This window comes from Nocardia sp. NPDC050718, assembly GCF_040654235.1.
Classification (GTDB): Bacteria; Actinomycetota; Actinomycetes; order Mycobacteriales; family Mycobacteriaceae; genus Nocardia.
Map to the genome: position 1 here is coordinate 1 of NZ_JBFAHQ010000009.1, position 54345 is coordinate 54345.

Annotated in this window: 59 protein-coding genes, 1 tRNA gene and 2 pseudogenes (1 of these 62 only partly in view); 21 read left to right on the forward strand and 41 right to left on the reverse strand. The window is 70.6% G+C overall.

The window, feature by feature from the left end; all coding sequences use genetic code 11:
- The 4 genes from AB0H54_RS29470 to AB0H54_RS29485 all read right to left on the reverse strand — a co-directional run.
- Positions 1 to 991, reverse strand: a 991-nt coding sequence (locus tag AB0H54_RS29470; protein ID WP_357349744.1) for an FAD-dependent oxidoreductase, incomplete at its 3' end; no start/stop codon positions are given.
- Complete coding sequence (locus AB0H54_RS29475; protein WP_019046747.1) at positions 988 to 1170, reverse strand: rubredoxin; 183 nt, start codon at positions 1168 to 1170, stop codon at positions 988 to 990. The genes AB0H54_RS29475 and AB0H54_RS29470, both read right to left, overlap by 4 nt.
- Positions 1167 to 1343, reverse strand: coding sequence for a rubredoxin (locus AB0H54_RS29480; RefSeq protein ID WP_355284827.1), 177 nt, complete (start codon positions 1341 to 1343; stop codon positions 1167 to 1169). Before AB0H54_RS29480 ends, AB0H54_RS29475 begins: the two co-directional genes overlap by 4 nt.
- On the reverse strand, positions 1343 to 2569 hold the full coding sequence (locus AB0H54_RS29485) for an alkane 1-monooxygenase (protein WP_357349747.1): 1227 nt from the start codon (positions 2567 to 2569) through the stop codon (positions 1343 to 1345). Before AB0H54_RS29485 ends, AB0H54_RS29480 begins: the two co-directional genes overlap by 1 nt.
- Before the next feature lie 142 nt (positions 2570 to 2711).
- Here AB0H54_RS29485 and AB0H54_RS29490 point away from each other — a divergent pair, with 142 nt between their 5' ends.
- Entirely contained in the window at positions 2712 to 3314 is a 603-nt protein-coding gene (locus AB0H54_RS29490; RefSeq protein WP_357349748.1) for a TetR family transcriptional regulator, read from the forward strand.
- 19 nt (positions 3315 to 3333) lie between these two features.
- Here the strand turns inward: AB0H54_RS29490 and AB0H54_RS29495 are convergent, their stop codons facing one another.
- The gene (locus AB0H54_RS29495) at positions 3334 to 3906 is read right to left on the reverse strand and encodes a cutinase family protein (RefSeq protein WP_355284819.1); all 573 of its coding nucleotides are present in this window, start codon (positions 3904 to 3906) and stop codon (positions 3334 to 3336) included.
- 271 nt (positions 3907 to 4177) lie between these two features.
- Positions 4178 to 4393: a hypothetical protein gene (locus AB0H54_RS29500; protein WP_357349750.1), complete on the reverse strand. Its 216-nt coding sequence runs from the start codon at positions 4391 to 4393 to the stop codon at positions 4178 to 4180.
- 95 nt (positions 4394 to 4488) lie between these two features.
- On the opposite strand from AB0H54_RS29500, the gene AB0H54_RS29505 reads away from it, so the two are divergent.
- Positions 4489 to 6174: an FAD-binding dehydrogenase gene (locus AB0H54_RS29505; RefSeq protein WP_357349752.1), complete on the forward strand. Its 1686-nt coding sequence runs from the start codon at positions 4489 to 4491 to the stop codon at positions 6172 to 6174.
- Positions 6175 to 6181: 7 nt separating this feature from the next.
- On the opposite strand, the gene AB0H54_RS29510 is transcribed toward AB0H54_RS29505, so the two are convergent.
- The 12 genes and pseudogenes from AB0H54_RS29510 to AB0H54_RS29565 all read right to left on the reverse strand — a co-directional run bounded on the left by AB0H54_RS29510 (position 6182) and on the right by AB0H54_RS29565 (position 18141).
- A complete protein-coding gene (locus AB0H54_RS29510; protein WP_357349754.1) occupies positions 6182 to 7015 on the reverse strand; it encodes an IclR family transcriptional regulator in 834 nt (277 codons plus the stop codon).
- A 104-nt stretch (positions 7016 to 7119) separates the two neighbouring features.
- Positions 7120 to 7968, reverse strand: coding sequence for an Mrp/NBP35 family ATP-binding protein (locus tag AB0H54_RS29515; protein ID WP_357349756.1), 849 nt, complete (start codon positions 7966 to 7968; stop codon positions 7120 to 7122).
- Positions 7965 to 9320 carry an FAD-dependent oxidoreductase gene (locus tag AB0H54_RS29520; RefSeq protein WP_357349758.1) on the reverse strand — a complete coding sequence of 452 codons (1356 nt, stop codon included), beginning with the start codon at positions 9318 to 9320 and terminating at the stop codon, positions 7965 to 7967. The genes AB0H54_RS29515 and AB0H54_RS29520 overlap by 4 nt, the downstream gene beginning before the upstream one ends.
- Positions 9317 to 9652, reverse strand: a complete 336-nt coding sequence (fdxA, locus tag AB0H54_RS29525) for a ferredoxin (protein WP_355282112.1) — start codon at positions 9650 to 9652, stop codon at positions 9317 to 9319. Before fdxA ends, AB0H54_RS29520 begins: the two co-directional genes overlap by 4 nt.
- Positions 9649 to 10404: an ABC transporter ATP-binding protein gene (locus AB0H54_RS29530; RefSeq protein WP_357349760.1), complete on the reverse strand. Its 756-nt coding sequence runs from the start codon at positions 10402 to 10404 to the stop codon at positions 9649 to 9651. The genes fdxA and AB0H54_RS29530 overlap by 4 nt, the downstream gene beginning before the upstream one ends.
- Positions 10401 to 11264, reverse strand: coding sequence for an ABC transporter permease (locus tag AB0H54_RS29535; protein ID WP_357349762.1), 864 nt, complete (start codon positions 11262 to 11264; stop codon positions 10401 to 10403). Before AB0H54_RS29535 ends, AB0H54_RS29530 begins: the two co-directional genes overlap by 4 nt.
- Before the next feature lie 29 nt (positions 11265 to 11293).
- Positions 11294 to 12715, reverse strand: a complete 1422-nt coding sequence (locus tag AB0H54_RS29540; protein ID WP_357349764.1) for an ABC transporter substrate-binding protein — start codon at positions 12713 to 12715, stop codon at positions 11294 to 11296.
- A gap of 20 nt (positions 12716 to 12735) precedes the next feature.
- Positions 12736 to 12963, reverse strand: coding sequence for a ferredoxin family protein (locus AB0H54_RS29545; protein ID WP_355282102.1), 228 nt, complete (start codon positions 12961 to 12963; stop codon positions 12736 to 12738).
- Positions 12963 to 15628: pseudogene (locus AB0H54_RS29550) on the reverse strand (fumarate reductase/succinate dehydrogenase flavoprotein subunit). The gene AB0H54_RS29545 and the pseudogene AB0H54_RS29550 overlap by 1 nt, the downstream one beginning before the upstream one ends.
- A gap of 5 nt (positions 15629 to 15633) precedes the next feature.
- Positions 15634 to 16449 carry a GntR family transcriptional regulator gene (locus tag AB0H54_RS29555; protein ID WP_357349766.1) on the reverse strand — a complete coding sequence of 272 codons (816 nt, stop codon included), beginning with the start codon at positions 16447 to 16449 and terminating at the stop codon, positions 15634 to 15636.
- 66 nt (positions 16450 to 16515) lie between these two features.
- Complete coding sequence (locus AB0H54_RS29560; RefSeq protein WP_355282098.1) at positions 16516 to 17499, reverse strand: LysR substrate-binding domain-containing protein; 984 nt, start codon at positions 17497 to 17499, stop codon at positions 16516 to 16518.
- Positions 17500 to 17535: 36 nt separating this feature from the next.
- Complete coding sequence (locus AB0H54_RS29565) at positions 17536 to 18141, reverse strand: YdcF family protein (protein ID WP_357349768.1); 606 nt, start codon at positions 18139 to 18141, stop codon at positions 17536 to 17538.
- Between the two features lie 96 nt (positions 18142 to 18237).
- Here AB0H54_RS29565 and AB0H54_RS29570 point away from each other — a divergent pair, with 96 nt between their 5' ends.
- Positions 18238 to 19245, forward strand: a complete 1008-nt coding sequence (locus AB0H54_RS29570) for a putative sulfate exporter family transporter (RefSeq protein ID WP_357349770.1) — start codon at positions 18238 to 18240, stop codon at positions 19243 to 19245.
- A 46-nt stretch (positions 19246 to 19291) separates the two neighbouring features.
- Here AB0H54_RS29570 and AB0H54_RS29575 read toward each other — a convergent pair whose 3' ends face one another.
- Positions 19292 to 21037, reverse strand: a complete 1746-nt coding sequence (locus tag AB0H54_RS29575; protein ID WP_357349772.1) for a 2-isopropylmalate synthase — start codon at positions 21035 to 21037, stop codon at positions 19292 to 19294.
- A 177-nt stretch (positions 21038 to 21214) separates the two neighbouring features.
- Between AB0H54_RS29575 and AB0H54_RS29580 the strand changes: the two genes are divergently transcribed.
- From AB0H54_RS29580 to AB0H54_RS29595, 4 genes are all read left to right on the forward strand, one after another.
- Positions 21215 to 21886 carry an FCD domain-containing protein gene (locus tag AB0H54_RS29580; protein ID WP_357349774.1) on the forward strand — a complete coding sequence of 224 codons (672 nt, stop codon included), beginning with the start codon at positions 21215 to 21217 and terminating at the stop codon, positions 21884 to 21886.
- On the forward strand, positions 21883 to 22668 hold the full coding sequence (locus AB0H54_RS29585; RefSeq protein ID WP_357349776.1) for an ATP-binding cassette domain-containing protein: 786 nt from the start codon (positions 21883 to 21885) through the stop codon (positions 22666 to 22668). Before AB0H54_RS29580 ends, AB0H54_RS29585 begins: the two co-directional genes overlap by 4 nt.
- A gap of 60 nt (positions 22669 to 22728) precedes the next feature.
- Entirely contained in the window at positions 22729 to 22989 is a 261-nt protein-coding gene (locus tag AB0H54_RS29590; protein WP_357349778.1) for a hypothetical protein, read from the forward strand.
- A gap of 128 nt (positions 22990 to 23117) precedes the next feature.
- Positions 23118 to 23603 (forward strand): hypothetical protein, encoded by a 486-nt coding sequence (locus AB0H54_RS29595; RefSeq protein WP_357349780.1) that lies wholly within the window; start codon positions 23118 to 23120, stop codon positions 23601 to 23603.
- 123 nt (positions 23604 to 23726) lie between these two features.
- Here the strand turns inward: AB0H54_RS29595 and AB0H54_RS29600 are convergent.
- A pseudogene (locus AB0H54_RS29600) lies at positions 23727 to 23966 on the reverse strand (transposase); the annotation flags it as partial.
- Between the two features lie 36 nt (positions 23967 to 24002).
- Positions 24003 to 24476: a hypothetical protein gene (locus tag AB0H54_RS29605; protein ID WP_357349781.1), complete on the reverse strand. Its 474-nt coding sequence runs from the start codon at positions 24474 to 24476 to the stop codon at positions 24003 to 24005.
- 111 nt (positions 24477 to 24587) lie between these two features.
- Here AB0H54_RS29605 and AB0H54_RS29610 point away from each other — a divergent pair, with 111 nt between their 5' ends.
- A complete protein-coding gene (locus tag AB0H54_RS29610; RefSeq protein WP_357349783.1) occupies positions 24588 to 25112 on the forward strand; it encodes a DinB family protein in 525 nt (174 codons plus the stop codon).
- A 6-nt stretch (positions 25113 to 25118) separates the two neighbouring features.
- On the opposite strand, the gene AB0H54_RS29615 is transcribed toward AB0H54_RS29610, so the two are convergent.
- On the reverse strand, positions 25119 to 25775 hold the full coding sequence (locus tag AB0H54_RS29615) for an HAD-IA family hydrolase (protein ID WP_357349785.1): 657 nt from the start codon (positions 25773 to 25775) through the stop codon (positions 25119 to 25121).
- A gap of 192 nt (positions 25776 to 25967) precedes the next feature.
- Here AB0H54_RS29615 and AB0H54_RS29620 point away from each other — a divergent pair, with 192 nt between their 5' ends.
- From AB0H54_RS29620 to AB0H54_RS29650, 7 genes are all read left to right on the forward strand, one after another.
- Positions 25968 to 26642 carry a PaaI family thioesterase gene (locus AB0H54_RS29620; protein WP_355282074.1) on the forward strand — a complete coding sequence of 225 codons (675 nt, stop codon included), beginning with the start codon at positions 25968 to 25970 and terminating at the stop codon, positions 26640 to 26642.
- A 198-nt stretch (positions 26643 to 26840) separates the two neighbouring features.
- The gene (locus AB0H54_RS29625) at positions 26841 to 27617 is read left to right on the forward strand and encodes a GntR family transcriptional regulator (protein ID WP_357349787.1); all 777 of its coding nucleotides are present in this window, start codon (positions 26841 to 26843) and stop codon (positions 27615 to 27617) included.
- A complete protein-coding gene (locus tag AB0H54_RS29630) occupies positions 27618 to 27845 on the forward strand; it encodes a ferredoxin family protein (RefSeq protein WP_019046727.1) in 228 nt (75 codons plus the stop codon).
- 17 nt (positions 27846 to 27862) lie between these two features.
- Positions 27863 to 29293: an ABC transporter substrate-binding protein gene (locus tag AB0H54_RS29635; protein ID WP_357349789.1), complete on the forward strand. Its 1431-nt coding sequence runs from the start codon at positions 27863 to 27865 to the stop codon at positions 29291 to 29293.
- Positions 29290 to 30159 (forward strand): ABC transporter permease, encoded by an 870-nt coding sequence (locus tag AB0H54_RS29640; protein ID WP_357349791.1) that lies wholly within the window; start codon positions 29290 to 29292, stop codon positions 30157 to 30159. The genes AB0H54_RS29635 and AB0H54_RS29640 overlap by 4 nt, the downstream gene beginning before the upstream one ends.
- The gene (locus AB0H54_RS29645; protein WP_357349793.1) at positions 30156 to 30899 is read left to right on the forward strand and encodes an ABC transporter ATP-binding protein; all 744 of its coding nucleotides are present in this window, start codon (positions 30156 to 30158) and stop codon (positions 30897 to 30899) included. The genes AB0H54_RS29640 and AB0H54_RS29645 overlap by 4 nt, the downstream gene beginning before the upstream one ends.
- Complete coding sequence (locus AB0H54_RS29650) at positions 30896 to 33628, forward strand: fumarate reductase/succinate dehydrogenase flavoprotein subunit (RefSeq protein WP_357349795.1); 2733 nt, start codon at positions 30896 to 30898, stop codon at positions 33626 to 33628. The genes AB0H54_RS29645 and AB0H54_RS29650 overlap by 4 nt, the downstream gene beginning before the upstream one ends.
- A gap of 1448 nt (positions 33629 to 35076) precedes the next feature.
- Here the strand turns inward: AB0H54_RS29650 and AB0H54_RS29655 are convergent.
- A tRNA-Glu gene (locus AB0H54_RS29655) sits at positions 35077 to 35164 on the reverse strand.
- A gap of 166 nt (positions 35165 to 35330) precedes the next feature.
- Positions 35331 to 35966: a helix-turn-helix domain-containing protein gene (locus AB0H54_RS29660; RefSeq protein WP_357349797.1), complete on the reverse strand. Its 636-nt coding sequence runs from the start codon at positions 35964 to 35966 to the stop codon at positions 35331 to 35333.
- Positions 35967 to 36037: 71 nt separating this feature from the next.
- Between AB0H54_RS29660 and AB0H54_RS29665 the strand changes: the two genes are divergently transcribed.
- Positions 36038 to 36583: an ester cyclase gene (locus tag AB0H54_RS29665; RefSeq protein WP_357349799.1), complete on the forward strand. Its 546-nt coding sequence runs from the start codon at positions 36038 to 36040 to the stop codon at positions 36581 to 36583.
- Here the strand turns inward: AB0H54_RS29665 and AB0H54_RS29670 are convergent, their stop codons facing one another.
- The 6 genes from AB0H54_RS29670 to AB0H54_RS29695 form a co-directional block, all read right to left on the reverse strand.
- Positions 36584 to 37084: a nucleoside deaminase gene (locus AB0H54_RS29670; protein ID WP_357349801.1), complete on the reverse strand. Its 501-nt coding sequence runs from the start codon at positions 37082 to 37084 to the stop codon at positions 36584 to 36586.
- A gap of 7 nt (positions 37085 to 37091) precedes the next feature.
- Complete coding sequence (gene cynS, locus AB0H54_RS29675) at positions 37092 to 37562, reverse strand: cyanase (protein WP_357349803.1); 471 nt, start codon at positions 37560 to 37562, stop codon at positions 37092 to 37094.
- 26 nt (positions 37563 to 37588) lie between these two features.
- Positions 37589 to 38188: a carbonic anhydrase gene (locus tag AB0H54_RS29680; RefSeq protein WP_357349805.1), complete on the reverse strand. Its 600-nt coding sequence runs from the start codon at positions 38186 to 38188 to the stop codon at positions 37589 to 37591.
- A gap of 111 nt (positions 38189 to 38299) precedes the next feature.
- Positions 38300 to 39184, reverse strand: coding sequence for a transcriptional regulator CynR (gene cynR, locus AB0H54_RS29685; RefSeq protein ID WP_357349806.1), 885 nt, complete (start codon positions 39182 to 39184; stop codon positions 38300 to 38302).
- Positions 39185 to 39237: 53 nt separating this feature from the next.
- The gene (locus tag AB0H54_RS29690; protein ID WP_357349808.1) at positions 39238 to 39834 is read right to left on the reverse strand and encodes an NAD-dependent epimerase/dehydratase family protein; all 597 of its coding nucleotides are present in this window, start codon (positions 39832 to 39834) and stop codon (positions 39238 to 39240) included.
- A gap of 41 nt (positions 39835 to 39875) precedes the next feature.
- Positions 39876 to 40157: a hypothetical protein gene (locus AB0H54_RS29695; protein WP_218717450.1), complete on the reverse strand. Its 282-nt coding sequence runs from the start codon at positions 40155 to 40157 to the stop codon at positions 39876 to 39878.
- 278 nt (positions 40158 to 40435) lie between these two features.
- Between AB0H54_RS29695 and AB0H54_RS29700 the strand changes: the two genes are divergently transcribed.
- The gene (locus tag AB0H54_RS29700; RefSeq protein ID WP_357349810.1) at positions 40436 to 40582 is read left to right on the forward strand and encodes a hypothetical protein; all 147 of its coding nucleotides are present in this window, start codon (positions 40436 to 40438) and stop codon (positions 40580 to 40582) included.
- A 65-nt stretch (positions 40583 to 40647) separates the two neighbouring features.
- Here AB0H54_RS29700 and AB0H54_RS29705 read toward each other — a convergent pair whose 3' ends face one another.
- Positions 40648 to 41292: a response regulator transcription factor gene (locus AB0H54_RS29705; protein WP_357349812.1), complete on the reverse strand. Its 645-nt coding sequence runs from the start codon at positions 41290 to 41292 to the stop codon at positions 40648 to 40650.
- Positions 41289 to 42437 carry a histidine kinase gene (locus AB0H54_RS29710; RefSeq protein WP_357349814.1) on the reverse strand — a complete coding sequence of 383 codons (1149 nt, stop codon included), beginning with the start codon at positions 42435 to 42437 and terminating at the stop codon, positions 41289 to 41291. The genes AB0H54_RS29705 and AB0H54_RS29710 overlap by 4 nt, the downstream gene beginning before the upstream one ends.
- A gap of 108 nt (positions 42438 to 42545) precedes the next feature.
- Between AB0H54_RS29710 and AB0H54_RS29715 the strand changes: the two genes are divergently transcribed.
- Positions 42546 to 43094, forward strand: a complete 549-nt coding sequence (locus tag AB0H54_RS29715; RefSeq protein WP_355282036.1) for a hypothetical protein — start codon at positions 42546 to 42548, stop codon at positions 43092 to 43094.
- A 56-nt stretch (positions 43095 to 43150) separates the two neighbouring features.
- On the opposite strand, the gene AB0H54_RS29720 is transcribed toward AB0H54_RS29715, so the two are convergent.
- The 8 genes from AB0H54_RS29720 to AB0H54_RS29755 are packed head-to-tail and all read right to left on the reverse strand — an operon-like array spanning position 43151 to position 50727.
- On the reverse strand, positions 43151 to 44095 hold the full coding sequence (locus AB0H54_RS29720; RefSeq protein ID WP_357349816.1) for an ABC transporter substrate-binding protein: 945 nt from the start codon (positions 44093 to 44095) through the stop codon (positions 43151 to 43153).
- Positions 44092 to 44811, reverse strand: coding sequence for a class II aldolase/adducin family protein (locus AB0H54_RS29725; protein ID WP_357349818.1), 720 nt, complete (start codon positions 44809 to 44811; stop codon positions 44092 to 44094). Before AB0H54_RS29725 ends, AB0H54_RS29720 begins: the two co-directional genes overlap by 4 nt.
- A gap of 15 nt (positions 44812 to 44826) precedes the next feature.
- Positions 44827 to 45996 carry an LLM class flavin-dependent oxidoreductase gene (locus AB0H54_RS29730; protein WP_357349820.1) on the reverse strand — a complete coding sequence of 390 codons (1170 nt, stop codon included), beginning with the start codon at positions 45994 to 45996 and terminating at the stop codon, positions 44827 to 44829.
- The gene (locus tag AB0H54_RS29735) at positions 45993 to 47093 is read right to left on the reverse strand and encodes an LLM class flavin-dependent oxidoreductase (RefSeq protein WP_357349822.1); all 1101 of its coding nucleotides are present in this window, start codon (positions 47091 to 47093) and stop codon (positions 45993 to 45995) included. Before AB0H54_RS29735 ends, AB0H54_RS29730 begins: the two co-directional genes overlap by 4 nt.
- On the reverse strand, positions 47090 to 48115 hold the full coding sequence (locus AB0H54_RS29740) for an ABC transporter substrate-binding protein (protein ID WP_357349823.1): 1026 nt from the start codon (positions 48113 to 48115) through the stop codon (positions 47090 to 47092). The genes AB0H54_RS29735 and AB0H54_RS29740 overlap by 4 nt, the downstream gene beginning before the upstream one ends.
- Positions 48112 to 48876 carry an ATP-binding cassette domain-containing protein gene (locus AB0H54_RS29745; RefSeq protein ID WP_357349825.1) on the reverse strand — a complete coding sequence of 255 codons (765 nt, stop codon included), beginning with the start codon at positions 48874 to 48876 and terminating at the stop codon, positions 48112 to 48114. The genes AB0H54_RS29740 and AB0H54_RS29745 overlap by 4 nt, the downstream gene beginning before the upstream one ends.
- Positions 48873 to 49688 (reverse strand): ABC transporter permease, encoded by an 816-nt coding sequence (locus AB0H54_RS29750; protein ID WP_355282015.1) that lies wholly within the window; start codon positions 49686 to 49688, stop codon positions 48873 to 48875. The genes AB0H54_RS29745 and AB0H54_RS29750 overlap by 4 nt, the downstream gene beginning before the upstream one ends.
- A gap of 1 nt (position 49689) precedes the next feature.
- Positions 49690 to 50727, reverse strand: a complete 1038-nt coding sequence (locus tag AB0H54_RS29755; RefSeq protein ID WP_357349827.1) for an NrtA/SsuA/CpmA family ABC transporter substrate-binding protein — start codon at positions 50725 to 50727, stop codon at positions 49690 to 49692.
- A 215-nt stretch (positions 50728 to 50942) separates the two neighbouring features.
- On the opposite strand from AB0H54_RS29755, the gene AB0H54_RS29760 reads away from it, so the two are divergent.
- The 3 genes from AB0H54_RS29760 (at position 50943) to AB0H54_RS29770 (ending at position 54063) form a co-directional block, all read left to right on the forward strand.
- Positions 50943 to 51692, forward strand: a complete 750-nt coding sequence (locus AB0H54_RS29760; RefSeq protein WP_355282009.1) for an IclR family transcriptional regulator — start codon at positions 50943 to 50945, stop codon at positions 51690 to 51692.
- Between the two features lie 88 nt (positions 51693 to 51780).
- A complete protein-coding gene (locus tag AB0H54_RS29765; RefSeq protein ID WP_357350039.1) occupies positions 51781 to 53214 on the forward strand; it encodes an MFS transporter in 1434 nt (477 codons plus the stop codon).
- 57 nt (positions 53215 to 53271) lie between these two features.
- On the forward strand, positions 53272 to 54063 hold the full coding sequence (locus AB0H54_RS29770; protein ID WP_357349829.1) for a class I SAM-dependent methyltransferase: 792 nt from the start codon (positions 53272 to 53274) through the stop codon (positions 54061 to 54063).
- A gap of 4 nt (positions 54064 to 54067) precedes the next feature.
- Here the strand turns inward: AB0H54_RS29770 and AB0H54_RS29775 are convergent, their stop codons facing one another.
- Positions 54068 to 54345, reverse strand: partial view of a hypothetical protein gene (locus tag AB0H54_RS29775; protein ID WP_357349831.1) — the 3' portion only. It continues 730 nt past the right edge of the window; 278 of the gene's 1008 nt are visible here — the last part of the coding sequence; its start codon lies off the right edge, out of view; its stop codon occupies positions 54068 to 54070.

The window sequence follows — 54345 nt, forward strand, 5'->3', positions numbered from 1 at the left end:
CGGCGAACTGCATCGAGACACCGTGCTGATCGGTCCAGCCCCACGGGACCTCCGCGGGCGTGGCCGGATGGCCGAGGATCGACAGCGCGGCGGCCGCACCGGCGGTCATCGCGGAGTTCCAGTGCTGGCCGCGTTCGAATTCGCCACGCAGCGGATGGAATCCGGTGGTGGCGTCGCCCGCGGCGAACACCCCCGCCGCCGAGGTGCGGTAGTGCTGGTCGATGACGATGCCGTCGTTGACGGCGATCCCGGCGGCCTCGGCCAGTGCCGTCTCCGGGACCGAGCCGACGGCGACGAGCGCGGCGGCGGCCGACCAGGTGCGCCCGTCGGCGGCGGTGGCGGTGACGCCGTCACCGGCGTCGACCAGCTGGGTGGTCAGCACGTCGTTCGCCACCACGACACCGTGTTCCTCGTGGATCCGCCGCATCAGGTCCGACACCACCGCCGGGACCACCCGATCCATCAGCGCGGGACCGGCATTGAGCAGGGTCACCCGGGCGCCCAGGCCCCGGACGGTGGCGGCGACCTCGCAGCCGATCAGCCCACCGCCGATGATCAGGAGCGAGCCGCCCGCGGTGATCGCCGCCTGGAGCGCGGCGATGTCGGCGCGGGTGCGCAGCGTGTGCACCCGGGTCGACGCGGTGTCGATCGCCCGCGCGCGGGCGCCGGTGGCCAGCAGCAGGCTGTCGTAGCCGAGCACCTCGCCGGTGCCCAATCGCACGGTCGCACGGTCGGTGTCGACGGACTCGACGCCGAACGCGGGACGCAGATCGATCCGGTTGTCGACCCAGAACTTCACCGGCTTGAGCACCGTGCGATCGAACGAACCGGTGCCCGCCAGCAGTTCCTTCGATACCGCGGGCCTGCGATAGGGCAGGTCGGGCTCGTCGCCGACCAGGACGATCTCTCCCGCGTAGCCCTCGCGGCGCAACGTCTGGGCCGCGGTGGCACCGGCGACGCCGGTGCCGACGATGACGATCCGGCCGCTCATCCGCGACTCACCTCGAGCATCTCGAAGTCGGCCTTGGCGGCGCCGCAGTCCGGGCACGACCAGTCGTCGGGGATGTCGTCCCAGCGGGTGCCCGGCTCGATGCCGTCCTCGGGCCAGCCCAGCGCCTCGTCGTATTCGAAACCGCATTGCACGCAACGGAACAGCTTGTAGTCGCTCATCGCGACACCTCCTCGCTCGGGGCGAAGTCGAGCTTCTCGCGGACCCCGCAGTCCGGGCAGCACCAGTCGTCGGGGATGGCCGACCAGGCGGTGCCCGCCGGGAAACCCTCGCGGGGCGCGCCGGCGCTCTCGTCGTAGCGGTAGTCGCAGACCGGACAGGTGTAGGCGGCCATCAGCGCGCTCCGTACTTCGCCAGGACCTTGTCCCGCTTGGCGGGCTGGATGTTCACCCGGGTGATGTCACCGTCGTAGTGCGCGAGCACGCGCGGGTCCATCACCTTGCGCCACAGCGGCGTCAGGTAGGCCAGGCCGATCAGGCTGGCGTAACCGCTGGGCAGTTCGGGCGCGCCATCCATGTGCCGCAGCGTCTGGTAGCGCCGGGTCGGGTTGGCGTGGTGATCGCTGTGCCGCTGCAGGTGGTACAGGAAGATGTTGGTGACGATGTGGTCGGAGTTCCAGCTGTGCTCGGGGGTGCAGCGCTCGTAGCGGCCCGAGGCGGTCTTCTGCCGGAGCAGGCCGTAGTGCTCGAGGTAGTTCACCGTCTCCAGCAGCGAGAAGCCGTACACGGCCTGGATCAGCAGGAACGGCAGGATCACCGGGCCGAACACCGCGACCAGCGCCACCCACAGCACTACCGTCATCAGCCAGGCGTTGAGCACGTCGTTGTGAATCGTGAACGGCCCCTTGCCGAGTCGCTCGAGGCGGGTGCGCTCGAGCTCCCAGGCCGAGACCAGGCTGCCCCACACGCTGCGCGGCAGGAAGGTCCAGAACGACTCGCCGAAGCGGGCGCTGGCCGGGTCCTCCGGGGTGGACACCCGTACGTGGTGACCGCGATTGTGCTCGATGTAGAAGTGGCCGTACCCGGTCTGCGCGAGGGTGATCTTCGACAGCCAGCGCTCCAGCTCGTCCTTCTTGTGCCCGAGCTCGTGGGCGGTGTTGATGCCGATGCCACCCATCGCGCCGATGGTGAAGGCGAGGCCGATCTTGGACACCAGGCCCAGACCACCCTCGATGCCGAGCCAGGACAGGTTCTGCGCCGACCACAGGTAGCAGGCGAACACCAGGCTGACCAGCTGCAGCGGGATGTAGGCGTAGGTGCAGTACCGGTAGTACTTGTCGTTCTCCAGCCGCTCCATCATCTCCTCCGGCGGGTTCTTCCCGTCGGGGCCGAAGAAGCGATCCAGGATCGGCAGCAGCACGTAGACCAGCAGCGGCCCGAGCCACCACCAGACCGGCGCGACCGCGGTCCAGCCCAGCTGGTTGAACGTCCACACGAAGGCGACGGCCAGCAGTGTCGCGCTGGGCGCGATCAGGCCGAACAGCCAGAGGTAACGCTTGGGGTCACGCCAGTGCAGGACCGCCGTCGACCCTTCGTGGTCGTCGATACGAGATGTCGTCATTGTCATTCTCCTGATCGCCGAGACACAGGCTCGGTTGTTGCCGTCTTCGTTTACAACATAGCGCAATGTGTTCTCAGTGAATACACTGTTGGAGTATTTGTCAATGAACGAGCAGATTCGATAGCACATGTACGATGATCGAGTGGCCGAATCGCCGAACTTCCACGCCGAGATGCGTCTGCTGTTGCGTGACCGCATGCTCGATGCCGCCCGCACCATGGTCGTCACCGAAGGGTGGGGCGCGGTCAACATGTCGCGCGTGGCCAAGGAGGTCGGCATCAGCAGGCCGGTCCTGTACAAGGAGATCGGCACCAAGCAGGCGCTCGCCGACGCCCTGATCGAGCGCGAACTGGGCGTCTACCTGGCCGGCATCGCCGAGACACTGGCCGACCATCCGACCGACCCCATCGCGGGCATGACCGCCGCCGCGGAGTACGCGCTGCGCAACGCCGGGGACAACACCCTGATCAAGGCCGTGCTCGCGGCGCGGACCGACGGTGACACCGCCCTGCTGCCCGCGCTGATGAGCGACCCGGAGCCGGTCCTCGGCCGCGCGGTCGCCACGCTCACCGGGACCGTGCGCCAGCACTACCGGCTCGACGAACTGTCCGACGACGAGCTGACCTCGTTCGTCGAGATCATGGTCCGGCTGACGCTGAGTCATCTGTTCCAGCCGACCGGCAGCGTCGACCGCGCGGTGGCGCAGATCGGCGCTGTCCTGGCCGGGGTACTGCCCGTCGCCTGACGACGACGGGCAGCGGGCCTCACAGCCGCGCGTTCACCTGACCGGTGGCGTTCGCGAAGGCCCAGCTGTAGGCGCCGTGCGCCGTGGGGAACACCCCGCCCGCGCACACGGGATCGCCCGCGGTGCAGTAGTTCGCGGTGCGATCGGCGTACAACGGCGCGACCGTGCCGCCGACGAGCCGCAGCGGGTCACCGAACAGCAGCACCGCCACCACGCGTGAGGACACCTCCGGGGGCAGCACCCACATCCCGGGCAGGATCATCATCGCCGGCGAACCGAGCACACCGTGCGCGACCGCCGCGCCCTGCGAGTAACCGACGAGCACGAACCGCTGATCGGGGCAGGCCGCGGCCTGGGCGAGCACATGCGTCGTCATCGCCCGGGTGCCGTCGCTGACCGAGGAGGGCACCAGCAGATCCGCGGGGTATTCGACCCGGTGGGCGGTGGTGTCGACCGGTAGCTGCGCACTCAGCACCGCGTAGAGCGGATCGCCGACCACGGCGCCGAGATAGCCGGGTTCCTGTGTGCCACGGGCGACTACGACGTCGAGCGTGGCGCAACTCTGCGCGAACGCCGTCAGTCCCGGTGACATCGCTGTCCCGATCCCCGCGGCCAGTAGCAACACCGACAGCACTCGGGCTGTCCGTCGTGCGACGTTACGAATTACCTTCCGATTGGTCATGGCACCCACCCACTCACGCCGTTGTGAGAAATAGAGATGAGCGATCACCGTCCACCACAACGGTATTCGGTGCGCTCAGGGATGGGATACCCGCTGACCTGCATCGACTCGATCCGAAGTCGGCATCTCTTGCGCCACGGTCGGGTCTCGGATCATCCTGCGGCACAAGGCCGCAGGCTAATCAGTGCTTCTTCGGCTTTTTCTTCTTCTTGGGCTTGTCGTGGTCGGGCTCCCATTCGTAGCCGGGGACGCCGCGCTCGCAGTAGGAGTTCTCGACGAGGACATCGCCCTGGTCACGCTCGCACCACCGCTCCGACCGCGAGCAGGAGGTGACGCCGAGACCGGCGAGCACCGTGAACACCAGCAGCGCGGCACCGGTACGGGTTCGGACTTTCATGGATTCCCAGACCTCTCTCGAACGAAACGCCGCTGGTCAGGGCATTTTCCAAGACTTACCCCCGGCCACCGACGCACCAATGCTACGTTCCGTGGATGTCGAGCACAGTGTCAGAGCCCACCGACGACTTCACCCCCGACGCGATCGTCGTCGGCGCAGGCCTCGCCGGCCTGGTCGCCACGCACGAGCTGGTCCTGGCCGGCCGCAAGGTCCTGGTCGTCGAGCAGGAGAACCGCGCCAACCTCGGTGGCCAGGCCTTCTGGTCGCTGGGCGGGTTGTTCTTCGTCGACAGCCCCGAGCAGCGCAGGCTCGGTATCAAGGATTCCTATGAACTGGCGCTGCAGGATTGGCTCGGCTCGGCCGGTTTCGACCGCGAAGACGAGGACCGGATGGCGCGGCAGTGGGCGCAGGCCTACGTCCGGTTCGCCACCGACGAGAAGCGGGATTACCTGCACGCCTTGGGTCTTCGGGTCACCCCGCTGGTCGGCTGGGCCGAGCGGGGCGGCGGGCTGGCCGACGGGCACGGCAACTCCGTCCCCCGGTTCCATCTCACCTGGGGCACCGGCCCCGAGGTGCTGCGGGTCTTCCTCGAGCCCGTGCTCGCCGGCGAGGCCCGCGGCCTGGTGCGCTTCGCGTTCCGGCACCGGGTCGACGAGCTGATCGTCGCCGACGGCGCCGTCACCGGGATCACGGGCAGCGTGCTGGCCCCCAGCGACACCGAGCGCGGCGTGGCCTCGAACCGGGACACGGTGGGCGAGTTCACCTTCCACGCGCCTGCGGTGCTGGTGAGTTCGGGCGGCATCGGGCACGCGCACGAGCTGATCCGCCGCAACTGGCCCACCGACCGGCTCGGCCCGTGCCCGGAGACGCTGATCTCCGGTGTGCCCGCCTATGTCGACGGCCGGATGCTCGGCATCTCGGAGCAGGCGGGCGCCGCGCTGGTGAACCGGGACCGGATGTGGCACTACACCGAGGGCATCAACAACTGGGATCCGGTCTGGCCCGATCACGCGATCCGGATCATTCCCGGCCCGTCGTCGATGTGGTTCGACGCCGACGGAATCCGCATGCCCGCACCGTGTTTCCCCGGTTTCGACACCAACGAGACCATGCGCCGGATCCTGGCGACCGGCCACGACTACTCCTGGTTCGTGCTCGACCAGACGATCATCGAGAAGGAGTTCGCGCTCTCGGGCTCGGAGCAGAATCCCGACATCACCGGCAAGGACCTCAAGCTCACCCTGCGCAGCCGGGTCGCCAAGGGCGCGCCGGGACCGGTGGAGGCGTTCAAGCAGCACGGCGTGGACTTCGTGGTCGCGAACTCGCTGACCGAGCTCGTCGACGGGATGAACGCGATCGCCCGCGGACCGAAGCTGGACGCCGCCGTGCTGGAACGCCAGATCGTCGCCAGGGACCGCGAGGTCACCAATCCGTACACCAAGGACGCGCAGGTGTCCGCGATCAACAACGCGCGCAAGTACTTCGGCGACAAGGCGGGGCGCGTGGTCAAGCCGCACCGGATTCTCGATCCGGCGCACGGCCCGCTCATCGCGGTGCGGCTGAACATCCTGACCCGCAAGACGCTGGGCGGCTTGCAGACCGATCTGGACTCCCGGGTGCTGCGTCCGGACGGCGAGGTGTTCCCCGGGCTGTTCGCCGCCGGTGAGGTCGCCGGTTTCGGCGGTGGCGGCGTGCACGGCTACAACGCGCTCGAGGGCACATTCCTCGGCGGGTGCATCTTCTCCGGCCGCGCGGCGGGCCGCGCGATGGCGCGGGGCTGAGATCCGGTCAGAGGGGGCGGCCGTGCCGGGGACCCAGGGCACGCGCCGCTTCCTTGGCCACCTCGGCCAGCGCGCGGGCGAGCCGCGCGGTGTCGAGGGCGCTGCGGTCGCCCTGCACCGTGCCCGACAACGAGATCGCGGCCAGCGCGACACCGCGGCCGCGGATCGGCACCGCTACGCAGCCGACGCCGGGCAGCGATTCCTCGGAATCCACGGCCACGCCCTGCCGATTGCGGATCCGGGCCAGTTCCCGGTGCAGTTCGGCGCGATCGATGATGGTCCTGGCGGTGCGCGGCGTGGTGACCCCGCGCAGCGAGGCCTCCGCGATACCCGGTTCGAGCGTGGCCAGCAGCGCCTTGCCGACCGCCGTACAGTGCGCGGGCAACCGCCCGCCGACGCGGGTGGGGATGGCGACCTGGCTGCGGCCGCCTGCCCGGTCCAGGAACAGCACCTCACGCCCGTCGAGCACGGCGAGATGCCCGATCAGGCCGGTGCGCTGGCTCAGGTCGTAGAGCAGCGGGCCGACGACCTCGCGCAGCTCGTTGTGCTCGGCGGCCAGCCCGCCCAGTTCCAGCACCCGCAGCCCGAGCCGGTAGCCGCCGGGGGTGTGCGCGAGCCAGCGCAGCCGGATCATCTGGTCGAGGATGCGGTGCACCGTGGAGCGCGGTAGTCCGGTGCGCTCGGCCAGGCCGAGCAGCGTGAGCGTGGGGGTGGTCGCGTCGAACGCGTCGAGGATCAGCGTCATCCGCTCGATCATCGACGTCGGCGGCGCACCGGCGGCCCGGCCCGCTCCGGTCCACAGGTCCTCCGGCGCCGGCTCGGTCACGATCTCGACCGTCATTGATCCAACCTCCACAGTGTGTAGCGGATACAGACTAGAGCCGTCCGTGTCGCTTACGCACCATTTCGCTGTACCGAGCGGTTCATCGGGGCCTCGGCCCGCGGTCAGCCCGAGTGGAGCGAGCGGGTGGCGGCCAGGGTCGCGGCGATCTCGGCGACCGCGCGGGCGGCCGCGGACTCCGGGGCCGTGTGGGTGAACGGGGCGCCGTCGTCACCCGCCGCGCACACGCCGGGGTCGAACGGGATCCGGCCGAGCACGGGACAGTAGGTGTCGAGGAGTCCGCTCAGCGCCCGGCTGACGGCGGTGGCACCGCCCACGCCGAACAGGGTGTGCCTGGTGCCGTCGGGGGTGTCGTACCAGGACATGTTCTCGATGATGCCCGCGACCCGCTGCCCGGTCTTGGCGGCGACGGCCCCCGCCCGCTCGGCGATCCGGGCCGCGGTGCGCTGGGGGGTGGTGACGACCAGGAGTTGCGCGGCGGGCAGCAGCTGGGCGAGGGAGATCGCGATGTCACCGGTGCCGGGCGGCATATCGATCAGCAGGACGTCGAGCTCACCCCAGTCGACGTCGTGCACCAACTGCCGCAGCGCGTGATGCAGCATCGGGCCCCGCCACACGATCGGCGCGTTGTCCTCGGCGAACATCCCGACCGAGAGCACCCGGATACCGAAGACGGTGGGTGGCACCATCCTTCGCTCCACCAGCGTCGGTCCGGTGGTGATGCCGAGCATGGCGGGGATGGAGTGCCCGTGCACATCGGCGTCCATGAGGCCGACGCGCAGGCCACGCGCGGCGAGGGCGACCGCCAGATTCACGGTGACACTGGACTTTCCGACGCCGCCTTTCCCGGAGACGACGCAGTACACCGTCGTCGGGGAGTCCGGGGCGGTGAGGGCGGTGCCGCCCGGTCCCGCGGTCGGAGAATTGAGCAAGCGCATGGGTGTGCCCTTCATCGGCCGAGACTGGCGCGCAGCATCTCCGCGCGTTCGACGACTTTGACCCGCTCCCGGCCTTCGGGCACGCCCAGCGCGCGTTCGTGCGCGTCGAGGCGGTACCAGCCGGTCCAGGTGGTGAACGGAATGCCCGCGCCGGTGAGGAATTCGAGGACGGCGCCGGGATCGGGACGAGCCGGGCGAGCCAGTGCGGGCCGGTCGTCGAGCAGGCAGGCGACGGTCTCGTTGGCATCGCCCTTGGTGTGGCCGATGAGGCCGACCGGGCCGCGCTTGATCCAGCCGGTCACGTATACGCCGGGCAGCGGCCCGTCGTCGGCGAGTACCCGGCCCGCCGCGTTGGGGACGGTGCCGGTGTCCTCGTCGAACGGGATGTCGGCCACTGCGCCGGAGCGGTAGCCGACGGCGCGGTAGATGGCCTGCACGTCCCACTGCTTGAACTCGCTGGTGCCCTTGACATTGCCGGTGCCGTCGAGCTGGGTGCGCTCGGTCTTCAGACCGACGACCTTGCCGTCCTCGCCGATGACCTCGGCCGGGGACTCGAAGAAGTGCAGGAACAGCTTGTGCGGGCGGTTGCCCTGATCGCGGATCGCCCACTGCTCGAGGGTGTTGGCGACCATGTCGACCTGCTTGGAGTTGCGGCGCGCGGCCTCGGAGCCCTCGTCGTAGTCGATGTCCTCGGGATCGACGATGACCTCGATCGTCGGCGAGTGGTCGAGCTCGCGCAGCTCGAGCGGGGTGAACTTGGCTTGGGCGGGACCACGACGGCCGAAGACGTGGACCTCGACGGCCTTGTTGGCCTTCAAACCCTTGTAGACGTTCGGCGGGATCTCCGTGGGCAGCAGTTCGTCACCGGTCTTGGCCAGTACACGGGCCACGTCGAGGGCGACGTTGCCGACACCGAGGACGGCGACCTTCTCCGCCTCCAGCGGCCACGAACGCGGCACGTCGGGGTGCCCGTCGTACCAGGACACGAAGTCGGCGGCACCGTAGGAGCCGTCGAGGTCGATGCCCGGGATGGGCAGGGCGCGGTCGGCGTTGGCGCCGGTGGAGAAGATGACCGCGTCGTAGAACTGACGCAGGTCGTCGAGGGTGATGTCGGTGCCGTAGTCGATGTTGCCGAGCAGGCGCACCTGGTCCTTGTCGAGGACCTTGTGCAGGGCGGTGATGATGCCCTTGATGCGCGGGTGGTCGGGCGCGACGCCGTAGCGGATCAGGCCGAAGGGCGCGGGCATGCGCTCGTAGAGGTCGATGCTGACATCGGCATCGGACTTCATCAATGCGTCGGCGGCGTAGATACCGGCCGGTCCCGCCCCGATGATCGCCACGCGCAGTGGATGACGCGCGGCCGTCATTTCCGGTACTCCGCGACGAAGGGCGTGTCCACGCCGAGATCACCCACCGCGGCGGCGCTGCCCGGTGATCCGAGCGCGGCGTCGCGACCGGGCAGCGGCAGGTCGAAGAAGGCGGCATTCGCCGCGACGAAGCCCTCCTGGCCCGCCGGGACGTCCTCGGCGAGCGAGATCGCCTCGACCGGGCAGACCGGTTCGCACGCACCGCAGTCCACGCACTCGGTGGGATGGATGTAGGCCATCCGGTCACCGGTGTAGATGCAGTCGACCGGGCATTCCTCCACGCAGGCGCGGTCGAGCACGTCCACGCAGGCGGCTCCGACGACGAAGCTCATGGCTGTAGTTCCTTCTCGTTCGGCTCGCCGAGCGCGGCGAGGATTTCGTAACGCAGACGGGCGAATTCGGGCTCGAATCGGGCGCCCGGCGCGCGGGGCGCGTCGATCTCGATCACCCGCTGGATACGGGCCGGGCGCGGGGTGAGCAGCACGATGCGGTCGGCCAGCAGCAGTGCCTCGTCGACGTCGTGGGTGACGAACAGAACCGTGGTCCGCCGCTGCTGCCACACCGAGATGAGCAGGCGCTGCATGTCGGCGCGGGTCTGCGCGTCCAGCGCGCCGAACGGTTCGTCCATCAGCAGCACCCGCGGTCGCGCCGCCAGCGTCCGCGCCAATTGCACCCGCTGGCGCATGCCGCCCGACAGCGCGCCGGGCAGATGATCGCCGAAGTCGTTGAGCCCCACCAGGTTCAGCAGTTCCTGCGCCTCGCCGCGGCGGTCCCGGCGGGCGACGCCGCGCAGCTTCAGCGCGAACTCGACATTGCGCCGCGCGGTGCGCCACGGCAGCAGCGCGTCCTCCTGGAACACCATCGAGCAGTGCTGTGCCGCGGGCCCGCCGTCGACCGAGACCGTGCCGCCGACCGGTGGCAGCAGACCGGCCATCGCGCGCAGCACCGTGGATTTGCCACAGCCCGAGGGACCGAGCAGAACGACGATCTGTCCGGCCTCGATGTCGAGATCCACTTCGGCCGCGAGGCTCGCACCGTAGGCGATGCGCAGACCGGCCAGCCGCACCGCGGCGCCGGCGCTCATCGCTGGGCCCTCGGCAGCCACCGGTTCACCCGGCGCCCCGCCAGTTCCACCAGCCAGGCGGTGAACCAGCCGAGCAGCCCGATGGTGAGCATGCCGACGATCACGCCGGGATAGTCCAGCAGGCCGTAGGACTGCCAGGTGAAATAGCCGATCCCGAACTGCCCCGAGATCATCTCGGCGCTGATCACGCAGATCCAGGCCACGCCCATCGCGACGGACAGGCCGGAGAAGATGCCGGGCAGCGCGCCGGGCAGCGCGATCTGGAAGAGGATGTCGCGCCGGCGCGCGCCGAGGGTGTGCGCCGCCTCCTCCCACACCCGGGGCAGCGCGTGCATGGCGTGGATGGTGCTCACCGCCACCGGGAAGAAGGCGGCGAAGAAGGTGATGAACACGATGCCCTGCTCGCCGGTCGGGAACAGCAGGATCGCCAGCGGTACCAGCGCGATCGCGGGGATCGGGCGGAAGACCTCGAGCACCGGTCGGATCAGGGCGCTGACGACGGCCGACCGGCCGACCGCCATCCCGATCAGGACACCGGACACCGTCGCCAGGCCGAAGCCGACCAGGATGCGCCGGGTGCTGGAGACGATGTCGCGGTAGTAGCTCGCCGCGCCCAGCTGGGTGCGGAACGACTCGAAGACCGCGGCGGGCGTGGGGATCTTGTCGAAGCGCAGCCACAGCACCACCTGATAGGTGGTGAGCAGATGCCACGCGAGCAGCAGCGCCAGCAACGGGACGGCGGTCAGGACGGTCCTGCGCGCCCGACGCGGAAGCGTGAAGCGAGTGGGTGACTCCGCGCGGGGCGCGGCCGGATCGGGTGCCGCGACCGGAGCGGCGAGGGGTTCTGCGGAAACGGTCATGGTGAGCCTCCTGGTCTCACGTGACGGAACTAGCGGGACTTCAGTGCTGCCTGGTAATCGATGACCGTGGCACCCGGATGCGCGGCGGCGTACTGCTGGGCGTCGGCGCGAATCGCGAACGGCAGCAATCGATCGTCGGGTCCGGCGCCGGGATCGCTGACCCAGGTCGCGGTCGCGGCGAACAGCCTGGTCCCGGTGCCGTGGTCGGGAACATAGGCGGCGCGTACGGTGCCGCCCGTGGTCCCGATCTGCCGCAGCAGGCAGGTCGGGGTCCGGGCGACCGACGTCGTCGCCGGATCGGCGAACCAGGCTTCCGAGGCAGTCGCGAGTCCGTCGACCACTCCCCCGCACACGCTGTCGGTGCCGGTCAGTGGCGACGGCGCGATCACCGAGTCCCGTGCGGTCTCGTAACCGGCGCCGTAGACCGCCCGCACGTACCGGTCGTCGACGAACTCGCCGAGGTTCAGGTCGGACAGCGCGCCCAGGCTCTTCAGGAACGGCAGCAGGGTCCCGAGCGCGTCGACCTGCCGTGGCTTGATCGTCGGATCGAAACTCACCAGGCCGTTCGGGCCGTTGTAGAGGTAGACGACTTCGGCGGGCAGACCGGTGATCTCGGCGACCCGCTGCGCGGCCTCGAGCGGCTGCTGGTTGAGGTAGTCGGTGGTCTTGCGCTGGGCGGTGAGGAACGCGGTGACGACGTCGGGGTGCTGGGTCCCGAACCGCTCGTTGGCCACGACCGCGTGGAAGGTCGGGATGCCCGCGCTGCCGCCGTCGTAGAGCAGCCGGGCCTTGCCGTCGTGCACGAGTTTCTGTGGCCACGGCACGAATTGGGCCAGCGCGGCGACCTGATCGCCCTGTAGCGCCGAGGCGCCGACGGCGGGGTCCTGGCCGAGCAGTTTCACGTCGTCGAGGGTCATCCCCGCCGCCGACAGCCCGGTCGCCAGCATGCCGTGCGCGGCCGAACCGACACTGGTCGAGACGATCTGCCCGCGCAGATCGGCCAGGGTGGCCGCGGGCGAATCGAGCGGGACGACGATCTGGTTGAGCGAACCGCGCAGGTTGTAGCCGGTGACCGCGATCAGCTCCGATTTCACATCCGCGTGATCACGGGTCTTGGAGCCGTTCACCAGGATCGGCGCGTCGCCCATCGAGCCGATGTCGACCTGTCCGGCCAGCATCTGCGCGGTCAGCGGCGGACCCGCGGCGAAGTCCTTCCACTCCACCCGGTAGGTCAGGCCGGTGGTCTTGCCCAGTGCCGCGAGTTCGGCCTCGAAGGTGCCGCGGTCGCGGAGCAGGGTGCCCGCGGTGACGGTGTTGATGGTCTTGGACTGATAGCCGATGTTCACGGTGACGGTCTTGCCGTCGTCACCGGCGCCGCAGCCGGTGGCCAGGGTGGCGACCGCGGCGGCGCCGAGCAGCAGCGCGGTCAGGCGTAAGCAGGCAGAGCTCATGGGGTCGATCCGTTCTTCTTCTAGCGCAACAGGAACGGGATGTTGACGGTGACGGCGCCGACCGGGCAGCGCGCGGCGCACGGCCCGCAGTACCAGCACTCGTCGACGTGCATGTAGGCCTTGCCCGATTCCGGGTGGATGGCGAGGGAATCGAGCGGGCACATGTCGACGCACAGCGTGCAGCCGTCGATACAGGTGGCCTCGTCGACCGAGACGGGGACATCGAGACGGGCATTGACCAGGGCCATCAGAGTTCCTTTCCAGAGTTGGCGATACCGATGCGGGCGAAGGCGCGGACGTCGGCGTCCGGGTCGTCGAGTGCCCGCTGCAACGCCGTGGTGATGTCACGGCGTTCGGCGATCCGTTCGGCCAGTGCGCGCACCGCCGCCTTACGGACGTCGAGGTTGGGGTCGGAGACGGCCGCCAACAGCGGCGCCGCCGCGAGCTCGGGATCGGCCGCGGCCAGCGCGACCGCCGCGCCCTGCCGGACCTGCCAGGCCGGATCCGTCATCGCCGCGATGGCGACGGCGGCGGCCTGGTCGTCGCACCCGGTGCCGGCCAGGCTCGCCAGCGCGGCGGCCCGGACCAGCGGTTCCGGGTCGCCGGCCAGGGTCAGCAGGGTGACGGCGCCGCGCGGATCACCGACGGCGGCAAGCCCTTTCGCGACACCGATCCGGACGTTCTGCTCCTCGTCGGCCGCCGCGGTGGCCAGTTCGTCGATGGCGTCGACCGAGGTGAGTCCGCCGACGACGGTGCGCCGCACGGTCGCGTTGGGGTCGGCCAGCCACCCGAGCAGGTCCCTGGCGCTCACCCTGCGGTGCCGCCACAGCGCCTCGATCGCGGCCGAGCGCACCGCCGGTTCCGGCGCGGTGACGCAGTCGCGCAGGGCCGCATCGAATTCCGGTCCGGGGACCAGCACCTCGAGCAGTTCGGTGAGCAGCCCGATCGCGGTGTGCCGGACATCGACGTCGGCATCGGCGAGGGCGCCGGCGATGATCGGCGCCGCCGCGGCCCAGTCCTCGGTGGTCTCGCTGAGCACCGACAGGGCCGTGCGCCGGACCTCGGGATCGGGGTCGGCGAGGTACGGGGTGAGGTCGTCGAGTTCCGGGCACTCGTCGGCCAGGTCGAGCAGGGTCAGCAGGCGCGCGCTCATCGGGCACCCCACGCGCCGACGAGGTCGGGCGCGGCGACATCGGCGACGCCGTCGGGCCGGACGAAACCGGGGACCGGCACGATGTACGGGGCGACCGGGCGGGTGCGGAACTCCATCGACCCGCTCGCGCCGCGATAGAGATTGAGGTGGCAGAACCATTCCGCGTCGTCGCGGGCGGGCCAGTCGGCGCGCTGATGGTAGAGCCCCCACCGGCTTTCGGTCCGGCGCAGGGAGGCGCGGGCCGCCATCTCGGCGCAGTCGCGGATGAAGCTCACCTCGGCACAGCGCATCAGTTCGTGCGGCGTCTGCCCGCCCATGGCGGCGATCTCGGCGTGCATCCGCTCGAAGGCGGCGACACCGAGCGCTAGGTAGGACTGCGCCTTCGGCGGTTGCAGGTAGTCGTTGACGAAGCGGCGCAGCTTGTATTCCACCTGCGGCTGCGGCGGGCCGTCGGGATTGCCCAGCGGGCGGTAGATGAGGTCGTGGGCGGCCTCGATCTGGTCGGCGGGCAGTTCCGGATGCGTCGCGCCGCGGGCGAAAGCGCTCGCGTGCTCGCCTGCGATGTCGCCGTAGACGAAGGCGCCGATCATGTAGTTGTGCGGCACCAGCGCCATGTCACCGGCGGCGTACAGGCCGGGGACGGTCGTCGCCGCGTGCTCGTCGACCCAGACTCCCGACGCCGAATGCCCACTGCACAAACCGATCTCGGAGATGTGCATCTCGATGTCGCCCGTGCGGTAGTCGGTGCCGCGTCCCTCGTGGAAAGTGCCGCGGGTGGGCCGCTCGGTGGTGTGCAGGATGCCTTCGATCTCGCGGATCGTGGCGTCGGGCAGGTGGCTCAGCTTCAGGTAGATGGGCCCGCGCGCGCTGTCGAGTTCGCGTTTGACCTCGGCCATCATCTGCCCGGACCAGTAGTCGCAGTCGACGAACCGATTGCCTTCGGAGTTGACCTGGTAGCCGCCGAACGGGTTCGCGACGTAGGCGCACGCCGGACCGTTGTAGTCCTTGATCAGCGGATTGATCTGGAAGCACTCGATCCCCGAGAGCTCCGCGCCGGCGTGGTAGGCCATCGCGTAGCCGTCCCCGGCGTTGGTGGGGTTCTCGTAGGTGCCGTACAGGTAGCCCGATGCGGGCAGCCCGAGACGGCCGCACGCGCCCGCGGCGAGGATCACCGCGCCCGCCGAGATGGTGACGAATTCCCCGGTGCGCGTGTCGAATCCGACCGCGCCGACCGCGCGCCCGTCGACGGTGAGCACCCGTACCGGCATCACCCGGTTGGAGATCGTCACCTTGGCGCGCACATCGCGGGCCCGCAGGGTGCGGTAGAGCACCTTCTTCACGTCCCGGCCCTCGGGCATCGGCAGCACGTACGAGCCGGATCGGTGCACCTTGCGCACCGCGTATTCGCCGTGTTCGTCCTTCTCGAACTTGACGCCGTACCCCTCGAGGCGCTGCACCATCTCGAAGCCGCGCGTGGCCGTCTCGTAGACGGTGCGCTGGTTGACGATGCCGTCGTTGGCGACGGTGATGTCGGCGACGTAGTCCTCCGGGCTGGCCTTGCCGGGCACCACGGCGTTGTTCACGCCGTCCATGCCCATGGCGAGCGCGCCGGAGTGCCGCACGTGCGCCTTCTCCAGCAGCAGCACGTTCGCGCCGTGCCGGGCCGCGGTGAGCGCGGCCATCGTTCCCGCGGTGCCGCCGCCGACGATCAGAACGTCGCAGACGAGCTCGCGCCGGTCGGTGAGCGATGGGATCTGCATGAGGATCAACCCCTTTCGTGGGAATCGCGGGTGACGGTGCGTCGCGGGGTCACCGGGACGCGGTCCAGCCGCCCGGACAGGGAGAACCGGTCACCGCGATAGCGGATGTATTCGAGATCGACGGGCCTGCCGGAATCGGTGGAGGTGAGCCGCTCCAGGAACAGCAGCGGGGAGCCCGCCCGGACTTCCAGCAGCCCGGCGACCGTCGGATCGGCGGCGACCGCCTCGATCGCGACCGCGGCCGAGCCCAGCGGGAGCCCGAGTTCGGCTTCGAGCAGGCCGAACACGTCACAGCCGGTGAGGTCCTTGTCGAGCAGCGGGATGCCGACATCGGCTGTCAGATAGCTGGCGTCCAGCGACAGCGGGGCGCCGTCGAGGTAGCGCACCCGTTCCAGCGCGACGACCGGGTCGCCCGCCTCCAGTTCGAGCCGCTCGGCGACCAGCGGCGTGGCGGGCACGACCTCGGCGAGCAGGACCCGGTTCACCACCCGGTCGCTGCGGGTCTCGAAGGTCTCGGCCAGGCCGCGCAGGCGGTCCAGGCCCTGCACCGCCTTCTCGGCGACGACGAACGTGCCGGCGCCCGGCACCCGGTCGATCAGGCCTTCGTCGCGGAGCAGGGTGAGCGCGTCGCGGACGATATTGCGGCTGGTGGCGAAGTCGACGGCGAGCTGGGCCTCGGCGGGCAGCGGCCGGGTGCCGTAGACGCCGCTGCGGATACGGGCGCGCAGGACGTCACGGATGCGACGGGCCGGTGCGCTGCGGCGGCCCGCGCCCGGATCGGGGGGCCGGGGCCGGGCCGAGGAAAAGGGAGTGGCTGTCATGCGGCACATGCTCCGAACGCCGCGTTACGGCGGACGTTTCGGGCAATTACCGGATCGTTACGCCAGTTAGCGCTGCGGCTCCACGCCCTCTACCTGCGGCGATGCACCCTCGTTCGGGAGTCCCACCACCGGCGAGCGGGCGATCTCGAGTTGCGCGGCCCGGTCGACGAGCAGTTCGCCGGGCCCCGAGGGCGGGGTGGTGCGGCGCCAGATGGCCCGGAATTTGCGGGTCAGCCGAGCGGCGTCGGCACACGGCACCGCCACCAGCGCGCCGGTCGCCAGATCGGGCGCGGCGATCAGGCGGCTCAGGACGGCGGGGGCCATGCCGGTGCGGGCCGCCGCCACGATGGCCGCGGCCGAGCCGAGTTCGGCGGCCGGTCCCGCGGGCGTCGCGGCGGTGCTGAGCAGGTCCCAGACGGTGTCGCGGGTGCCCGAGCCGGGTTCGCGCCACAGCAGGGCGGTGCCGGCGAGTTCGGCGAGCGCGACCGGGGTGGTCCGGCGCGCCCAGGGGTGGTCGGGCGCGACCACGACGACCAGGTCGTCGGTGCCGAGCACGCGGCTGCCGAGCCCGGCGGGCGGATGCGGGCCCTCGACGAAGCCCAGATCGGCGACGCCGTCGCGCACGAGCGCCGCGACCTGGGTCGAGTTCTCCACCTCCAGCGAGATCAGCACCTCGGGATGGTCGGTGCGCAGCGCGGCCAGCCAGTGCGGAATACGGTGGTCGGCAATCGTTTTCGAGGCCGCGATGCGCAACCGCGGCGCGGCGGCGGCGCGCAGCCGATCGACGTCGTCGACGAGATCGCGCACCGCGGCGAGCACGATCCGCGCGTGCTCGACCACGGCGTGGCCCGCGTCGGTCAGCGCGGAGCCGGTGGGCCCGCGGTCGAGCAGCTTGACCCGCATCCGCCGTTCCAGGGCGCGGATCCGCATACTGGCGGCGGGCTGGCTGATGCCGTGGCGGCGGGCGGCCGCGCCCAGACTGCCCAGCTCGGCCACCGACACGAGGAGGTCGAGGACCTCCAGGTCGGGGGTTCCGGGTGGCAGGGTCATGCGCCGATTATGGGCGACGCGCGCGGGCGCGCCGCATCAGGCACTCTCGTCGTCGTGTTCGGCCCGGTATCGGCCGCGCAGATTCCGGATCACCCCGTAGAGCGCGACCACCGGTTTCAGCGGCATCCATTCACCGAAGCGGTACTCCCCGCTCCGCACCAGCCGCACGGCCAGTTCCGGGCTCTGCTCCCAGAGATAGTCGCGCCCGGTCGCGGCGTGCGTGGGCAGGGAGACGATCTTGATCCGGTCGGCGTCCTTCAGGAACGGAATCGCGAAAGCGATGTTCTCCCAGGTGGATCGGCTCGACTCCTCGAGCACGAGGTCGCCGCGGTAGCCCCGCTCCCCCGTGGCGTAGTCGGCCATCAGCGCCGCCTCGGAGACCGGTCCCGCGCACGCGCCGCCGCACAGGACCAGCCGGGATTCGGTGGCCGCCGGGTCGATCGAGCGCAGGCCCGCGCGCACCCGCCACCGGTTCATCGCGTTGGCCCGCGGACCCGCGTCCCGATAGCCGAGCACCACGACCGCCTCTGCCCCGGGGCCCGCCGAGCCGACGCACCGACGGGAGGCGCGCCAGTTCGCCCACTCGCCCCACAGCATCACTGCGATTGCGGCGGTCAGCGCGAGCCGGGTTGGTGTCCGCACTCTTCCAGGAAACCACACCTGCCCATAAGTCAGCCTTATGGGCACCCAGGAAACCGGCCTCTACCTGGAAGTCTGCGGCGCGGCGAAGGTGAAGGGGTGAACCGAGTACGCACCTTCGCTCCCGGCCTGGCCCTCGCCGCGCTCCTGGCCACCGTGGCCATGCCGTTCGGCAAGGCCCTGCCGATGATCGGCGCGCCCGTGCTGGCGCTGGCCGGGGGCGCCGTCGCCGGGATGGTGCTGCGTCGCCGGGACGCGACGGGTGCGACGTTCGGCCCCGGCCTCGACGTCGCCCGGCAGCGGCTACTCGGCGCGGCGATCGTGCTGCTCGGGCTCGGCCTGCCGCTCGGCTCGGTGATGAGCGTGGGCAAGGAGACCGCCGTCGTGCTGCTCGGCACGCTGCTCGTCGGCGCGGTGGCGGCGTTCTTCGTCGGCCGGATGCTGGCGGTCGACCGGGAGTCGGCGACGCTGGTGGCGGTGGGCACCACGATCTGCGGCGCGTCCGCGATCGCCGCCGCCACCGCGGTCCTGCGGCCGGACAAGCAGCGCGTCGCCTACGCGCTCGGCACCATCTTCGTCTTCAATGTCGCCGCGGTCCTGGTGTATCCGCCGCTCGGCCGGGCGCTCGGGCTCTCGCAGGAGGCGTTCGGGCTGTGGGTGGGCACCGCGATCAACGACACCTCCTCGGTGCTGGCCGCGGGTGTCATCTTCGGCGCCGGTGCCGCGCATTTCGCGGTGATCGTGAAGCTGGTGCGCAGCTTGGCGATCGTCCCGCTGTGTATCGGCCTGCATGTCGGCCGCCGTCGTCTCGCCGCGGAGACCGGTGCCCCCGCGGGCTCGCTGCGTCAGGCGTTCCCGCTGTTCGTCGTGTTGTTCCTGGCCGCGTCGATCATCGCCGGGCTGGGCATCCTGCCCGGCGCGGTCACCGCCCCGCTGGCCACCACCAGCGGCTGGCTCATCGCCGCGGTCCTGGCCGCCATCGGCACCTCGTTGAGTGTCGAGCGGCTGCGCAGCGCGGGGGTGCGGCCGCTGGTCCTCGGCGGCGCGCTCGGCCTGATCCTCGGTATCGCCAGCCTCGGCCTGATGTACCTCACCGGCTGGTGCTGACCGGTCTCTCGTGGGGCGGGCTGGGGCCGCCCCACGAGATCGTCGGCTAGGTGGTCGCGTTCACCGCGTTGAGCACCGCCGCCAGGGACGCCGCGAGCACCGAGGTGCCGCGCCCGAAGGCCCAGCCGGTGCGCCCGGCCGCCCGGAACTCCAGGTAGCTGACGGCGGCACTGTCCACGTCGTCGTCCACGGAATGCCGGGTCAGGCCCAGGATCTCGATCGAATGGCCGACGGCGGCGAGTGCCTCGACGACCGCGTCGACCGGTCCGATGCCGTGCCGCACCGAGCGCACCTCGCGACCGTCGACGGCAAGCACGATCTCGGTGCTCGCGTCGGTGATCTGCCACCGCGCCAGCACGATCCGCGGATCGGCGACCGTGTAGGCCTGCTCGAACAACGTGAACAGGTCCTTCGCGGTGATTTCGGCGCCGGTGCCGTCGGTGTGCCGCTGCACCCGCCGGGCCAGGTCGATCTGCAGACGACGGGGCAGGTCCAAGCCGTACCCGGTCTGCAGCAGGTAGGCGATGCCACCCTTGCCGGACTGCGAGTTCACCCGGATCACCGCGTCGTAGGAGCGACCGATATCGGCGGGGTCGATCGGCAGATACGGTACCTGCCACGGCGATTCGCGCTCGGCGAGCCCGGCCGACGCCGCCGTCGCGCGATGATGCGCCAGCCCCTTGCGGATCGCGTCCTGATGGGTGCCGGAGAAGGCGGTGTGCACGAGATCGCCGACATAGGGATGCCGTTCGTGCACGGGCAGCCGGGTGCAGTACTCGACCGTGCGACGGATCTCGTCGATGTCGGAGAAGTCGATCATCGGGTCGACGCCCTGGGCGTGCAGGTTGAGTGCCAGGGTCGCGATGTCGACATTGCCGGTGCGCTCGCCGTTGCCGAAGACGCAGCCCTCCACCCGCTGCGCGCCGGCCAGCACGGCCAGTTCGGCGCAGGCGATGCCGGTGCCCCGGTCGTTGTGCGGGTGCACCGACAGGATCACCCCGGCGCGCCGGGCCAGGTTCCGGTGCATGTACTCGATCTGGTCGGCGTAGACGTTCGGCGTCGCGACCTCCACCGTCGCGGGCAGATTCAGCGTCACCGGCCGCTGCGGGCAGGCCTGCCACAGCTCGCTCACCGCGTCGCAGATCTCCAGCGCGAAGTCCGGTTCGGTCAGGTTGAAGACCTCCGGTGAGAACTGGAAGCGCACATTCGGCAGATCGCCCGCCGTGCCGAGCACATCGCGGGCCCCGGCCAGGATCAGCTCCCGCATCTGCTCGCGAGACCTGCCGAGCACCACCTCCCGCCAGACCGGCGCGGTGGCCGTGTACAGGTGGATCACCACCTCGTTGGTGAGGCCGCGCACCGACTCGACGGTCCGCTCGATCAGATCGCGCCGGGCCGGGGTGAACACGACGACCGTCACGTCCGGCGGCGCGATCGGGGTGCGCGCCAGCAGGCGGACGAAATCGAAGTCGGTCTGCGAGGCGGACGGATAGCCGACCTCGATCTCCTTGTACCCCATGGCGATCAGCAGTTCGAAGAACCGGCGTTTGCGGTCGGGGTCCATCGGTTCGGCCAGCGCCTGATTGCCGTCGCGCAGGTCGACGGGCACCCACAGCGGGGCGGTGGTGATCCGGGCATTCGGCCACTCCCGGTGTCCGGCGGGTACTTCCACGCGCCGATGGACATCGCGATAGCGGTGCGATGGCATGGCCGAGCGCCGCTGCCGATTCCAGGCGGGTGCGCCGGCGCCGACCGCGCCGCTCGGAGTGGTCAGGGTGGGAAAAGGGGTCATGACGGTGCTGCTTCCTGGCCGAACGGCCACGAGACGACGGCGACCGGCCACGACAGAGCCCCACGGCGGGGCGGCCGGTCGGTCAGGCCCCGCCGTGGCGGCGGAGGAGCAGCGCGGTGTGCGTCATGATGGGTACACTTCTACCACAACTCCTCAGACAAGTAGAGAGGTTCTCCGGTGGTTGCACAGGTCAGGCGTCAGCCGCTGGCCGCTCAGGCGGCCGAACTCCTACTCGCGCGGATCCGCGCCGGCGAGTGGCCGCTGGGCCACCGATTACCGGGCGAGACGCTGCTCGCCGCCCAGCTCGGGGTGGGCCGGTCGACGCTGCGGGAGGCCATCAGGGAGCTGGCGGGCAAGGGGGTGCTCGACAGCAGGCAGGGCGCGGGGGTGTTCGTCACCGCGCTCGATGTCAGCGAGGACTGGGACGTCGTGCTGCGCGGGGCGACCATCGCGGCGGTGATCGAGGCCCGCATCGCGATCGAGGCCGAGGCGGCGGCGCTCGCGGCGCAGCGCCGCACACCGGCCGACCTGCGCGCCATCCGCCGCGCGCTGGCCGGGCGCCGCGCCGACGGCCAGACCGTGGCCGAGCACGTCGACGCCGACATGGCCTTCCATCGCGCGGTGATCGTCGCCGCCCACAACGACGTGCTGACCCAGCTGTTCGACAGCTTCCTGCCGCGCCTGCGCCTGGCCATGATCGACATGCTGGAACTGCGCCCGGTCGCCTCCGAGCAGGCCGACCACGCCGCGCACGAGCAGCTCGCCCAGGCCGTCGCCGACCGGAACCCCACGGCGGCGGCCGCGTTCAGCCGCACCCACCTGTCCGCCCTGAAGGAGGCCTTCGCATGACCGGCGCGCCCGTGATCGAACTCGACGCGGTGACCTTCCGGCGGGAGGGCAAGAAGATCATCAACGGCATCTCGCTGACCGTGCGAGCCGGGGAGCACTGGGCGCTGCTCGGCCCGAACGGCGCGGGCAAGAGCACCCTGCTCGGCTTCTGCGGCGCGGTCACCTTCCCCACCACCGGCGCGGTGCGGGTGCTCGGCGAGCAGTTCGGCCGGGTGGAGCTGGCCCGGCTGCGCCGCTCCATCGGCCACGTCAATCCGCGCCATCCGCTGCGCTATGCGCTCACCGTTCGTGAGGTCGTGCTGACCGGCATCACGGGCACGATCGACACACCGATGCGCTGGTCCCCCACCGCCGACGACCTGGCCCGCGCCGACGCGATCATCGACACCCTCGGCCTGACCGGGCGGGCCGCCGACATCTGGCCGACCCTGTCGCAGGGCGAGCGCGGCCGGACCCTGATCGCCCGCGCCCTGATCAGCGGCCCCCGCGTGCTGCTGCTCGACGAGCCGTCCACCGGCCTGGACCTGGCCGCGCGCGAACAACTCCTCACCACCATCGACTCCCTCGACCGCACCCACCCCGAGGTCGCGTCGGTGCTGGTCACCCACCATCTCGAGGAGCTGCCGAGCAGTACCACCCACGCCCTGCTCATCGCCGACGGCCGCACCGTCGCCACCGGCCGGGCCGCCGAGGTCATCACCACCGACCATGTCTCCACCGCCTTCGCCCACCCCATCGAGGTGCGCTACGACGACGGCCGCTGGAGCGCCCGCGCCCGCTGACGCCCCGCCCGGCGGTTACGATCGCGGGACATCGCATGTCGGGATCGACAGGAGGATGTCATGAGGATCGGGTACCGGATCGTCGCCGCCACGGGCGCCACCGTGGCACTGCTCGCCGCGGGCACGGGCATCGCCGCCGCCGAGGACACCACGCCACCGAAAGACCCCCTGGTCGGGTTCATCGAGTCGTGGCCGCCTGCCCCGCCGGGGTGTGACCGCGTCTGGGACCCGATCGAGGACGCCATCGAGGATTCCGTCCCCGCCTTCGCCGAGCCCGCCTTCGACGCCTTCGACGATTGGTGCGAGGGCGACGCGGACTAGTCCGGGTCCTGCAAGTCGTCCGGGCTGGAGGATCAGTCGACGTCACTGGTTCGTTCGACTCGACCTCACCACTGGTGTCGTCGGTGACTCGGTTGTGCGCGACACGACGAACCTGACATCGTTTCCAGGTGGCCGTACTTCTGGGTGATAAGAACAGGTTCGCTGTCGAAGTTGGCGATCGGGCCTCGGGGCTGCGTCGAGTGGACCTGTGGGCCGCCGATCAGTGGTTGACCTGCGACGACAATATGGTCTATGTCGAGCAGTTCCGCCGATCTGTGGAGGAAACTGCTGCCTCGGTACGTTCAGGGTGTGTTCCGCCACTGCCCTTTGCCGGGCTGTCTCCGGTGGCCACTCATCGTCGGTTCGATATCGCGACCGACGACGACCCGATTTGCGGGCTGCGCGAGCAGTTTTGGGTTCTTCGCTGGGGACCCACGACCGATAACTTGCAGGCCTTCGTCTTCCGCGGCGCTGACCACCTGGTGATCACGTTGCGGTTCTGGCGTGAGGCGCATTTGCTGAACCATCCCGAGCACGTGGGACGGATCTTCGAGGTCGAGATCGAGCCCGCAGAGTTCGCTGGAATCCTCGAAAGTCTAGGTTCGGCTCTGTAGATCATCGGAGCCGGAGGATGATCGCGGCGATGGTGAGTGCGGCGTGGAAGTAGGCGAGGCGTTTAGCGCACCGGGTGCCCACTAGATCTCGCCGATCGAGTCGTCTTTGACGATCACCTGATCCAGCAAACGTTGCCAGGTGCCGTTGGCGGTCCATAACCGCAATCGCTTGTGCGCGGTTTTCCACGACCGGACCGCTCGGGCAGATCGCGTCAGGGTGCTCCGTCCGTAGTTTCCACAGAATCGCGCTGATCACCTGCCGATGATCACGCCAGCATCGCCCACCCCTGATACCGGCAACAGCGGTTCGATTCGGGCCCATGCCCAATCAGTCAACTCACCCCGACCAACCACGACGTACAGCTAAGACCAACGACCACAACGACTACAGGACGCGGACTAGTCCGGGTCGGGGTCGGCCGCCAGGAGTTCGTCGGCCCTGGCCAGCGCGCGGTCGAGGTCGTCGGTGACGGCGTCCAGCACCGAGATGCCGTCGAGCATCTCGGTCAGTTCGGCGCGCAGGGCGTCGAGTTCGGCGATCGCGGGATCGACGGTGGTCCAGGCGACGGTGTCGCGCCACCAGCGGTCCTGCTGGACCCAGGACCAGACGACATCGCGCACGAGCAGGGCGTCGGTGGTGAACAGCTGGCGGCGGTCGCCGCCGTCGGTGTGCTCGAGCTCGTAGGTGCCGTCGTCGAGGAACCTGGCCTGGATCCGCTCGGTGGCGGTGCGGGTCAGCAGCAGGAACGGGTGATCGGGGGCGGGGTCGGTGGCCGCGGTGCCGGGATCGGCCGGGTCGACGGCCCGTGGCGCGCCGGAACCGTCGCCGAGGTGGACCACGACCGCCGGCGATTCGTCACGCTGCGCACCCATCCGGCCAGTGTGCCGGATCGAGGGCGGACGGGACCAGGGGTCCCGGTGAATCGGTGCCGCGCGACGGTAATCGGACTGCGCGGCGCGGCGCGGAGCGGTACCGTCGGCCCGATGACGTGGACAGCGCCCGAAATCATCCCGACCCGCACGCTGGTCGGGGTGGCGGAACGCCCGATGTTGCAGTCCTGGTTGGACTTCCATCGCCAGAGCCTGCTGAACAAATGCGGCGGCCTCAACCGCGATCAACTCGCCACCCGGTCGGTCCCCCCGTCCACACTCTCGCTGCTCGGGCTGATCCGGCACCTCACCGAGGTCGAGCGCGGCTGGTTCCGGGTCTCGGCCGCCGGGGAGCCCGTCGACCCGGTCTACGGGTCCGAGACGGAACCGGACGCCGATTTCGACGACCTCACCTCGGTGCCCGCCGAGGAGGCGTTCGCGCTCTTCCACGCCGAGGTCGCCGCCTGCGATGCGGCGGTGGCCGACCTGCCGCTCGACCACGTCTTCCATGTCCCGTGGCGGTCCGACGGCTACAGCCTGCGCTGGGTGTACCTGCACATGATCGAGGAATATGCCCGGCACAACGGCCACGCCGACCTGCTGCGGGAGCGGATCGACGGCGTCACCGGCAGTTTCTGACCCGGCTCAGGCGGTCCCGGTGATCACCTCGGTGGTCAGCTGATCGAGATCGTCGATCACCACGGCGGCCAGCGCCAGCGCGTCGGGCACCGGCGGGAACTCCGGACGGGGATCGGCGATCACCCGCATGCCCGCCGCGTGGGCGGAGCGCAGGCCGTTGGTCGAATCCTCCACGGCGGTACAGCTGTCCGGGTCGACGCCGAGGCGCTGGGCGACGGTGAGGTAGACGTCGGGCGCGGGCTTGCCGCGCCCGACCTCCTCGGTCGACAGGATCGCGGAGAAGTACTCGAGCAGCCCGGCCTTGGCCAGCACCAGGTCGATCAGGGAGCGCGGCGACGAACTGGCCAGCCCGAGCTTCCACTGGCTCGCGCAGCGCTGCACCGCCTCGACGGCGCCCGGCAGCAACGGCACGTGGTGGGCGTACTTGTCGGCCATCAGATCGATGACCTTGGTCGAGATGTCGTCGAGCGGCATGGCGACGCCGAGATCGTCGCTCATGTACGCGGCCCATTCCTGGGTGCTCATGCCCATCATCTTGCGCTGCGAATCCGGTTGCCACCGGCCACCTTTGAGGTCGACGTAGTCGTGCCGGACCTGTTCCCAGAGGGGCTCGGAATCGATCAGCACGCCGTCCATGTCGAACACAACCGCCGCGATACCCATGCGCTCAGCCTTTCGCCGTTCATCCGCCGGGCACCCCGCGGGCGCGCCGACTCTCGGTACGTACAGACCTGCTCGGTGATCGCCGACCAGCCTAATAGAGGAGCGCCTGCGGCGGTGAGCCGTGTCACGAGCGCGGACACAAGTGGGACACCGGACGCGAACATCCAGCTCCGCAGCGATAACGTGTTGCATATGGACGATACACAGGTCGGCAACTCGCTGCCGGACGCAGAGCACCACGAGGGCGGGTTCCGGCCGGTCGCCGAGCTGATCCAGCAGCGCAGGCAGGCGATGCAGGACCAGACCATCGGCGGCCCGCACTACGGCGAACTGATCGAACAGGTGCGCGAGCTGATGGATCGGGCGCGCCTGCTCAACCCGTCCGACGAGCTGGCCAAGGAGACCATCGCGACGCTCGAGCAGCTCAACGCGCGCCTGGACGCCGCGGTCGTGGACGAGTGGTCGGCGCCGAGCTGGACCCGCACCGACCTGCCCTCGCGCGGCAACATCACGCTGCCGCCGTACACGGTGTCCAGCGCCGACGTCGACGGTGTCACCGCCGAGCTGACCTTCCGCACCTTCCACCTGGGCGGCAACAACGCCGCGCACGGCGGCCAGATCGGCGTCGCGTTCGACGACATCCTCGGCATGACCGCCGCGGTGCACACCAAGGCCGTCACCCGGACCGCCTCGCTGACGATCGACTACCGCTCGATCACCCCGCTCAACAAGAAGCTGACGGTGCGCGCGTGGGTGGAGCGGACCGACGGCCGCAAGGTGTACCTGCGGGCCACGATGCACGACGGCGAGCGCCTGTGCGCCGAGGCGAACGGGCTGTTCATCCTCCTCAAGCCCGGTCAGCCCTGATCCGTCCCGGCCGCCGGGCGACATTGCGATCGACGTGATCCGAATGTCGCCCGCACCGGCCGGGGTGGCGCAATACCGCCGCCGACGCCGATCGCCGCAGGTCCCGGCGACGGTCACCCGGCGCAGAAACATCCCCTGAATCCGGGCCCGATTCGCGTCGGGCTCGGGGCCGCATAACGGCCGCTATCGTCGCTGTTCATGCAGGTCAGCGAGAAAACGGCAGCCGCCGATCCCACTCCGATCCGAGGCCAGCGCGCCGATCGGGCGCGCCGGGTGGCCGACATCCTGCGCCACCAGATCCTGGCCGGCGCGGTCCAGGGCGCGTTGCCCGGCGAGCAGGAGCTCGCCGCCGAGCACGACACCTCCCGTAACACCGTCCGCGAGGCGCTGGCGCTGCTGCGCGACGAGGGCCTCATCGATCGCGCGCCCAAGGTCGGCACCCGCGTCGCCGCCCGCAAGTACGACCACGGCCTCGACGCCCTGCTCGGCCTGCAGGAGACGCTCAAGGAGCACGGCACCGTCCGCAACGAGGTGCGCGCGGCCACCCACATCACCGCGCCCCCGGCCGTCGCGCGCAGGCTCGGCCTGGCCCCCGGCGACCGCGTCGTCTACATCGAGCGGCTACGTTTCCTCGCCGACCTGCCGCTGAGCCTGGATCTCACCTACCTCGCGCCCGATGTCGGCGACGCGGTACTGGCCAACGACCTCGAGACGACCGACGTGTTCGTCCTGCTCGAGCAGGTCACCGGCCAGTCGCTCGGCGCGGCCGACCTCGCCCTGGAAGCGGTGGCCGCCGACCCGCACACCGCGACCACCCTCGACACCCCCGCCGGCGCCCCGCTGCTGATGCTGGAGCGCCTCACCCACCTCGACGACGGCAGGCCCGTCGATCTCGAATACATCCGCATGCGCGGTGACCGCATCACCATGCGCGGCAGCCTCACCCGCAGCGCACCCGAATGGAAGGTCCTCTAGATGGCGCTCGTCCCCCAGCGTGCCGACGTCCCCGTGACGATCGACGAATCGCTGTGCATCACCGGCTGCACCCTGTGCGTCGACATGTGTCCGCTCGATTCCCTTGCCATCCACGAGGATTCGGGCAAGGCCTACATGCACGTCGACGAGTGCTGGTACTGCGGGCCGTGCGCCGCCCGCTGCCCCACCGGCGCCGTCACCGTCAACATGCCCTATCTGCTCCGCTGAACCCGGGAAATCCACGCATGAAGCTCACTCGTCTCGTCCCCGCCGTGCTCGCCCTCGCGCTCACCGCGGCGGGCTGCTCGCTCGACAGCACCGACGCCGCGCCGGCGGGCACCGTCAGGGTCGTCATCGGCTACCAGTCCAAGACCATCAACACCGTCACCGCGGGCACCCTGCTGAAGGCGCAGGGCTACCTCGAGCAGCGGTTGCAACGGATCACCGACGCCGGCGGCGCGAAGTACCAGGTGGAGTGGCAGGACTACGACACCGGCGCGCCGATCACCGCGCAGATGGTGGCCGAGAAGATCGATATCGGCTCGATGGGCGATTACCCGTTGCTCATCAACGGTTCCCGCACCCAGGCCAACGAGCGCGCCCGCACCGAGCTGGTGTCGATCACCGGCTACAACCCCAAGGGCGCGCTGAACATGGTGGTGGTGCCCAATGATTCGCCCGCGCGCTCGCTCACCGATCTGGCGGGCCAGAAGATCTCGGCCAGTGTCGGTTCGGCGGGCCACGGCACGCTCGTGCAGGCGCTGAGCCGGGCGGGCATCGACCCCGCCAAGGGCGTGGAGGTGCTCAACCAGCAGCCGCAGGTCGGCGCGACCGCGCTGGAATCGCATCAGGTGAGCGCACTCTCGCAGTTCGTGGCCTGGCCGGGTCTGCTGGTGCAGCAGAACAAGGCCAAGCTGCTCTACGACGGCGCCGAGCTGAACGTGCCGACCTTCCACGGCGTGGTCGCCCGCCGCGCCTACGCCGCCGACCATCCCGAAGTGCTGCAGGCGTTCCTGGCCGCGCAGCTGGACGCGACCGCGTTCCTCAACGAGAAGCCGTTCGAGGCCGCCGATCTCGTCGCCAAGGGCTCCGGCCTGCCGCAGGAAGTCGTCTACCTCTACAACGGCCCCGGCGGCACCAGCTTCGACACCACGCTCAAGGCGAACCTGATCGCCGCGTTCAAAGACGATGTGACCTACCTGAAGTCGATCGGCGACTTCGCCGACCTCGACATCGACGCGTTCGTGCAGGACGGCCCGCTGCGCCAAGCCTTCGCCGAGACCGGGCGCGGCGACTACGACACCGCGCTGGCCGCGCGGGTGAACCCCAGCAAGGTCACCGGAACCGACCCGATCTGCGCGGTGCCCGTGACCGATCCGGCGCTGGCGGGCGAGATCTGGGTCGACGGCGCCGACAAGCCGCAGCCCGCAGCGAACCCGGCCTGCCTGCTGCGGGCGGTACAGGCCGCCAAGTCGCAGGGCAAGACGATCCGCGCGGTCTACCTCCCCGACGCCGAGCTGGGCACCCGCTGGTTCGCCGACAAGGCGATCTGGCTGCGCGACGCCGACCGCTACCTGCCGTTCACCACGCAGGCCGCCGCCGACCGCTACCGCGCCGCCCATCCCGCCGCCACGCCGATCGCCTACGACCAGGCCGTGACGGAAGTCCGCGGATGAGTACGGTTTCCGGTCCGCGCACCGCGGCCGCGGTGGACGACACCCGCGCGGCGGCCCGGCACCCCGACGACGTCGACAGCGACACCGGCCGGTCGGTGTGGATCTCGCGGTCGATCCGGGTCGCCTCGGTGCTGGCGGCGGTCGGGCTGTGGCAGCTGCTCACCGCGGGCGACGTGCGCGCGGGCCTGCGCTTCGACACACTGCCGACGGTGACCGAGATCGTCGCCGAGTTCGGCGAGCATCTGGGCACCGGGCAGTACTACCTCGATGTGGCGCAGTCGCTGATCCGGATCGTGACCGGGTTCGGGCTGGCCGCGATCGTCGGTGTGCTGGCGGGCATCGGCCTCGGCAGGTCCCGGCTGCTGGCCGACGTGTTCGGTCCGCTGGCCGAGCTGGTCCGCCCGATCCCGGCGATCGCGCTGGTGCCGGTCGCGATCCTGCTGTTCCCCAGCGACGAGTCCGGCATCGTGTTCATCACCTTCACCGCGTCGCTGTTCCCGGTGCTGGTGAGCACCCGGCACGCCACCCGGGCGCTGCCGACAATCTGGGAGGACGCGATCCGCACGCTCGGCGCGTCCCGGCGCGAGGTGCTGACCAGGGTGGTCGTCCCCGGCATCCTGCCCGGAGTGTTCAGCGGGCTCTCGGTGGGCATGGGCGTGGCCTGGATCTGCCTCATCTCCGCCGAGATGATCTCCGGGCGGCTCGGCATCGGCTACCGCACCTGGCAGTCCTACACCATCGTCGACTACCCCGCCGTGTTCGTCGGCATGATCACCATCGGCGTGCTCGGCTTCCTCACCTCCGGAATCGTCGAACTGGCAGGCCGCCGGGTCACCCGCTGGCTGCCGAGAGAGGTCGCGTCATGACCACGACCACCGCCGCGCCCGCCGTCTCGGTCGGCATGCGGCTGCGCCTGGAATCGGTACGGATCAGCTACGGCGCCAAGACCGTCGTGCGCGGCGTCGACCTCGACATCGCGCCCGGCGAGATCCTGGTCCTGGTGGGCAAATCCGGCTGCGGCAAGTCGACGCTGCTGCGCGCGCTCGCCGGGCTGCGCCGTCCGAGCGGCGGGATCATCCGGGCCGACGAGGACACCGTGACCGGTCCGTCGGCCGATCGCGCGCTGGTGTTCCAGGACGACGCGCTGCTGCCGTGGCGCACCGCGCGCGCCAATGTCGAGCTGGCCCTGCGGCTTCGCGGCGTACCGCGCGGCGAGCGGGCGCGGAGCTCGCAGCGCTGGCTCGACGAGGTCGGGCTGACCGGCTACGCCGACTATCTGCCGCGCGATCTGTCCGGCGGCATGCGCCAGCGGGTGCAGCTGGCCCGCAGCCTGGCCGGGTCGCCGCGCGCGGTCCTGATGGACGAGCCGTTCGGCGCGCTCGACAGCCAGACCCGCGCGGAGATGCAGCGCCTGCTCGTCGACACCTGGCGCGCGCATCCCACCACCATCGTTTTCGTCACCCACGACCTCGACGAAGCGCTGCTGCTCGGCGATCGGATCGCCGTCCTCGGCGACGGTGCGCTGCGCGCGCTCGTGGAGGTGCCCGACCCGCGTGAGCCGGTGGACCGGCAGGCGCTACGGGACCGAATCCTGGAGTCACTGTGAACATTCCCGACCTGTCCGACCGCGTCCGGCTCGACTGCGACGTCCTGGTCATCGGCGGCGGCACCGCGGGCACCATGGCCGCACTCACCGCCGCGGAGTCCGGGGCGAGCGTGCTGCTGCTGGAGAAGGCGCACGTGCGGCACTCCGGCGCGCTCGCCATGGGCATGGACGGCGTGAACAACGCCGTCATCCCCGGCAAGGCCGAGCCGGAGGACTACGTCGCCGAGATCACCCGCGCCAACGACGGCATCGTCGACCAGCGCACCGTGTATCAGACCGCGACCCGAGGCTTCGCGATGGTGCAGCGGCTCGAACGCTACGGCGTGAAGTTCGAGAAGGACGAGTACGGCGAGTACGCGGTGCGCCGGGTGCACCGGTCGGGGTCCTACGTGCTGCCGATGCCCGAGGGCAAGGACGTGAAGAAGGCGCTCTATCGCGTCCTGCGCCAGCGCACGATGCGCGAGAAGATCCGCATCGAGAACCGGCTGATGCCGGTGCGGGTGCTCACCGAGAACGGGCGGGCGGTGGGCGCGGCCGCGTTGAACACGCGCACCGGTGAGTTCGTCGCGGTCGGCGCGAAAGCGGTGATCCTGGCGACCGGTCCGTGCGGCCGCCTCGGGCTGCCCGCCTCGGGCTACCTCTACGGCACCTACGAGAACCCCACCAACGCCGGCGACGGCTACGCGATGGCCTACCACGCGGGCGCCGAACTGTCGGGCATCGAATGCTTCCAGATCAATCCGCTCATCAAGGACTACAACGGACCCGCGTGCGCCTACGTCGCGAACCCGTTCGGCGGCTACCAGGTCAATGCCGAGGGTGAGCGGTTCGTCGACTCCGACTACTGGTCGGGGCAGATGATGGCCGAGGTGAAGCAGGAGATCGAGTCCGCGCGCGGGCCCATCTACCTGAAGGTCTCGCACCTGCCGGACGAGACGCTGTCCACGCTCGAGTCGATCCTGCACACCACCGAGCGGCCCACCCGCGGCACCTTCCACGCCAATCGCGGCCACGACTACCGTACCCACGACATCGAGATGCACATCTCCGAGATCGGTTTGTGCGGTGGGCATTCCGCGTCCGGCGTCTGGGTGGACGAGAACGCGCGCACCACGGTCCCCGGCCTGTACGCGGCGGGCGATCTGGCCTGCGTGCCGCACAACTACATGATCGGCGCGTTCGTCTACGGCGATCTGGCGGGCGCGCACGCGGCCTCGACACTGACCGAGGTCGCGGCCCCCGCCGAGCTGCCCGAGGATCAGCTGGCCGACGCGCACGAGCTCGTCTACCGGCCGCTGCGCCAGCCGGAGGGCCCGCCGCAGCCGCAGGTCGAGTACAAGCTGCGGCGTTTCGTGAACGACTATGTGGCGCCGCCGAAGACCGCGGCCAAGCTGTCGATCGCGGTGGAGACCTTCGAGCGGATGCGCGGGGAGGTGGAGGGCATCGGCGCGCGCACCCCGCACGAGCTGATGCGGGCCGCGGAGGTCTCGTTCATCCGCGACTGCGCGGAGATGGCGGCGCGGAGTTCGCTGACCCGCACCGAATCCCGGTGGGGGCTCTATCACGACCGGGCCGACCTGCCCGAGCGCGACGACGCGTCGTGGAACTTCCACCTGAATCTGCGCAAGACCGCCGACGGGGAGATGGAGTTCGTGAAGCGCTCGGTGGCACCGTATCTGGTGCCGGTGCCCGGTCTCGACGACGTGCCGTCGGCCGAACCGATCGTCGAGGTGATCGCCCAGCCCGCGCTCGTCGGGACGCGGGCGCCCCAGGAGGCCCCGGTGCGCGAACGGCCGGTCGCGACATCGCCGTCCTCGCCGCGGCTGGTGACCCTGCTCGCGCTGGATTCCCCTGGCGTCGAGGAGGTGTCGAGCTACCTGACCGATCCCGATCCCGTCGTCCGGGTGGCGGCGCTGTCGGTGCTCACCGAGAACACGCCCGACGGATTCGCCACCGAACTGGTGCGCGCGCTCGGCGACGAGGCGGCCTCGGTGCGCCGGGCCGCGACCGAGAGCCTGCGCGAACTGGTGGAGGTGCTCCCGGGCGCGGGTGCGCTGGCCGAGCACCTGGGCTCGCCCGATCCGCTGGTCCGGGCGACCGTGATCGACCTGCTGCGGGCGTTGCGGGCCGGATCGGCGGCGGACTACCGTGCGGCGCTGGGTGATACCGACCATCGGGTGCGGATCGAGGCGGTGCGGGCGCTGGTCTCGCTCGACGACGCCGCGGCGGTGGCCTCCATCGCCGGTGACACCAACCGTGAGGTGCGCATCGCCGTCGCCCAGGGGCTCGCGTCGATCGGCGCGGGCGGGGTCGAGGTCATCCGGGTGCTCGGCACCGATCCCGATCCACTGGTACGGGCCGCCGCGCTGACGGCCTACGCCGCGCTGGGTCCCGGTGCCGAGGACGTCACGGGACTGGCTGCGGCACTGCGGCATTCGGCCTGGCAGGTCCGGGTAGGTGCGGCCCGTGGCCTCGCCGGCGCCGCCCCCGAAGCGGCCGTGGCGCCACTGGCCGACGCCCTCACCGACCGGCATCTCGACGTCCGCAAGGCCGCGGTCCTCGCCCTGGCGACCTGGCCGACCGACACCGCCGCCGTGGACGCGCTCGAGACCGCGATCGCCGACCCGGACGCCGATGTCCGCGCCTACGCCCGGCGTGCCGTCGTCGCGGCGGGCCGCACCCCGGGCGACCCGGCCCGGGCCGCCGAGCTGTCCGACGCGCGCGCGTGAGCGGCGTCGGATCGGGACCGTGCCGTAGCGCCGCAGCGACACGGTCCAGGCGACGGCGCACAACCCAGTTCAGGCGCCGGGTCGGCAATGTCGGCCGCTCGGCGGGGAACGGCATGCGCGGACCGATACCGGGCGAGACCGGCTCCTCCGCGCCAACCGACGTCATACCTCCCGGCAACATCCGCCCGTCCGCACCGGCCGGCTCAGGTTCACCCGCACGGGGCAGTATCGCCGCCACCGCGCGGGGCTCTCTCGAGGCGACGTCGGTCGACCACGGCGGCCGGACGGCGCGCGATGCGGTTCGGCCGACAGCATCCGCGCCGAGGACGACCGAGCCCGACTGCGGTCCACCTACGGTTCCCATCGATCCGATCTTCCCGATATCTCCCCAGGTCACAGCCTCGAGATGCCCGCGTCACAGTGTCGGTGATCCGCGGCGTCGATAGGCTGGGTCGCATGAGCGCACTCTCGGGCACGTTGGTGACGGTCGCCGAGGACCTGGACACGGTGACGACCGTCGGCCACGAGGACGACCCGGCCGAGGCCGGTACGTCGGCCGAGGCGGTCGCTCGGCTGTGGGACTCCGTGCGCGATTGGTACGCGATGGGTACCTCGCCGGCGATCCAGGTGTGTCTGCGGCGCAACGGCAAGATCGTGCTGAACCGGACCATCGGCCACGGCTGGGGCAATGCGCCCAGGGACGCCCCCGATGCCGAGAAGATCCTGGCGACTCCGGACACGCCGTTCTGCGGCTTCTCGACCGCGAAAGGTGTCGCCGCGACGGTGATGTCCATGCTCGTCGAGCAGGGTGCGTTCGCACTGAACGACCGTGTGTGCGACTACATTCCGGAGTTCACGTCGCATCGCAAGGACCGGATCACCATCGGCGACGTACTGTCGCATTCGGCGGGCGTCCCGTTCATCACCCCGCCGTACAAAGGCAGCGAGGTCGTGCCGGACGAGGATCTGGCCGTCGCGGCGCTCGCCGATCTCGTGCCGAGCTGGCCGCCCGGCCGGTTCCGTGTCTATCACGCCCTGACCAGCGGGCTGATCCAGCGACTGCTCGTGCAGCGGGCGACCGGCAAGCGGATGCGCGAGCACCTCGCCGAGCAGGTACTGGAGCCGTTCGGCTTCCGCTGGAACACCTTCGGCGTCGACCCGGCCGATCTCGACCGGGTCGTACCGAGCGTGAAGACCGGGCCGCCACCGTCGCGGCTGTCATTGTTCCTGGCGCGCAAGGCACTGGGCGGGCGGATGGACAAAGCGTCCAAGGCCGACAACGACGCGTTCCTCACCGCCGAACTCCCGTCCGGCAACCTGGTGACCACCGCCACCGAGCTGTCGCGCTTCTACGAGATCCTCACGCGGGGCGGCGAACTCGACGGCATCCGGATCATCGAACCAGCCACGCTCCGCGACGCGATCCGGCCCGCCGACCGGATGCCCGGTGCGGCGGGCCGGGTCAGCCGCGCGGGATTCGAACTGGGCGGGCGCCGATCGAAATTCGGCCGCGACACCCGGTTCCACTTCGGCCGCAGCGGTTTGACGACGCAGTACGGCTGGGCTGATCCCGAGCGCGGACTCGCGGGCGCGATTCTCACCAGCGGCAAGGCCGGGACCGACACGAACCGCCCCTGGCAGCTGGTGTCCCAGGTGTCGGAGACCTTGCCGCGGCTGGACCGCGCACCCGAGTGGCTCGGTCTCAGGTGAGCGCGGCGATGATCGTGCGCGCGACCCAGTCCGCGTAGCGGTCCACCGGCCAGCCCCTGGCCAGGACCAGCCGCTCGTAGGTGTCGATGGCGAGGTAGTTCCACAGCACGTCGCGGACCTCGTCGAGCTCGATCCCGGGCCGGAGCTGCCCCGTGTCGAGCAGGTGCCCGCCCAGCATGGTCATCCCGACCAGGCCCTCCTCGGCCAGCTTGTCCCACACCGGGGTGAGCGAATCGTCGACGTGGCGGCCGTCGCGGATCAGGAACTGGACCGTGGCCGACCGGGCCTGCCGCCGGGCCAGCCCGTGGACGAACATCGTGATCTTGCGGCGCACGTCCGGTTCGGCCAGCATCGCCTGCTGCTCGGGGCGCTGATACACGGGGACATCGTCGTCGTCGCCCGCGATGACGACATCGAACACGGCCTTGGCCAGCGCCGCCTTCGTACCGAACGCCTTGTACACGCTCTCCGCCGAGACGCCTGCGCGCTCGGCGATCGCCGCGATAGTCGTCGGCCGGAACCCGTCGCGCTCGAACAGCTCCTGGGCCGCGGCCACCATCGCATGGCGCCGCACCTTGGCTCGCGCGCGCCGCCCCGACGCGTCGTAGCGCCTCTTGACTTCGGTCATGAGGGGTCCAATACTTTTAGATACAGTCCAACTTTACCCAATTGGAGTTCTATCACAGACGGAGCGTCATCATGAACACCATCAGCCCGCAGGTCGTCGCAGGCGACCTGACGTCCGTGGCGATCCGCGGCATCCATCTCATGGTGGACGGCAGCGTCGCCGACCTCGCCGAGGTCACCCATCCCGACGGCATCACCCGCGAACGCCGAGCCGCACCGCCCTGGGCGCGCGGCACCGGCCCGGCCGGAATCCACGCGCTCGCCGAGTGGCTGCGCGAGGCGTTCACCGACATGTCCTACGACATCCACGCCACGGCGGTCGAGGGCGATCTGGTGACCGTCTACGCGACGATGCACGGCCGCCAGATCGGCCCGCTGGTCTTCTACACCGAGTCCGGCGCCGTGGACAACGCCTTCCCGCCCACCGGCAAGACCTTCGCGATGACCGAATCGCACTGGTTCCGCATGCGCGACGGCAAGATCTTCGAGCACTGGGCCAACCGCGACGACCTGGGCATGGCCCGGCAGCTCGGCTGGTTGCCGCCCTCGCCGGTGTATCTGCTGCGGTCGATCCAGCTCAAGCGCCGCGCGGTGCGCGAAGTGCGTTCGGGTCGCTGATCAGCCCGCGATCGGGACGCCGCCGACCCGGCGGTCACCACCGTTGCGCTCTTGCCAGCGGCGATACACCTCGACGGCATCCGCGCGCGGTTCGTGCCGCAGGGGCAGCCGACGCCGATCCCACGGGGTCGCGAACTCGTCATAGAAGGTGGTGAACTCGAAGTACTTCCGGTCGTCGACGTAGTGCGGTGCGTAGGCGTCGCGCGTGGTGAGGAAGACGACCTCGTCGGGCGAGCAGTAGTACAGCGCGCCCAGGCACATCGGGCACGGCAGCGCGAGGATGTAGATCGTCGCGCCGACCAGATGCTCGGTGCCCAGCCTCGTACACGCCGCCCGGATGGCGAGGATCTCGGCGTGCGCGGTCGGGTCGCTGGTCTGCGCGACCAGATTCGGGCTCTCCGCCAGAATCTCGCCGTCGCGCACGATCACTGTCGCGAACGGACGCCCGCCCGCCTCCACATTGCGGCGGGCCAGGTCGATGGTGTGCTGTGCGAAATCCACGACGACCTCAGAACGGCTTGGTGGGCAGGTACTTGCCGTCGAGGGTGATCACGGCGCGCTCGCCGCCCTCGGGGTCGGCGACCTTGCGCACGTCGAGCTTGAAGTTGATCGCGCTGATGATGCCGTCGCCGAACTGTTCGTGCACGAGCGCCTTGAGCGTGGTGCCGTAGACCTGCAGCATCTCGTAGAAGCGGTAGATCGTCGGATCGGTCGGGATGCCGCCGGGGATCGAGCCGCGGGTGGGGATGGTCTGCAACAGGGTCGCCGCGTCGGCGTCGAGGCCGAGCAGCTCGGCGACGGCCACCGCGGAGGCCTCGGGCAGAGCGTGCTGACCGAGCACGGCGGCGGTGACGAAGGCCACCGACAAACCCGCGGCGTCGGAAATCTCCTGCCAGGTCAGGTCTTTCGCCGTCTTCGCGGCGACCGCGGTGACGGCCAGGGACGCGCGGGCGGCGGGATCGAACTGTGCGTGCACCATGAGGTGGTGTCCTTTCGTGGAGGGATTCAGGCGGCGGGAGTGTGTTCGGCTCCGGCGCGGTCGACCACCGTCACCGCGCCGGAGCCGATGTCGAACACCCAGCCCTCGGCGACGAGCGCACCCGCGCCGAGCGCGCGGGCCACGGACGGGTGGGTGGCCAGATTGGACAGCTGCGCAACGACATTGGCGCGCACGAGCCTCGGCAGGTCGGTCGCACCGACCGCGCCGAGCCGGGCCGCGGCGGCATCGGTGTGCCGCAGCCACTGGGCGATGGTGGGCATCGCGCTCAGATCGTGGCGCTCGGCGACCGCGGTCATCGCGCCGCAGCCGGAATGGCCACAGACGACGACCCGCGACACCCCGAGCACCGCGACCGCGTATTCGATACTGGCGGCGATCCCGTCTGCCCCCGGCGCGTAGGCGGGCACGAGGTTGCCCGCGGTGCGGATCACGAAGAGCTCGCCCGGTTCACTGCTGGTGATCAGCTCCGGCACGACGCGCGCGTCGGAGCAGCTGATGAACAGCGTGTGGGGCGTGTGGGTGGTCGCCAGATCGGCGAAAAGCGCTGCCTTGCCAGGGAAGACGTCGTGCTGGAAGTGCGTGACGCCGTCCGCGAGGTCGGTCATGGATCGCTCCCTTCGGTGGGTGCCGGCTCGGTGTTGCTGATCGAGATCCAGCCTGCCCGCCGGGAGCTATAGCGTCCAATATGCAGTTCTTACAGTTCCTATTGATGCCATCTATGATTCGGCGGCGGTGTCCCGGGCGATCGCGGCGAAGGCACGGGCAGCGGCCGAGTGATAGGCGGTGCCGCGGCGCAGCAGTTCCACCGTCCGGCTCGGCAGCGCGGGTTCGAGCGGGACCGGGCGCAGGTCCGGGTGGGCGCGGGCGATGGCATCGGGCAGGACGGTGCCGAGCGTGCCGCGCCGGGTGAATTCGACCAGCGCGCTGATCGAGTTCGCCTCGATCGCGATGCGCGGCGCCACCTCGTGGTCGGCGAGGTAGACGTCGATGTGGGTGCGGGTCGCGAAATCGCGGCTGAGCAGGGCCAGGGGCACGACGGCGAGATCCGCGATCCGCAGCGGCCCGGCGTGCGCGGCGAGGTCATGGTCCGCACCGACCACGAGGCTCAGGTCCTCGGTGAACAGGGCCGTGCCGTCGATGCCCGCGGCATGGGTGCCGCTGAAGGCGATGCCGAGATCGATGACGTCGGCGAGCAGGTCCTCCTCCAGCCGATCCTGGGTCGTCTCGGCGACCGCCACGGTGACCTTCGGGTGCGCGCGATGGAACCGATCCATCAGCGGGCCGATGAGATAGGCGGTGATCGTGGGCGTCATCGCCACCCGCAGGTGTCCCCTGGTCAGGTCCTGCACATCGTGGACCGCGCGCTCCCCGGCGGCGAGGTCACGCAACGCGTTACGCGCGTGTTCGGCGTAGACCCGACCGGGGTCGGTGAGCCGCACGGTCCGGCCGGAGCGGTCGAGCAACTGCACGCCGAGCAGCCGCTCGAGCTGTTTGATCTGCTGGGACAGCGTCGGCTGGGAGATGTGCAGCGACTCGGCGGCCCGGGTGAAGTTCCCGTGGTCGGCGACGGCGAGCAGGTACCGGATATGACGCAGCTCCATGGCCATCATGATAGATAGCCACTATCGAGCTTCGGCTTACCGCGGCGTGTGGCCTATCTCCGCACGTCCACCGGGTCGGCGACGATCACCGTGCCGGTCGGGGCGTCGAGCAGCTCGACCGTGCGGGCAGCCGCGTCGTCGACGTGGATGCGGGGATGCTCCGGTGGCGTCGACTCGTAATACGTTCCCGGGCCGTAGAACTGGCCGTAGCGGATCACCATCCCGCCTACGGCGAGCACCGCGGCCTCGTGCGCGGCGATCACCGCGCCGCGTCCGGCGGGCGGCTGCCAGGCGATGCTCTGGGCGAGAAAGCGCTGTGCGCCTGCGGCGTCGGCCGCGGCCAGCAGATTCGCGGTGCCCTCGGTGCGGATGCGCGCGTTCGCCTCGCCGGAGGTCGCCAGCTCGGCGACATCGTCGGGGAGGTCGGTGAGCTGGTGCAGCACCAGATCGGGCGCGAAGTCGGTGACCGCCGCGACCAGGCCGGGCGCGTCGTAGACGTCGTGCACGATCGGGTGGGCTCCGGCATCGCGGATCGCTGCCGCCTTGCCCGGGGAGCGCGTCAGGCCAGCTACCTCGTGGCCCGCGCCGATCAGCAACGGCAGCAATCGCGTTCCGATGACGCCCGTGGCGCCGGCGAGGAAGATACGCACGCCCCGACCTTAGCCGGGGCCGCGCGCCACGGGACCGGAGGTCAGGCTCCGATCACCGCGTTCATGATCGTGCCCGCACTGGTCGCCACGGCGCCGCCCGCCATGGCGCTGGCGATCATCTTCGGCGACTGCAGACCGCCGCCGCTCCACTTCTCCCAGGCGAACCGGCCACCGCCGTAGGTGATGGCGGTGACGCCGGACAGCAGGATCATCCAGGTGAAGTACCGGCCCAACTGCAAGATCTTCTCCGCCATCGGCGGGGCTTCCGGCGTGGGGTTGCCGACCTGCGCGAGAACAGCGCCGTCCAACACAGCCAGGATCATGCTCACGATCGTGCTCCTTCGTCGGATGTTCGTGGTGAAGCCGATGTCGAGAACTCGTGACGCGGTAGAACCCCAGATCCATTGAACATTCAACCTCAGGCCGCTTCGATGGCGTAGCCGACACTCCGCGACGACCATGACCGCCGTCACACCCGTCGGACCGTGCCACTGTCGCGCCGGGCCCCTACTATCGAGAGCGCGGGGCTTGTCCGGAATCGGCGCGACGAGGCGCTGACCACCACCTTCATCGCCTGTCTACCGTACCGCGAGGAGGGCACATGGCTTTCCTGATTTCCTTGATCGTCGCGTTTCTTCTGGTGACCGCAGCAGTGGTAGTGGCTTCCTACGCCACCGTTTCCCTGACCTATTGGTTTGAATCACGACGGATCCGTCACGATCGGACGGAACCCCACCCCGCACGCTGAACACCGCCCCGCCGACTCGATGCCCCGGTGACCGCACGCGGTCCCGGGGCATCGCCGTCGCGCGGTCAGTACGGTTCCAGGCCCGCCTGGGTGGCGATCACGGCCGCCTGCACCCGCGATTGCACGCCGAGTTTGGTGAGCACCCGGGAGACGTGGGTCTTCACGGTGGCCTCGCCGATGTGCAGGCGGCTGCCGATCTGCTGGTTCGACAGTCCGGCGCCGAGACCGGCGAGGACCTGCCGTTCGCGGTCGGTGAGGGCGGACAGGTCGGGCGGCGGCGCCTGGGTGGCCGCCCGGGGCAGCGCGGCGATCACCGCGCGGGTCACCTTCGGGTCGAGCACCGCGTCGCCGTCGGCCACGGCGAGGACGGCACGCACCAGTTCGTCGCCACCGACGGACTTGAGCAGGAACCCGCTCGCTCCCGCCGCGAGCGCCCCGAGGACGTAGTCGTCGATGGCGAAGGTGGTGAGCACCAGCACTTTCGCGGTCGTCTCGGCGACCACCGCGGCGGTGGCCTCCAGCCCGTCGACGCGCGGCATGCGCACGTCCATCAGCACCACGTCGGGATTCAGCGCGCGGGTCTGCCGGACGGCGGCGACCCCGTCGCCCGCTTCGCCGACGACCCGGATCTGCCCGGACGACTCGAGCAGCATGGTGATCCCCGCCCGGATCGTGGCGTGATCGTCGGCCACCACCACCGTGACCGTCATCGCTCACCCAGCGGAATCCGCGCGCGCACGCGCCAGGTGCCGTCCTCGGCACCCGCGGTGAGCGTGCCGTCGATCGATTCGGCACGAAAGATCATGTTGCGCAATCCGTTTCCTTCCCCCTCCGGCCGCCCCGGCGGGATCGGGTTCGATGCCGTCATGACCAGCCGGCCGGCGTCGCGGCGCACGTCGATCGCCAGCGGCGCGCCCGGTGCGTGCTTGGTCGCGTTCGCGATCGTCTCGCCCAGGATGCGCGTGAGCACCGCTTCCACCGCGGTGGACAGCGGCAGATCGGACTGCCGGCGCAGGGTCACCGTGCCCCCGGCGGCCTCGGCCGCATCGATCAACCCGTCCAAGGAGGACAGGCGGGCCGTGACGGCGGTGTCGTCGGGGGAGGTCAGCAGGTCGATGGTCGCGCGCATTTCGTCGAGCGCGGCCAGGCTGCCTGCCCGGATCGATTGCAGGACGGCGGTGTCGCCGGGGTTCTTCTGCGCCACCTCGGCCAGGATCGCGACCGCGGACAGGTGACCGGCCACCGTGTCGTGCAGGTCCCGGGCGACCCGCCTGCGCTCGTCGCCGAGTGCGGCCGAGCGCTCGGCGTCGCGGGCGGCGAGTTCGGCCCTGGCCGCGCTGCGCTCCACCCCGACCATGCGGCGCGAGGCCCGCACCGCCCGCGCGTAGCCCAGCGGTGACCAGGTGATCGCGACCCCGATCAGCGCGGTGTAGATCGCCACCCGGAGCCCGAGCACGGTCAGCGCCAGCAGCGCCCCGCCCACGGTCACCGCCACCGCGAACCCGGCGACCACCACGCCGAGCCGGTCCGAGCCGGCGCTGACGGCCAGGTAGATCACATCCGACAGGGCGATCCACAGCGGCAACGACGGCCCGAGGACGAAGTCACCGGCCAGCAGGAGGACCATCAGCCCGAAGCCGAGACCCGGCCGATGCTGGGCGGTCAGCTGGATCGCGAAGGCCGCGCACAGCAGCGCCAGCTTCGCCGCCGGGGGGTACAGATCGCGGTCGAGGACCACCGGCCAGCCGCCGACGGCCCACAGCAGCAGCCCGACCAGGAACACGCCGACGGCGGCCGCCGTCGCGCTGTCGTACACCGCCACGAGCCGGGACAGGAGCGTGGGGGACGGGGGCATGCCTCATTTCAGCACACCCGGACCGGGTCCCGGGTCCCCCGAAAGGGGGACCGCGGGCGCGCCGTCAGCGGGACGACGGCGCACCGGTGTGCCCGGCACAGTGGGGAAATGGACGCATGGAACAACCCCGTACTGCTGACCATCGCCGCGTGCGAGGTCGGTTTCTGGGTGCTCGTGGTGGGCGGTCTGCTGCTGCGCTATGTCGTGCGGCTGCGCCGCGCGGGCCTGGTGACGCTGGCGCTGGTCCCGGTACTGGACGTGGTCCTGGTGGTCGCGGTGGCCATCGATCTGCACCGGGGCGGCGAGGTGGGTTTCGCGCACCGGCTGGCCGGCATCTACCTCGGCTGCACGGTGATGTTCGGGCACCGGATGATCGCGTGGCTCGACGCGCGTTTCGCCTACCGCTTCGCCGGTGGACCGGCGCCGGTGCGGGTGCCGAAGGACGGTCCGGAACGCGCCCGCAAGGAGTGGGCCGACTTCGCGCGCTGGCTCGGCGCGGCGGCCATCGCCGGGGCGCTCACCCTGGCGTTGAGCTACACGGTGGCCGATGCGCAGCAACGCGAACAGCTCATGGGTGTGTTCGGCTCGCTGGGGGTGATCACCGTGATCTGGCTGCTCACCGGTCCCGTGTGGGTCACCGGGTCGAAGCGGAGCTGACGCACACGAGCGATGCCCCGGCACCGAAGCGGTACCGGGGCATCGTGGTGCCGGGCTCAGACCGCGGCGGGCGTCTGCTCGGTGAGCAGTGTCCCGATCCACGGCAGGACCGCCGACCGCACGTCGACGGTGCGCGGGAGCAGACCGTTGGCGGCGAGCAGATCGGCGGCGCGCTGCTGTTCGTCGAGGAAGTCCTCGCTGACCGGGTGCACGCCGAACGGGCGGCCGCGCAGCGCGGCTTCCCAGGCGTCCAGGTCGGCGGGCAGGCCGCGCGCCCGCGCGTCGTCGACGAAGTACTGGGCCGCCGCGCGCGGGTTGGCGACGATCCAGGCGTCGGACTCCCGCAGCGCGGCCAGGACCGCCTCGACCGCGGCCCGGTTGTTCTCGGCGAGGTCGCGGCGGGTGAACCACAGCGACGGATGGCTGAACACCGAGGCGGTGTCGACCAGGGTGATCAGCTCCGTGGCGGCCTCGACCTCCCGCAGGCCGGGGTAGGTGCCGACCCAGGCATCGAGCTCACCGGACAGCAGAGCGGCACCGCCACCGCGCACGTCGACGTCGACCGGTTCGACATCGGCCCAGGTCAGTCCCACCTGGTGGAGGGCGAACAGCAGCAGCGTCGTCTGCCACGACCCGTGCGCGATGCCGACCCGCTTGCCCTTCAGGTCGGCGGCGGAGGTGATGCCGCTCGCGGCCGTCGCCACCAGCCTGCCGTTCTCCACGCGCGGCCCGGAGATGCCGAGGTAGACGATGTCGCGCTGGTTGGCCAGCGCGGTCAGCGGCGGGGTGAAGCCGGTGCCGATGATGTCGTAGCCGCCCTCGGTGAACAGCCAGTCCGAATGTTCGCCCGGCAGAGCGGTCTTCGGGTCGACGCGCTCGGCCTGCGGCAGGGCGCGCAGGTCGACCCACTCGACGTCGGGGATCGCGCGCTCGAGAATGCCGAGGTGGCGCAGGACGAACAGCGAGTTGTTGTGCGGGAAGTACCCGACGCGCAGGCTCATCGGGCATCACCGATCAGGCCGAGGCGGCGGGCCTCGTCGGCCAGGCCGCTGCGGCGCCACTGCACCGCCAGGTTGGACGGGTCGAAGTCGACCGAGCCGCCGAGGGTTTCGGCGATCGCCTGGTACTGCGCACCCTCCTCGAGCAGGACGACGAACTTCGCCAGTTCCAGCAGCCCGGCGCGGCCGAGCACATTGGCGCCACCGTTGGCTTCGAAGATCGCGACGAGGTGCGGGTCGGTCGTCAGCTTGCTCAGGATGAATTCGCCCGCGCCGATGGTGCGGTCGATGTGCGGCGGGATCTCCCGCGACAGGGTCAGCCGCTGCGAGGCGGCGTAGCGGATCGGCAGGGTGCGGTGGGTCTGCGCCCAGCCGCCCAGCCACGGGGTGTGGATGTGCACGACGGAGGTGATCTCCGGGTGCGCGCGGAACACCTCGGCGTATCCGGTGACGAAACCGGCGGAACCCGTGCCGGACAGCACTTCCCCGTCGAAGGTGGCGACGACGGGCTCGACCGTGCGCTCGGCCGCCCACGGGCCCGGCGCGTTGAGCGCGATGGCGATCTCCTCGCCGGGCACCCGCTCGACGAAGTTGACGGTGCCGTTGCCGGTGACGGTGCCGGTTTCGCGGAACACCCGGAACGCGGTCTCGGCGTCGCGGGTCGCCGCCGCGACGAAGGCCGTGACGGCCTCCGGCAGACGGGTTTCGGTGGTGGTCATCGAAGGACTCCTGGGTTATCGGGCCGTCGCGAGGACGGTGTCGGTGGACGGGGTGGTGAGCCGGGAGCGGCCGAGCAGGGGCAGGACTTCCTCGCCCACTCGGTAGGCCTCCTCCAGGTGCGGGTTGCCCGCGAGGATGAAGGCGTCGACGCCGAGGTCGACGAGTTCGTCGAGCCGCTGGGCGACCTGCTCGTAGCTGCCGACGAGGCCGAAGGCGGGTCCGCCGCGGATCAGGCTGAAGCCGCACCAGACATTGGGCTGGACTTCCAGATCGCGGTAGCCGGTGATGGTTTCGGGCACCCAGCCGGCGATCCTGGCCGCGCCGACCGAGTCGCCCTGGGCGGCCCGGTTGGCGGCGTCGCGGTCGACGAAGGCCCAGCCCTTCTCGATCTCGGCCCAGGCCGCTTCCTCGGTGTGCCGGGCGACGATGTCGATGCGGACCGCGAACTTCGGTGTGCGACCGAGGGTTTCGGCGTTGCGCCGGACCCCGTCGAACTTGGCGCGCAGGTCGGCGAACGGCTCGAGCCAGGACAGGTAGTAGTCGGCATGGCGGCCCGCGGCGGCCACCGCTGCGCCGGAGGACCCCGAGAAGTACACCTCGGGGAACGGCTGACCGGCCAGGCCGGGCGGCAGTGCGGCGCCCTCGGTGCGGAAGAAGCGGCCGTCGTGGTCGAACGGTTCGCCGTCCCACACACCGCGCAGGACGTCGAGGAACTCGCTCGTGCGGGCGTAGCGGTCGTCGTGGGCGACCTTGTCGCCCCACCACAATTGGGCCGGTCCCCCGCCGCCGCTGATGATGTTGTAGACCAGCCTGCCGCCGGTGGCGCGCTGCAGGCTCGCCGACATCCTGGCGGCCTGCACCGGGTGCAGGAAACCGGGCTGGAAGGCGACCATGAAGCGGTAGGTGGTGGTCTCGGCGGCCAGCGCGGCAGCCACCGCCCACGGATCGTCGGTCACCGGGAACGACGGGAGCAGCCCGCCGAGGAAGCCCGCCGATTCGGAGGCCTTGGCCACGGCGGCGACGTGGTCGAGGTAGCTGTACTCGTCCAGCGCGCCGCCGCGGATGGCGGGGGCGAGATTGCCGGGACCGTAGCCGCCCGCGTTGCCGCGGTTGTAGCGGCGCGGGGTGCGCAGGGAGGCGTGGTCGCCTTCCATCCCGATGCGCCAGTAGACGTCGATGGTCATGCGGTGAGCTCCTGCGCGGTGGAGAGGGTGCGGCCTGCCGGATCGGCGAGGAACAGCAGGTGTTCGCCCGCCCGGTGGATCTCCTCGATCTGCGGATGCCCCGACAGCACGAAGGTCTGCACGCCGGCGATCTCGTACACCGAGAGCTGGCGGGCCACCTGCTCATAGCTGCCGACCAGGCCGATCCGCCGGTCGTAGCCGAGCGCGTCGAAGCCGGCCCAGCGGCCGTCGCCGAGGGCGTGCGCGGCCGCGGAATCGGTGCGGCCCAGCTCATCCCACTGGCGGTGCACGCGCGCCCAGGCCTCGTCCTCGGTCTCCCTGGCGATGATCGGCAGGTCCAGTGCGATCCGGACCCGGCGGCCCGCCGCGGCGGCGCGCTCGCCCAGTTCGGCGGCGGCCCGGGAGATCCCGTCGGGTTCCTCGCCGAAGACGTGGACGTCGCCGTGCGCGGCCGACAGCTCCAATGCGGCCGCCGAGGTGCCGCTCAGGTGGACCGTCGGGAACGGCAGGCCGGACAGGATGCCGCGGAAACCGCCGTCGACCACGTCGTAGTACTGCCCCGCGTATTCGAACCCGGTGCCCGCGAATCCGGCCGCGCCGACCTCGGTTTCGTTCCAGACGCCGCGCGCGACGGTGAGGAATTCGGCGGCGCGCCGGTAGCGGTCGTCGCCGCCGATGTGGTCGCCACGCGAATGGGCCTCCGCTTGGTCGGTATCGACCGCGAGCTGCCAGTTCAACCGGCCCCGCGCATGCCGCTGCAGGGTGGCCGAGATCTTGGCGGCGTACACCGGCGTGCCGAAGGCGGGCTGGAATTCGACGGTTACCCGCGCGTACCGGGTGGCGCGCAGGGCCGCGCCCGCGACGATCCAGGATTCCTCGCCGAGCGGATCATAGGGCGCAAGCACACCGTCGAAGCCGTTCAGCTCCGCGGCGTCGACGATCTGGGCGAGATCGTCGAACGGGCCGAACCGGCCGGGACGCACATCGGTGGCCTCGGTGCGCGGCGCCCGCGGCCCGAATCCGCCGCGGCCGCGCAGGGCGGGCGCGGCGCGGCGACCGTCACCACGGCTGGGCAGCTTCCACACGAACTCGGTCATGCGGGCACCCGCTCGGCGGCGACGAGCTCCTGCGCCCGGGCCAACGGCTCGGCGGCGACCCAGGATTCGAGGTCGAAGTCCGCGGCCAGGAAGCCGTGGGTGTAGAGGAACTGCTTCTGCACGCCGAGCAGCTCGACGCGTTCCTCGCTCAGCGACGGGTGCAGTCCGCGATGGAACTCGTCACCGTAGGCGGCGACGACGCCCTCCGGGCCGGACAGTGTTTCGCGCTGCAGCACCGCGCGCACACCGTCGAGGTCACCGGCCGCCCAGTCGGCGGCGCGCAGGCTCTGCGCGAGGAAGCCGACGACGACCTCGGGCCGCGATTCGAGCAGATCCGCGTGCACCGTGATCGGGCGCGGGGTGCCGTTGTTGACGCGCAGGTGTTTGGTGGCCGAGGCGTCCAGGTCGACCGCGACGCGCAGCCCGTTCTCGCGAGCGACCTCCTGCGCGCGAGCGCCCTTGACATAGATGGCGTCGACCTTGCCTGCCAGCAGTTCCTCGACACCCCAGGTGGTGGACCGGCGGGCCGCCTGGATCGCGGTGCGCACCTGCGGATCCCGCTCGACGTCGAGTTCGGTGACCCGCACGTCGGCCAGGGTCAGCCCGGCCGGGCGCAGCGCGTTGGCGAACCCGTGCAGCGCCATCGCCCGCGGGAAGCTGCGGGCCTGGTCCTGCGCCCACGCGGGCACACCGACCCGCAGCCCGGCCAGTCCCGCCGCGTCGGTGACCGGCGAGTCCGGGCCGACGAGGATCGCCTGGGATTCGTCGATCCAGGTCAGGCCGATCAGCCGGGTCGGCGAGCCCTGCGCGCGAGCGGCCAGCGCGGGCACGTTGCCGCCCTCGCGGATCAGGCCGGACAGATCGTGCAGGAAGTGGTGGCCGGCGAGTTCGGGGCCCGCGTCCTGCAGGACACCGAAGTCGAGGCCTGCGCTGACTGCGGTCTCGCCGAGCCAGCCCAAGCTGTGCGCGAGACCGCTCGCGGTCGGCACGGGGCAGCGGGTGTACCACAGGGTTTCGGTCATGACAGGCTCCTGGTGTGTGGTCCGACGCCGAGATGGGCGAGGAATTGCGTTCGGTAACCGAGGGTTTCGGGTGCCGCGTGGTCGCGCGGCTGGGGCAGGTCGATGACCTCGTCGACGGCGAAGCGGCCGTGGTCGAGGATGAGCACCCGGTCGGCGAGCCGGATCGCCTCGTCGACATCGTGGGTGACCATGAGGACCGCTGGCCGGTGCCGGGCGACGAGATCGCCGACCAGGTCCTGCATCTGGAGCCGGGTCAGCGCGTCCAGCGCCGCGAACGGCTCGTCGAGCAGCAGCAGTTCCGGCTCCCGGACCAGGGCCCTGGCCAGGGCGGCCCGCTGGGCTTCGCCACCGGACAGGGTGGCGGGCCACTGTCCGGCCTTGCCGTCGAGGTTGACTTCGCTCAGTGCCCGCAGCCCGGCGTCGCGCTGGGCCTTGCCGCGGCGCAACCCGACGAGCACATTGGCCAGTACCCGCTTCGACGGGATCAGCCGGGGTTCCTGGTAGACCGTGGTGCGCCGGGGCGGGACCAGCACCTCGCCGGCATCGGGCACTTCCAGGCCGGTGAGCAGGCGCAGCAGTGTGGTCTTGCCGGTGCCGCTCGGGCCGAGCAGCACGACGAACTCGCCGCGCCGGATGGTCAGGTCGACGCCGTCGAGCACCGTCTTGTCGCCGAAGGCCTTGCGCAGGCCGGTGATCGAGACCGCCACCGGTGCCTGCGGTTCGACCGTCGTCTCGACGGGCGCGGCCGCTGTCGTGGTCATCGGATCGCCACCTGCTTCCGCCAGGGCATCGCGTAGCGTTCCGCGAGCCGTACGAGCGCGTCGAACACCAGGCCGAGCAGGGCGTAGAGCACGACGCACAGCACCATGTAGTCGGTGCGGTTGTATTCCTGGGCCAGCGTCACCAGATAGCCGACGCCCTGCTGGGTGCCGACCTGTTCGGCGGCGATGAGGCCGGTGATGCTGATCGACAGGCAGATCCGCAGCGCCATCAGGATGCCGGGCAGCGCGGCGGGCACGATCACCTCGGCGATCAGCCGGGTGCCGGTGAGCCCGAAACTGCGGGCGGCCTCGACCATCTTGCGGTCGACATTGCGCACCCCGAGATAGGTGTAGGCGTACATCGGCGCCGTGGTCGCCACCGCGATGAGCAGCACCTTGTACAGCTCATCGATGCCGAACCAGGAGATGAACAGCGGCACCAGCGCGAGGAACGGCACCGCCCGCACGATCTGCATGGTCGAGTCGACGAGTTCCTCGCCGAGGCTGGACAGCCCCGACAGCAGCCCGAGCACCAGGCCCACCGAGACGCCGATGGCGACGCCGGCGGCGGCCCGGCCGAAGGAGGCCAGCGCGAAGTCGACCAGCTGGCCGCTGTCGAGCAGTTCCAGGAACGCCGCCCAGACCGCGCCGGGACTGGCGATCACCCGGGGTGAGATCGCGCCGCTCGCCGAGCCACCCCACCAGGCCGCCACGATGGCCGCGGGCAGCGCGGCGCGCAGGCCGAGCGACAGCCAGCGAGGGCGCTGTCCGGTGACCCGGGCCCGCGGCGGCGCCAGTTCGAGGGTGGTCATGTCACTTGTCCTTCAGTGCGGCCAGCTGCTCCGGGCTGAGCTTGGAGCGCAGGTCGTAGAAGATGTCGGCGGCGGCGATGCGGCGGCTGATCACGCCGTTGTCGGCGAAGGTGTTCACCACGTCGGCCAGGTCGGTGGCGTCGGATTCGGCGGGCAGGCGCGGCACGGTGACCTCACCGCCGACCCGGATGGCGTCGGCGAGGCGATCGCCGGTCAGCGCGCGCGGACCGGTCTTCTCGAAGACGTTCTCGAAGTCGGCGGGCGCGGCCTTCTGTTTCGCGGTGAGTCCCTGCAGGACTTCGAGGTACTTGGCGGCGACGTCGGGCCGCTGGTCGAGGACCTCGGTACGGAACACGACGACGGTGTTGTCGTGCGAGCCGATCGCCTTCTCGGTGACGATCTCGCGCGCGCCCGCGGCCTTGGCCTCCTGGTAGGGCACCAGGAACGAGGCCCAGGCGTCGACCTTGCCGGTGGCGAAGGCCGAGGCGGCGTCCTTCTGCTGCAGCGGGACCCTGGTCACCCTGTCGGCCGGGATTCCCGCCTGGGCGAGGGCTTTCAGGGTGATGTACTCGCCCTTGCCCGCGGGATTCACCGCGATCCGCTTGCCCACCAGCCCGGCCACCGAGGTCACCCCGGACTCGGGCGTGACGACGATGCCGCTCTGATCCTGACCGGCGGGGTCGGCCACGGCGACGATCTTCACGCCGACGTCCTTGGACAGCGCGCCGACGACGGGGCTGAAGGCGGCACCGGAGACGTCGAGTTCCTCGGTGTTGAAAAGCTTCAGCATGGAGCTGAAACCCGGTGTGGTGGTGACCCATTGGATCTTCGCGCCGAGCGGAGCCAGCGCCGCGTCGAAGGTGCCGTCGCGCTTGCCGACCGCGAGCGGTCCGGTGTTGCCCGGATCGGTGACCTTGAGAACGAACGAGGGCTGCGCGCCCGGTTCGGGCGTGGAACCGGAGCCACACGCCGCGACGAGGGCGACGACGGGGACGATCGCGAGCGCGATCCTCGAGAAGGCCGGCAGCCTGCGGGACATCGGGGCTCCTGTGTTCGGGGAAGGGCGGGTGGTGCTTTCGCAGCGTAGGAGCGGACACGGCACCGAACGAGGTATGTCTTTCCAGGGATCGGAAAGCTTGACAGCCGCCGATCCCGCAATCTATGGCCGCTTTCCGCGACAAACCCGCCCACACTTTCCGAATATCGGAAAGCGGCCAGGGTTCGCACGCGTCACGCTGTGTTACCGTCGGCTCCGTGGAGACCTCCAGCGTGCAGACCGTGACCCGGGCCCTGTCGGTACTCGATTGCTTCCGTGGGGGCGAGGAACGGGGCGTCTCCGAGGTCGCGCGCGCCCAGGGACTGGCGGTGAGCACCACCCACCGGCTGCTCGGTGCCCTGGTGCAGGCCGGATTCCTGGAGAAGGACGCCGAATCCAGCCGCTACCGGATGGGCGGCGCACTGGCCGAGTACGGGCAGATCGCCTACCGCCAGCACAAGATCTATCTCGCCGAGCCGTATCTCGAGCAGCTGGCGGCGACCACCGGCGCCACCGGTTCGGTCGCGACCCGCCACGGCATCCACGCCGTCCTGCTCGGCACCAGCCGCTGGCGCGAGAGCGACGGGCACGAATTGCAGGGCGTACGCCTGCCGCTGCACGCGAGCGCCCTCGGCAAGGCGCTGCTGGCCTGGTCCGAGGTCGATGACGACGAATTGCGTTCCCTCCCTTATGAAGAGGGCACCGAGCGATCCGTGTCGAACGCCGCGGAGATGCGTGCGGAACTGGTCGCGACCCGGGCACGGGGATACGCGTTCAACGATCGAGAGCTCGATCCGGGATTCCGCACCATCGGTCTGCCCATCCTCGACCCGCAGGGCCGGTGCCGCTTCGCGCTCGGCCTGCGCGGCCCGGTCACGCTGATGATCGACGAGCGGGTGCCGTTCTTCGTCGAACTCGCCAAGGTCACCGCCGCCGATATCGCCGCCACCTTCGCCGCCGCGGACTGACCCCACTCCCCCGCACCCGTTCGGGTCCGCCCGAATTCCTGGGACGATACTTTGTATTTGTTTAGTTGAGCTCATGAAGGGAGCCCTGGTGGCGACCGATACCGCACGTCCCGCGGTCGGGCTGCGCTCCGACCGCGGCGCGATCCTGGCCTCGCTGATGATGTCGACGAGCCTGGTCGCGCTGGACTCCACGATCATCGCCACCGGCGTGCTGACCATCACCGCCGATCTGGGTGGCTTCGCGCTGTTCCCCTGGTTGTTCTCGATCTATCTGCTCACCCAGGCCGTGACGGTGCCGATCTACGGCAAGATCGCCGACACCGTCGGGCGCAAGCCGGTGATCCTGTTCGGGATCGTGGTGTTCGCGCTGGGCTCGCTGCTGTGCGGGCTCGCGACGAGCATGGTGGCGCTGATCGTGTTCCGGGCGATCCAGGGCATCGGCGCGGGCGCGATCCAGCCGATGACGATGGTCATCGCGTCCGATCTGTACACCCTGCCCGAGCGAGCCAAGGTGCAGGGCTATCTGGCCGGGGTGTGGGCCGGATCGGCGGTGCTCGGTCCACTGGTCGGTGGCGCCTTCGCCGATTTCGCCAGCTGGCGCTGGATCTTCCTGGTCAATCTGCCGCTGGCGGCGCTGGCCGGGGTGATGCTGCTGCGCAACTTCACCGAGACCACCCCGCGCCGGGCCCGCGGGCAGGTCGACTACCTCGGCGCGGCCCTGCTCACCCTCGGTGCGGGCGCGCTGATCCTCGCGCTGCTCGAGGGCGGCCAAGCGTGGGCGTGGAACTCCCTCACGAGCCTGACCCTGTTCGTCGGCAGCGCCGTGGTGCTGGTCGTCTTCGCCTTCGCCGAGCACCGCACCGCGAATCCGATTCTGCCGCTGTGGATCTTCACCCGCCGGGTGGTGGTCGCGGCGAGCGCGGTCTCGATGCTGATCGGCGCGATCGTGCTCGGCCTCACCTCCTACGTGCCGACCTTCGCCCAGGGCGTGCTCGGCACCACCGCCACCCTCGCCGGACTCACCGTCGGCGCGTTGACCATCGGCTGGCCGATCACCGCGTCCCAGGCGGGCCGGTTCTACCTGCGCCTCGGCTTCCGGACGACGGCGCTGATCGGCAGCGCGATCGCGGTCGTCGGCTGCGTGGCGCTGTTGCCGATCGGCGATCGGGCCAGTCCGTGGCAGCTGGCGTGCGCCTGTTTCCTCATCGGCGCGGGCATGGGTCTGGTGGCCAATCCGACCCTGATCGCCGCCCAGACCGACGCGGCCTGGGCCGAACGCGGCGTCGTCACCTCGGCGACCATGTTCGCCCGCTCGATCGGCAGCGCGGTCGGCGTCGCCGTGTTCGGCGCGATCGTGAACGCCCAGGTGAGTGCGGTCGACCGCCCGGATCCCGGCGAACTCGCCGACGCGATCCACCTGGTGTTCGTGACACTGCTGGCGATGTCGATCGTGCTGCTGGCCGCGGCGGCCACCATGCCCGGAGCACGACCCGCGCCCGCCACGGCCGATCAGATCGACTGATCGATCCGCCCGGTCTGTGCGGCGTCGCCAGGAGAAAGTATCGGTAGGGTCGAGATCGTGTGGGGAACAGGGGATTCGATGGATCCGGCGGCGCGGCGCACGAGCCGGGCGAGTTCGTTCGGGGCACAGGCCGCGGTATACGCCGACCATCGGCCGGACTATCCGGCAGCCGCGATCCGATGGGCGTTGCAGCCGGTCGGCCGGACCGACGTGACCGTCCTCGACCTGGGCGCGGGCACCGGCAAGCTCACCGACGGCCTGCTGGCGGCCGGGGCCGAGGCGATCGCCGTCGAACCCGATGCGGCCATGCTCGCCGAACTGGTGCGACGGTATCCCTCGGTCACCGCGCGCTCCGGTGCGGCGGAGGCGATTCCGCTCCCCGACGGGTCGGTGGACGCGGTGGTCGCCGGGCAGGCGTTCCACTGGTTCGATCAAGACCGCGCGTTCCCCGAGATCGCCCGGGTCCTGCGGCCCGGTGGGGTGTTCGCGGCGTTCTGGAACACCGACGACACCAGCGCCGAGTGGGTGGCCGGACTCCAGCGCGTCTCCCGCTCGGAGGTGTCCTTCACCCCGCCCGAAGACGAAGAGAAGCTGCCCGCGCACCCGTTGTTCGCGACGTTTGAGAAAGCCGAGTTCCCACACAGCCAGCGGCGCACCGCGGAATCGCTGGTGACCACCATCGGCACCCATTCGCACACCGTGGTGATCCCGCCGGAGCAGCGAACGGCTCTACTCGACCGCATCCGGGCCTACCTGCGCGCGACCCCGGCGACCGCCGAGGGCGAGTTCGACTTCCCGTTGCGCACCGAGGTGATCCGGGCCGTGCTGCGCGAATCACCTCGGCACTGAGCGGTCAGCTCGCGCGTTCCGCCAGGCCACGCACCACATCGACGACCTCGCCCGGGGCGAACTCGACGACGCGTCGCACCCGCGAATTCGCCACGGGCGCGAGGTCGACGACGATCGGAGCGCCCGCGCCCGCCTGAGCGATCGCGGTGATCCGGTCCTGCAGGAAGCCACCGTCGGGGACGCCGACGCGGATGACGTCGCCGACCGCGAGCGCCTCGGCCCGGACCGGGCCACCGGCCGCCGCCGCGGGGTCGAACGTGCCGCAGCGGGTGTGCCCGGTGG

Coding starts and splice junctions, on each gene's coding strand:
- AB0H54_RS29475 (WP_019046747.1), bottom strand. CDS start 1,170: ATGAGCGACTACAAGCTGTTCCGTTGCGTGCAATGCGGTTTCGAATAC.
- AB0H54_RS29480 (WP_355284827.1), bottom strand. CDS start 1,343: ATGGCCGCCTACACCTGTCCGGTCTGCGACTACCGCTACGACGAGAGC.
- AB0H54_RS29485 (WP_357349747.1), bottom strand. CDS start 2,569: ATGACGACATCTCGTATCGACGACCACGAAGGGTCGACGGCGGTCCTG.
- AB0H54_RS29495 (WP_355284819.1), bottom strand. CDS start 3,906: ATGTCACCGGGACTGACGGCGTTCGCGCAGAGTTGCGCCACGCTCGAC.
- AB0H54_RS29500 (WP_357349750.1), bottom strand. CDS start 4,393: ATGAAAGTCCGAACCCGTACCGGTGCCGCGCTGCTGGTGTTCACGGTG.
- AB0H54_RS29505 (WP_357349752.1), top strand. CDS start 4,489: ATGTCGAGCACAGTGTCAGAGCCCACCGACGACTTCACCCCCGACGCG.
- AB0H54_RS29510 (WP_357349754.1), bottom strand. CDS start 7,015: ATGACGGTCGAGATCGTGACCGAGCCGGCGCCGGAGGACCTGTGGACC.
- AB0H54_RS29515 (WP_357349756.1), bottom strand. CDS start 7,968: ATGAAGGGCACACCCATGCGCTTGCTCAATTCTCCGACCGCGGGACCG.
- AB0H54_RS29520 (WP_357349758.1), bottom strand. CDS start 9,320: ATGACGGCCGCGCGTCATCCACTGCGCGTGGCGATCATCGGGGCGGGA.
- fdxA (WP_355282112.1), bottom strand. CDS start 9,652: ATGAGCTTCGTCGTCGGAGCCGCCTGCGTGGACGTGCTCGACCGCGCC.
- AB0H54_RS29530 (WP_357349760.1), bottom strand. CDS start 10,404: ATGAGCGCCGGCGCCGCGGTGCGGCTGGCCGGTCTGCGCATCGCCTAC.
- AB0H54_RS29535 (WP_357349762.1), bottom strand. CDS start 11,264: ATGACCGTTTCCGCAGAACCCCTCGCCGCTCCGGTCGCGGCACCCGAT.
- AB0H54_RS29540 (WP_357349764.1), bottom strand. CDS start 12,715: ATGAGCTCTGCCTGCTTACGCCTGACCGCGCTGCTGCTCGGCGCCGCC.
- AB0H54_RS29545 (WP_355282102.1), bottom strand. CDS start 12,963: ATGGCCCTGGTCAATGCCCGTCTCGATGTCCCCGTCTCGGTCGACGAG.
- AB0H54_RS29555 (WP_357349766.1), bottom strand. CDS start 16,449: ATGACAGCCACTCCCTTTTCCTCGGCCCGGCCCCGGCCCCCCGATCCG.
- AB0H54_RS29560 (WP_355282098.1), bottom strand. CDS start 17,499: ATGACCCTGCCACCCGGAACCCCCGACCTGGAGGTCCTCGACCTCCTC.
- AB0H54_RS29575 (WP_357349772.1), bottom strand. CDS start 21,037: ATGACCCCTTTTCCCACCCTGACCACTCCGAGCGGCGCGGTCGGCGCC.
- AB0H54_RS29585 (WP_357349776.1), top strand. CDS start 21,883: ATGACCGGCGCGCCCGTGATCGAACTCGACGCGGTGACCTTCCGGCGG.
- AB0H54_RS29590 (WP_357349778.1), top strand. CDS start 22,729: ATGAGGATCGGGTACCGGATCGTCGCCGCCACGGGCGCCACCGTGGCA.
- AB0H54_RS29605 (WP_357349781.1), bottom strand. CDS start 24,476: ATGGGTGCGCAGCGTGACGAATCGCCGGCGGTCGTGGTCCACCTCGGC.
- AB0H54_RS29610 (WP_357349783.1), top strand. CDS start 24,588: ATGACGTGGACAGCGCCCGAAATCATCCCGACCCGCACGCTGGTCGGG.
- AB0H54_RS29615 (WP_357349785.1), bottom strand. CDS start 25,775: ATGGGTATCGCGGCGGTTGTGTTCGACATGGACGGCGTGCTGATCGAT.
- AB0H54_RS29620 (WP_355282074.1), top strand. CDS start 25,968: ATGGACGATACACAGGTCGGCAACTCGCTGCCGGACGCAGAGCACCAC.
- AB0H54_RS29625 (WP_357349787.1), top strand. CDS start 26,841: ATGCAGGTCAGCGAGAAAACGGCAGCCGCCGATCCCACTCCGATCCGA.
- AB0H54_RS29630 (WP_019046727.1), top strand. CDS start 27,618: ATGGCGCTCGTCCCCCAGCGTGCCGACGTCCCCGTGACGATCGACGAA.
- AB0H54_RS29635 (WP_357349789.1), top strand. CDS start 27,863: ATGAAGCTCACTCGTCTCGTCCCCGCCGTGCTCGCCCTCGCGCTCACC.
- AB0H54_RS29640 (WP_357349791.1), top strand. CDS start 29,290: ATGAGTACGGTTTCCGGTCCGCGCACCGCGGCCGCGGTGGACGACACC.
- AB0H54_RS29645 (WP_357349793.1), top strand. CDS start 30,156: ATGACCACGACCACCGCCGCGCCCGCCGTCTCGGTCGGCATGCGGCTG.
- AB0H54_RS29660 (WP_357349797.1), bottom strand. CDS start 35,966: ATGACCGAAGTCAAGAGGCGCTACGACGCGTCGGGGCGGCGCGCGCGA.
- AB0H54_RS29665 (WP_357349799.1), top strand. CDS start 36,038: ATGAACACCATCAGCCCGCAGGTCGTCGCAGGCGACCTGACGTCCGTG.
- cynS (WP_357349803.1), bottom strand. CDS start 37,562: ATGGTGCACGCACAGTTCGATCCCGCCGCCCGCGCGTCCCTGGCCGTC.
- AB0H54_RS29680 (WP_357349805.1), bottom strand. CDS start 38,188: ATGACCGACCTCGCGGACGGCGTCACGCACTTCCAGCACGACGTCTTC.
- cynR (WP_357349806.1), bottom strand. CDS start 39,184: ATGGAGCTGCGTCATATCCGGTACCTGCTCGCCGTCGCCGACCACGGG.
- AB0H54_RS29695 (WP_218717450.1), bottom strand. CDS start 40,157: ATGATCCTGGCTGTGTTGGACGGCGCTGTTCTCGCGCAGGTCGGCAAC.
- AB0H54_RS29700 (WP_357349810.1), top strand. CDS start 40,436: ATGGCTTTCCTGATTTCCTTGATCGTCGCGTTTCTTCTGGTGACCGCA.
- AB0H54_RS29705 (WP_357349812.1), bottom strand. CDS start 41,292: ATGACGGTCACGGTGGTGGTGGCCGACGATCACGCCACGATCCGGGCG.
- AB0H54_RS29710 (WP_357349814.1), bottom strand. CDS start 42,437: ATGCCCCCGTCCCCCACGCTCCTGTCCCGGCTCGTGGCGGTGTACGAC.
- AB0H54_RS29715 (WP_355282036.1), top strand. CDS start 42,546: ATGGACGCATGGAACAACCCCGTACTGCTGACCATCGCCGCGTGCGAG.
- AB0H54_RS29720 (WP_357349816.1), bottom strand. CDS start 44,095: ATGAGCCTGCGCGTCGGGTACTTCCCGCACAACAACTCGCTGTTCGTC.
- AB0H54_RS29725 (WP_357349818.1), bottom strand. CDS start 44,811: ATGACCACCACCGAAACCCGTCTGCCGGAGGCCGTCACGGCCTTCGTC.
- AB0H54_RS29730 (WP_357349820.1), bottom strand. CDS start 45,996: ATGACCATCGACGTCTACTGGCGCATCGGGATGGAAGGCGACCACGCC.
- AB0H54_RS29735 (WP_357349822.1), bottom strand. CDS start 47,093: ATGACCGAGTTCGTGTGGAAGCTGCCCAGCCGTGGTGACGGTCGCCGC.
- AB0H54_RS29740 (WP_357349823.1), bottom strand. CDS start 48,115: ATGACCGAAACCCTGTGGTACACCCGCTGCCCCGTGCCGACCGCGAGC.
- AB0H54_RS29745 (WP_357349825.1), bottom strand. CDS start 48,876: ATGACCACGACAGCGGCCGCGCCCGTCGAGACGACGGTCGAACCGCAG.
- AB0H54_RS29750 (WP_355282015.1), bottom strand. CDS start 49,688: ATGACCACCCTCGAACTGGCGCCGCCGCGGGCCCGGGTCACCGGACAG.
- AB0H54_RS29755 (WP_357349827.1), bottom strand. CDS start 50,727: ATGTCCCGCAGGCTGCCGGCCTTCTCGAGGATCGCGCTCGCGATCGTC.